The following is a 55,312-nucleotide window of genomic DNA, read 5'->3' on the forward strand; positions in this document are numbered from 1 at the left end:
TCTGGTCGGTGAACCGAGCGGTGGCAAGCTGCTCAGCGCCGAAGCTCGTGCGCCACGTGGCGATGCCGAAGCATTGGGCGTGAAGGTGGCCGAAGATCTGCTCAGCCAGGGCGCCGACGATATTCTCAAAGCGGTCTATGGCGAGGCAGGTCACGAGTGACGGACTGGCGCCTGCTGCTGACGCGTCCTGCAGAAGACTGTGCGGCGCTGGCGGAGACGTTGGCCGCGCAGGGAATTTTCAGCAGTTGCCTGCCGCTTTTGGAAATTGCCCCGCTGCCGGTCTCTGAGAAAATACGTCGGGCGATTACACAGTTGCCAAGTTGCAGCGCAGTGATTGTCGTCAGCAAGCCGGCGGCGCGTATTGCGCTCGATCTGCTCGACGGCACTTCTGCACTGACGATGCCCTGGTTCAGCGTCGGTGCGGCGACTGCGCAGATTCTGCTGGATCACGGTCTGGACGCGAACTTCCCGGCTGACGGCGATGACAGCGAGGCGTTGCTGCAATTGCCGCGTCTGCGTGAGGCGATCAGCCAGCCCGGCGCGCAGGTGTTGATCTTGCGCGGCGAGGGCGGGCGCGAGTTGCTCGCCGAGCGCTTGCGTGAGCGAGGTGCTAGTGTCGAGTATCTGGAATTGTATCGGCGCGACCTGCCGGCCTATGCCCCGGATGAGCTGCCACGGCGGATCGCAGCGGAACGCTTGAACGGGCTGGTGGTCAGCAGTGGACAGGGTTTCGAGCACCTGCGCCAAATGGCCGGCGATGCCTGGCCGACCATCGCGCCGTTGCCGTTGTTTGTACCAAGCCCAAGGGTCGCCGAGCTGGCACGTGCCGCCGGGGCTCAAACAGTTGTGGATTGCCGCGGCGCGAGTGCCGCGGCTTTGCTGACGGCGTTACGGGAGCCTCCCGAACCCGTTTTCTAATGCAAAGGATGGATACGTGAGCGAAACAGCCTTGCCAAAAGATGACGTCCAGCCTGTGATTGAACCCCAGGTTGAAACTCCACCGCCGGCCACAGAGCCGCGCCGAGGCAATGGACTGGCCATCGTCGCCTTGTTGCTCGGCGCTGCCGGTGTCGCGATCGGTGGCTGGGGTGTCTGGCAGGTCCGTCACCTGCAGACCAATACTCAGCAGCAATCCGCTGAAGTGCAGGCATTGAACGATCAGGCGCAGAGCCTGAAGCTCAATGAGCAGCGTCTGACCGAGCGCCTCGCGCAGTTGCCGGGTGCCGACGAACTCGCCGAACGCCAACGTCTGGTGACGCAGCTTCAGGGCGATCAACAGCGCCTTAATCAACGTCTGGAAACAGTGCTGGGTGCCAGCCGCAAGGACTGGCGTCTGGCTGAGGCCGAGCACCTGCTGCGTCTGGCCAGCCTGCGTCTGTCGGCGTTGCAGGACATCAGCAGCGCTCAGGCGCTGGTGCAGGGCGCCGACGAAATCCTCCGTGAGCAAAACGATCCCGGTTCTTTCGCTGCCCGCGAGCAAGTAGCGAAAACCCTGGTGGCGCTGCGCAGCACGGCGCAACCGGATCGTACTGGTCTGTTCCTGCGTCTCGGCGCGTTGCGCGATCAGGTCATTGACCTCACCGAGCTGGCGCCGGAGTACAAGGATCGCGGCGAATCGCTGCTGGGCCTGACTGCCGACGGTGACGGCGCCAGTCGCTGGGCGCAGTGGTGGGATCAGGTCTCGCGCTACATCCGTATCGATTTCAACGCCGATAAAAATGTGCGCCCGCTGCTGGCCGGGCAGAGTCTGAGTCAGGTTCGTCTGGCCCTGAGCCTTGCGCTTGAACAGGCGCAGTGGGCAGCGCTCAACGGGCAGGCGCCGGTCTACACCCAGGCACTGGCCGAAGCACGTGATGTGCTCAAGGGCAATTTCAACCCGGACAATCCGCAAAGCAAAGTGATGCTTGAACAGGTCGGTGAGTTGAGCAAGGAACCGGTCACGGTCACGACGCCGGATCTGGCCGGCACGCTGAGTGCGGTGCAAGCCTATCTTGAGCGGCGCAACGTCAACGCCGAAGAGTCGGTGAAACCCTTTGCCAAACCTGCCGCCAACACTGCGCAGGAGACCACGCCATGAAACGCCTCTATGTGATCGTGTTTCTGGTGATCGCGGCGACGGCGGCGCTGGGCTTTGCAGTGGCACAGCATTCTGGCTACGTGCTGATTGCCTACAAGAGCTTCCGTTACGAAGCGAGTCTATGGGCGACACTGGCGGTGATCGCGGTTTTGTGGCTGCTGATCTGGGGCATCAAGGCCTTGGTCGAGTTGGTCATGACCTCAACTGGCGTGGTCAATCCCTGGTCACGGCGCAACCGCAGTCGTCGCGTGCAGGTAGCGATCGAGCACGGCCAACTGGATCTGGCTGAAGGTCGCTGGGCCAGCGCGCAGCGTCATCTCTATCGAGCGGCTGAAGCCGAGCGCCAGCCGCTGCTGTACTACCTCGGTGCAGCCCGCGCGGCCAATGAGCAAGGCAATTACGAAGAGTGCGATCGTTTGCTGGAGCGCGCGCTGGAGCGTCAGCCTCAAGCGGAATTGGCAATCGCTCTGAGTCATGCGCAGTTGCAGACCGACCGTGGCGATACCGACGGTGCCTTGGTGACCCTGCAAGCGATGCATGATCGCCATCCGCACAATACGCAGACGCTGCGCCAGTTGCAGCGCTTGTACCAACAGCGCGGCGAATGGTCGGCGGTGATTCGTTTGCTGCCGGAGTTGCGCAAGGACAAAGTCCTGCCCCCCGCCGAACTGGCTGAACTGGAACGCCGCGCCTGGGGTGAAAACCTTTCGCTGGCAGCGCAGCGCGAAGAGGACGGGAGCGTTGGCTTGCAGTCGCTCACGCGCGCCTGGGAGCAACTCACCTCGGCTCAACGTCAGGAGCCGCCGCTGGTGCTGGCGTACGCCGAACAGCTGCGTCAGTTGGGCGCTCAGGTCGAAGCGGAAGAAGTGCTGCGTACCGCCCTCAAGCGCAAGTACGACAGCCATCTGGCGCGTCTCTACGGTCTGGTGCGCGGCAGCGATCCGGCCCGTCAGTTACAAACCGCCGAAGGCTGGCTGAAAGATCATCCGAACGATCCGAGCTTGTTGTTGACCCTCGGCCGACTGTGTCTGCAAACCAGTCTGTGGGGCAAGGCGCGGGATTATCTGGAAAGCAGCCTGCGTGTGCAGCGCAATCCGGAGGCCTGTGCGGAACTGGCGCGCTTGCTCGCACAGTTGGGCGATACCGAGCGCAGCAATCAGTTGTTTCAGGAAGGCCTTGGCCTGCTGGATGAACGCCTGCTGGCTGCACCTCTGCCGGTTCTGGCTCACGTCTGAAGTGGTGAGGGAGGATGCTCCCTCGCTTACCTTTTGTGGCTGAAATTTCAACTTCAGTGAGTGCTCGAGGCGAATTCCTACAGCGGGCTACACCGATTCCTATCGAACCTGTCGGGTTTTCCCTACACCTCTGGTGAACTGTCGGCAGGGCCTTGCCTTGAAAGGCTGACACGCTTTCCTCTACCGTAACCGTCTGTCTCTACTGTTACGGAAAAGCCATGTCGTTGGCCTGCTCACGCTCCTTGTTCTTCATGGCTTTCACTGCGGGGGCCTTTGCTCTGGGAGCTTCCTATTATCTTGAATACGCTGTCGGTCTGACGCCGTGCAGCCTGTGCCTGGTGCAGCGCCTGTTCCTTACGCTACTGTGCGTGTCCAGTGGTGTGGCAGCGGTGCACGGCCCCAAGCGTGTGGGGTTGTGGTTTTACTGGCTGTTGACCTTGGGCGCGAGCCTGGGAGGCACCACGGCGGCCTGGCGGCAGGTATTGATACAGAGCGATCCGATGCTGCAACTCCTCAATTGCACGCCTGCCCCCGATACATTGTTCAGTGGCCTGCCCTGGATCTGCGCCTTGCAAAGAATGTTCAGCGGCGGCGCCGATTGTGCGGAAATTTCCTGGACGCTGTTTGACCTGAGCATCCCGGAGTGGAGCCTGCTGTTCTTTGTCGCGGTGTCGATTCTGGCGGTGTATCAATTGTTGCGGCTGGTCTGGAGTGCTCTGCAACGCCCGCTCAGCGGCGAAGCGTCGCACTCGGTGCTGCTGCGGGATTAAACACTTGTATGAACTTTATCTCCTGCGTACCTTGAAGCCATAGGCGTGCGGGCATAATCTGGCCCGCACGTGTCATTGGATTTATGTTGCTCGATGACGCTCTGCCCGGCCGTCCCCCAAGCCAAAATCAAAAGAGGGGCGCGGGTGTAGAGCAGCATGACCCACAAGGGAAGAGAGATCGCCATGCTCGAAAGTTGTCAGAATGCTCAGGAACGTTGGGGTGGAGTTCATCTGCTGATCGACCGCTGGTTGCAGGAGCGTGAAGATCTGATCGGTGCCTACGACAAACTCGGTGCGCAGCCTGAGTCGCTGTCCGAGAGCCGCAAGCCCTTGCAGGAATTTTGCGGTGTGCTGGTTGATTACGTCTCGGCAGGGCACTTCGAAATCTACGAACAGCTGACTGGCGAAGCCAAGGCGTTCAATGACAAGCGCGGTCTGGAGTTGGCCGAGACGATCTATCCGCGCATCGACGTCATCACCGAGAAGCTGCTCGCGTTCAACGATCTGTGCGATGAAGGCAAGTGCGTAGCCGAGAAGTTCAAGGAACTCGGTGGCTTGCTGCACGAGCGCTTCGAACTCGAAGACTGCCTGATTGAAGTGCTGCATACAGCACACAAGGAAGAAGATCCGGTTCAGGCCTGATCCCGAACCCTGAACAAAAAAACGGTGCGCCCGAAAGCGCACCGTTTTTTATTGCCTGCTCAACTCGTCGCGCCACGCAATTCCACTTCGAACACCAGCGGCGTGAACGGCGCGATCAGGTCGCCGGCACCGTCGGCGCCATAGGCCTGATCCGATGGAATCACCAGTCGCCATTTCGCACCCACCGGCATGTTCTGCAACGCGGTGCGCCAACCGGCAATCACGCTGTCGAGATTGAACCATTGCGGCTGCGTGTTCTGATCGAACACGGTGCCGTCGGGGAGTCGCCCGACATACAGCACCTGCACTTTTCCATCAGGACCGGCCTTGGTCCCCGTGCCAGGTGTCAGCTCGGTGAGCAGGATGCCATCGGCCAATTCCTTCACCCCCGGTTTGGCTTTTTCAGCGGTGAGAAAACGCTGCTCGTTTTCCATCGCCGCATCGCTCGAAGGCTGTACAGAGTGTTCGGCATTTTGCGCTTCATGATCGGCCAGAATCTGCTCGATACGTGCTTCGCTCAGCGCCAGCGGCTTGCCTTGATAGGCTTGCTGCAAACCATCGACCAGTGCCTGAATCTGCAGTTGCGGGACTTCTTGGCGCAGCCGCTCACCGAGGCTGGCACCGAGGCTGTAGGCCAGATCGTGAGCATCGTTCGCGGTGGCCTTTTCTTCCGCGTGAGCGGCCGAAAAAACCATGCAGAGGGATAAAAAAAAGTAGCGCGACATGGGCACTCTCCGTCCTGAGTTGCGGTGGATTATGCCAGCGCGAACGTCTGCAACGGTGAACTGCTTTTGACTTCGCGCAGAACATTTTCGATTCGGTGCAACGCAACGCAATCGATACTGTCAAGATGCCCTAGCGGCGGTAACTGCAGAGGTCTAGTATGAGCCGCACTCACGTCAGCCAGGAGGTAAACCATGTCGGCCACCAAGAAGCCTGTAAACACTCCGTTGCACTTACTCCAACAACTCTCGGGCAGCCTGCTCGAGCATCTGGAAAACGCTTGCTCCCAAGCCTTGGCTGATGCTGAAAAACTGCTCGCCAAACTGGAAAAGCAACGCGGCAAGGCGCAAGAAAAACTGCACAAATCCCGCACCAAATTGCAGGACGCAGCCACTGCCGGTAAAGCCAAGGCGCAGAACAAAGCCAAGGCCGCAGTGAAAGAACTGGAAGACCTGCTCGATGCCTTGAAGGATCGTCAGTCCGACACTCGCAGCTACATTCTGCAACTCAAGCGCGACGCCCAGGAAAGCCTGAAACTGGCCCAGGGTGTTGGTCGCGTTCAAGAAGCCGTGGGCAAAGTGTTGTCCTCGCGCGCAGCCAAACCGGCAGCGGCACCGGCGAAGAAAGCAGCTGCCAAACCTGCTGCAGCAAAAGCTCCAGCGAAAACCGCAGCGGCCAAGCCTGCTGCTAAAACCGCTGCCAAGCCAGCTGCAAAAACACCGGTGAAAGCTGCTGCCAAGCCAGCTGCCAAAGCGGCCGCAAAACCTGCAGTGAAGAAACCAGCTGCGGCCAGCGCTGCAAAACCAGCGGCTAAAACCACGGCGGCAAAAACTGCTGCACGTGCTGCCGCTGCCAAGCCGGCTACCCGTGCCGCTGCTGCTAAACCAGCCGCCAAACCAGCTGCTGCAAAAGCTGCTCCAGCGAAAACCGCCGCCGCCAAACCAGCCGCTAAACCTGCTGCTGCAAAGCCAGCTGCCAAGACTGCCGCTAAACCAGCTGCCGCCAAACCTGCTGCAAAAGCACCAGCAAAAGCTGCTGCCAAACCAGCCGTGAAAGCCGCCGCCAAACCGGCAGCCAAGCCAGCCGCTAAACCGGCCGCTGCTGCCAAACCAGCGACTGCTGCCAAGCCTGTTGCTGCAAAACCAGCCGCCAAGCCAGCTGCAAAACCTGCCGTTAAAAAGCCAGCCGCTGCCAAACCAGCTGCCGCTAAACCGGCTACCGCGCCTGCCGCTAAGCCTGCCGCACCGGCAGCGTCGGCTGCGCCATCGGCACCTGCTCCAGCCGCTACTGCCTCGACTCCTTCGACTGCGCCATCGCCAGCCGCTGCGTCGAGCGTCAGCAACAACCCGACCAGCGCTTCCTAAGTGCCGGTTGCCGCGACGCGCAGCACTTGCAGCGCGTCGCGGTTCGGGCTGGCCGCACTGCCGGCCAATCCCTCCAGCCAGGTCGTCGAACCTGCATCGTTTCGCGTCCATGTCTGAGCTACACCCTCAAGCCGTGACAGCAACGCTCGCTCAGCTTCCAGCTCAAGTGATTTGATCTGCTCGCGCATGCCTTTCAGCACCGCATCATCCACGGCCCGCGTTTTCCATTGCATGCGCAGTGCTCGCAGCGGCTGCACCACTTCGATATCCCACGGTTCGGTCAGCGACTGAAGCTGGCGAACGCGTTGTTCATCGCAAATCACCCCGCGTTGCTCCAGCCATGAACCGCACAACAGCAGGCACACATTCGCGCCCGCCGTTTGCAGTTGCAGGCAGGCGTCTTCCACGCCCGGTCGGGCGTAGGTGGCAAGGGAAAAGCTCCACAGGTCAGAGGACATCGTGCTACTCGCGCCAGTTGTGAGCGAAGCTGGTAGACTCCGCCGCCATTATGATCCGACTTCAGAACCTGACTTTACAGCGTGGCCCGCAACGTCTGCTAGAAGACGCCGAGCTGACCCTGCACGCCGGCCACAAAGCCGGCCTCATCGGTGCCAACGGCGCCGGCAAATCGAGCCTGTTCGCCTTGATCCGGGGTGAGCTGCACCCGGACTCGGGTGATTGCTTCCTGCCGGCTGACTGGCGCATCGCCCATATGCGCCAGGAAATCGAGACGCTCGAGCGCCTTGCCGTTGACTATGTGCTCGATGGCGACCTGCGTCTACGCGAGGTGCAACGTGACCTCGCCGCGGCCGAAGCGGTGCATGACGGTGCCGCTCAGGCTCGTCTGCATGCCGAGCTCGACAGCGCCGACGGTTACACCGCCGATGCGCGGGCGCGAAAGCTGCTGGCCGGTCTGGGTTTCACCAACGAGCAGATGGATCGTCAGGTCGGGGATTTCTCCGGTGGCTGGCGGATGCGCCTTAACCTGGCGCAAGCGCTGATGTGCCCTTCGGACCTGTTGTTGCTCGACGAACCGACCAACCACTTGGATCTCGACGCGATCATCTGGCTCGAAGAGTGGCTGAAAAGCTACCCGGGCACCTTGCTGCTGATTTCCCACGACCGCGATTTCCTCGATGAAGTCGTCGATCACGTGGCCCATGTCGACCAGCGCAAAATCACCCTGTATCGCGGCGGCTACAGCGCATTCGAACGCGCCCGTGCCGAGCGTCTGGCCCAGCAACAACAGGCCTACGAGAAGCAGCAGGCGCAACGTGCGCACATGGAAAGCTACATCGCCCGCTTCAAGGCCCAGGCCACCAAGGCCCGTCAGGCACAGAGCCGGATCAAGGCACTGGAGCGGATGGAAGAACTGTCGGCGGCCCACGTCGATTCGCCGTTCGATTTCGTCTTCCGCGAGTCGAGCAAGATCTCCAGCCCGCTGATCGACCTGTCCGATGCGCGCTTGGGTTATGGCGACAAAACCATCCTCGAGAAGGTCAAGCTGCAACTGACCCCGGGGGCGCGGATTGGCCTGCTCGGGCCGAATGGCGCGGGTAAATCGACCCTGATCAAAAACCTCGCCGGCGAGCTGTCACCGATTGCCGGGCGCCTGACCCGTGGCGAGAACACCGTGGTCGGCTATTTCGCTCAGCATCAACTCGACTCGCTGGATTCCAAGGCCAGCCCGTTGCTGCACATGCAGCGTCTGGCGCCGACCGAGCGTGAGCAGACCCTGCGTGACTTCCTCGGCGGCTTCGACTTCCGTGGCGCGCGCATCGATGAGCCGGTGCTGAATTTCTCCGGTGGTGAAAAGGCGCGTCTGGCCCTGGCGCTAATCGCCTGGGAACGGCCGAACCTGCTGCTGCTCGACGAACCCACCAACCACCTCGACCTGGAAATGCGCCTGGCGCTGACCATGGCGCTGCAGGAATTCAGCGGCGCGGTGCTGGTGGTGTCTCACGATCGGCACTTGCTCAAGAGCACCACTGATAACTTCTACCTGGTCGCTGACGGCAAGGTCGAAGAGTTCGATGGCGACCTCGAAGACTACGCGCGCTGGCTGGTGGAATACCGCCAGCGCAACGCGCCGGTCAGTAACACTCCGGTCAATCCGGACAAGACCGACAAGAAGGCTCAGCGTCAGGCTGCAGCTGCCTTGCGTCAGCAACTGGCGCCGCACAAACGTGAAGCCGACAAGCTCGAAGCCGAACTGGGCAAGCTCCACGAGAAACTCGCCAAGGTCGATGCCAGCCTTGGCGACAGCGACATCTACGAGCCGGCGCGCAAGAACGAATTGCGTGATCTGCTGGCCGAGCAGGCCAAGCTGAAAGTTCGCGAAGCCGAACTGGAAGAGGCGTGGATGGAAGCCCTTGAAACGCTGGAGAGCATGCAAGCGGAGCTGGAGGCGCTGTCCTGATGGAAGCGTTCAAGCTGCCGCTACCGGCGGAATGGGTCGAGCCGATCTGGTTTGTGGTGCAGATTCTGCTGATCCTGCTGGCCGGTTATCTCACGCAACGTTTCGTCGCCAAGGGGCTGACTCGGTTGGGCGAGCGCTATCCGTTCCCGCCGCAGTTGCTGATGCCGCTGCGTGGCGTATTGCGCTGGTTGATCATGGGCAGCGCGCTGATCTTCGTGTTGGAGCGCCTCGGTGTCTCGGCCACGGTGCTGTGGACGGCGCTGTCGGGTTTCGTTGCCGTGGCGGCGGTCGCGTTCTTTGCGATGTGGAGCGTGCTGTCGAATTTGCTCTGCGCGATTCTGATCTTCACGGTCGGACCGTTTCGGCTGGGGGATATCGTCGAGCTAGTCGATACCACCGACAAGCCAGGCGTCAAAGGCCGGGTGGTGGCGATCAATCTGCTCTACACCACGTTGATCGAGGCGGAAGAACTCGGGACTGGCAGCGCCATGGTGCAGGTGCCGAACAGTTTGTTCTTCCAGCGTTCGGTGCGGCGTTGGCGCGGGACGGATGTGTTTCCGTCGAGCGGTTTCGAGAAGTAGATTTTCCAAGCAAGAACAAAAGATCGCAGCCTTCGGCAGCTCCTACAGGGATCGCATTCTCATGTAGGAGCTGCCGCAGGCTGCGATCTTTTGCTTTTAGCCCCAAACCGCATTAGCTTTGACAACTTGTTACGGCATGAGTCGAGGTGTGCGATGGAGCTTCAAACATGGCTGGCGTTTTTTGCCGCCTGCTGGGTGATCAGTCTGTCCCCGGGTGCTGGCGCCATTGCGTCGATGTCCAGCGGTCTGCAATACGGTTTCTGGCGCGGTTACTGGAACGCCCTTGGCCTGCAAATCGGTCTGGCGGTGCAGATTGCGATTGTCGGCGCCGGTGTGGGCGCGATCCTGACTGCTTCGGCCACGGCCTTTCACGCGATCAAATGGTTCGGTGTCGCTTATCTGGTGTATCTGGCCATCAAGCAATGGCGCGCGCTGCCCATGGACATGAGCGATGACGCGGCGGTGCGGCCGATCGGTAAGCCGCTGGCGCTGATATTCCGTGGTTTTCTGGTGAACATCAGCAACCCCAAGGCGCTGGTGTTCATGCTCGCGGTGCTGCCGCAGTTCATCAACCCGCATGCGCCGTTGCTGATTCAGTATCTGGTGATTGGCGTGACCATGATCTGCGTCGACCTGATCGTGATGGCCGGCTACACCGGTCTGGCGTCGAAGGTCCTGCGTCTGTTGCGCACACCGCAGCAGCAGAAACGCATGAACCGCACGTTTGCCGGGCTGTTCATTGGCGCGGCGGCGTTTATGGCGACGTTGCGTAAAGCGGCGGCGTAAACCTCGCCAGCACAAAAAAAGGCGACCTTTGCGGGTCGCCTTTTTTTGTGGCTGGGACGCAGAGCGTCCCGGGATGCATTCCCACGTCGAGCATGGGGACGATCAGGCGCCAGTCATCAGCGCAAGATCACCGGCGCAGTATCACGCGGCAGATTGTTGCGCTGTGGCGCCTCGCGCGGCTGCTCGTAACCGCCGCCACCGAGCTGCATGCTCAGTTGCCCGGCTACGTCCTCACCCAGCGCCTTCGACACGTCACGCACCACCCGTGGGCGGTTCAGCGAGATCTTGATGTCGCGATGGTTCACCAGTTTGGTGTCCTGCGCTTCACCCATCGCCGTGAAGGCCGAGGTGATCTCGAAGGTCTTGGTATTGATCAGGCTGAAGTCCGCCACCAGCGTCAGGCCCAGCACCGCCGAATAGCTGTCGGTGTTCGCCAGCTCGTTGATGTCCTGAGTGAAGTCGATATCGGACACGGTGCCGAACAGCACGTAGTCGGCGCCCTTGAAGTTACCGGCCTTGATGCGCTTGATCACATCAAAGACATCACCCTTGGACGACGCGGTGTACGGCGTGCCTTGCACCAGCTGGAACATACCGGTGCGCAGGATTTCACCCTTGATGTCGCCGGTGAATTTACGCAGCTCGGTCTGTTCGATGTAGCTGGTCGTTGCTTCAATCTCGTTGTAGCTCGAAGAGCCACTGGAGCTGTAGTAACCCTCGCGGTGATTGCTCTGGGCCGAAACGATGTGGATGTATTGCTCCACACGTTCCTGATACGCCAGATCCGTCACCGCGACTTTCGGGGCCGCTTGCACGCTGAACGCGCAAGCCAGGGCCATCATGCCAATCCATGCGCGCATCAATTAACGCTCCGTGGTTTTGCGGATCTCTTTTTCGTCCATCCACTCGGCCAGACCGCTTTCAACGTCGATCAGTTGCAGGCTGAATTTGTAGAAGACGTCCTTGTAGTCGCTGCTGCGCTTGACGATCGAGCTGATCGAACCTTCGATGCGGTACTTGGCGGCAACCATGTTGCCAGTCTTGGCCACGGTGCTCTTCTTGTACAGGCCGCTCTGGTTTTGCAGCTTGAGCTGGTCAACCTGGCTCTGCATCGCGTTGTTGTCACTGGCAAAGCGCGCTACGCCGGTTTTCATCAGTTGAGTCTTGATGCTGGTGGTGATTTCGCGAGTGTCGATGTACTCGCTGGTCTTGTTCTTCACGTCGTAGACCTGAACCACCGGACGGCCCTGCAGAATGCCGGACTGAGCCAGCGAGCGGGTCATCGACTCGGCGATCATTTGCAGGTCGGTCGAACCGAATTCGTTGGTCACGGTTTCAACCGCTTTGGTGTCGCCGTAGCTGATGTTCTTGCTGCCCAGGGTCGGCGAAGTGTTGGCGCAACCGGAGGCCAGCAGGGCGATAACGGCGATGCAGGAAAAGCGTACAAACATGGGAATGCTCTCTAAATCAGAAATAGGGTGTCAGGCTTACGGCGTCTTGATTTCCAGACGGAAGTCCACGGCTTTCGGGGTCGGGGCAATCCCCTGAATGAAGCTGGTCTGGGCGCCGTACATCATTTGGCTTTTCCACACTTCTTCTTCGGCGATCGGGAAACCTTCCGCGCCGAGCCAGGCGAAGCGGTAGTAGAAAATCTTGTTGCTGTTGAGGGTGTTGCTCAACTGCACATTGACCGTCATGAAGCCGTTTTCGCGAGCGACGCGCATGGCGCCGACGACGATGTGTTTCTGCGGACCCATGGCCACGACTTTGCTCGCGGCGCTGCCCGGCTCTGGCGGTGGCGGGGTGGCGCAACCGCTCGCCAGTAAGGCGAGGGCGGCGACGGCGATGAGTTTGAAGCGCATGCAAAGACTCCGTTCTTAAGGTTGTTTGAGGCTGGCGACGTTGGTTGCGCCGGCGCTCGGGATCACGTGAGCGGCGAGACCGCCGGCGAACACCTGGTTGCCCACAGCGCGCAGGCTGATCACTTGGTAACGCTGATCGACAGTCACCTTGACCACCGAACCGCCCACGGCGCTCGGCAGGGTAACCTGATGCTCACCCTTTTTCAGTCGCAGACGCACCACTTGGGTGTTGTCCGGCAGGGTACGCCACGTACGGGTATCGGCACCTTCGAGCACAGCTGAAGAGATACCGACAGCGAGACCGGCCAGTGGGTTGGTTTCGTTGATCTTCTTCTGCGCCACACCTTTGGTGATCGCCCGCACGGTGGTGCGCAGAATGATCCCCGGCATGTCGTCACGCAGAGCGCGGCGGGACATGGCGGTGGTGCTGTTGAGCGCGGTCAGATCGACCTGCTGACCGTCGACGCCGATTTGCGCGAAAGTCGCCGTGGAGGTGTCAGGCTTGATGATCGGGAACGACAGCGGCGTGATCACCACATTGTTGGAGATCGGCAATGGCAGCGGAACGCGGATCGAGTCGCGGGCTGGGGCCAGACCGCTTTGCACCACGATCAGAATGTCGCTGTCGTCGGACTTGCTCGGCTTGTCGAGATTGACCAGCGCCTGCTCCAGCAGCGGCGTGTTCGGGCGCAGTTCGGCAGCCTTGCGGTAGCCCGGTGCAGCCAGGCCTTTCTCGCCCAGGGCTTCATAGACGAAACCGGACAGGTAATGGCTGAACGCACTCTGGTAGCTGTTTTTCAGGCCAACCACTTCCGGCGCGTCGAGACTGGCGACCGGGTAGCCTTGCAGGTCCTTGTACTGCGTCTTGATGCCTTCTTTTTCGGCTTCTTCCTCGCTCTTGAGGTATTCCTTGTCACGCAGCTCGGCGATCACTGCTTCACGTTCGTGAGTTTTCTTGATCGCAGTACGTGCGCCGTCGAAATCGTTGACTGCCAGCAGGTTCAGGGCCATCTGCGTGGTCAACATGACTTTTTCGTAGTCATAGCCTTCGTAGCGACGCACTTTGTCGTTGACCAGGAAACTGCCGAACTGGGCCAGGTACTTGTCGGTATCGAGCTTGACCGAGTCTTCCCACTTGCCAACCACCTGGTCGGCGCTGGTCCAGGCATTCTGGCTGCCGGAGAGGTCGCCCTTGGCGCGCAGCAACTCACCTTTCTCGAAGTAATAGAGCAGGTCTTTATCAGGGCCGGTGTTGTTCTTTTCCAGCAGAGTCAGCGCGGCGTCGACGTTGCCGGTGGCCAGTTGCTGATTGGTCTGTGCCAATTCAGAGTCGTAATTGCGAAACGCCGAACAGCCGGACAGCAGAGTGACGGCGCTGAGCGCGATCAGAGTGGGGGCGCGGAATGCCATGGGGGTACTTCTTCCCTGGAGTAATACAGCCGCGGATGCTGGTCGGGCTGGTGTGACCCATCGACAGTGGCACTGGCCTCCTGCCAATTCCTCATAACCTGAGGAGCTTTAATGCCGTTTCGCAACAGCGAGGGCGCGGCATTATAAGCGGGTGGTAGTGGCTATGTAATAGCTTTTTAATTGCACTGGTTAGTTAGATGCCATTACTTATTTCAGGTTGGATACCACGCTGCTTGCCGGTGCCCCGCTGGACTGGAAGGCGCTGCCATTGGCAAACACGTGCTCACCCAAGGCGCGCAGGCCGATAACCTGGCGATTCTGGTCGATGCGGATTTTCATTGGAGCAGCGCCGGGCGCGTTAGGCAGGCTGATCAGGTGATCACCCTTTTTCAGGCGCAGACGCACGACTTGGGTGAGGTTGGGCAAGGTGCGCCAGGTGCGGGTGTCGGCCTGCTCGAAACCGTCCCAGTGAGTGACATAGGAGGCTTTGCTCGGGTCGCGTCGGTTGTCCGTGGCTTGAACGTCAGCCGCCAGAAAGGCCCGATAGGTCGTACGCTGGATAATGCCCGGCATGTCGTCACGCAGGGTGCGCAAGGACATGTCGGTAATGCTGTTGACGGCGATCAGCTTTTTCTGACGACCGTCGATGCTCACTTGATTGAATGGAGGTGTGGATGTGTCTGGCACCATCACGGGAAACGATACATTGGCGACGATGACTTGCCCGTCCGCCAACTTCACCGGATAGGGCACGCGCACGGAACTGCGGGCCGGTGCCAGGCCGCTCTGCACGATGATCAGTACGTCGCTTTCGTCTGCCTTCAGTCCAGGGTTGTCGAGGTCGCGCAATGCCTGCTGGAAAAACCCCATGTCCGGGCGCAGTTCGATCGCCTGACGATAGCCGGGCGCTGCCAGATCTTTCTCGCCGAGCGCTTCGTAGGTAAAACCGGCGAGATAGTGACTGAACGCGCTCTGATAGCCGTTCTTCAAGGCGATGACGGCGGATGATTCCAGCATGACCACTGGGTAGCCTTGCAGGTCCTTGTAATGGACGCGGGCGCCGCTGGCCTTGGCCGCCTCTTCGACACGCTCGTATTCCAGTTCTCGCTGCCGGGCGATCAATGCTTCACGCTCGTGGGTTTTCTTGATGTCGGCGCGGGCACCGTCAAAGTCATTCAGGGCCAGTTGGTTGAGGGCCATTTGCGTGGTCAGCATGACTTTTTCGTAGTCGTAGCCATCGTAGCGGCGCAGCTTGTCATTGATGATGCTGCCCCACTGATTGCCCATGGCGGCGAGCAATTTGTCGCCAGTGGTTTCAATGGTGTCCTGGCGCTGTATGACCATTTGCTCGGCGCTACGCCAGGCAATCTGGCTCTGCGGGAATTCACCGCCAGCGCTTAGCACCGCACCCTTCTCGAAGTAATAGAGCAAATCCTTTTCTTCGCCCGGGTTGTGTGCCTCGATCAAGGCCAGTGAACCGCCGATATTGCCGGCCTTGAGCTGTTGCGTGGTCTGTTGCAGTTCCAGGTCGTAATCACGGTAAGCGGCGCAACCACTGAGTTGCACAAGGGTGGCGATCAGCAGGGACGGCAACAAACAGTGGCGCATGAGCGGGTTCTTCCTTGAACGGAGAGGGCGAAATGATGGCGCATTATAGGGGCGCTTTGCAGCTGCCGGGGTGGTATGGATTGCGCTAGGCTTGCCCGCTCACCGATCAATTGAGTTGCGGTACTTCAATGAATCAACTGCTGGCCATGCGTGCGTTCCGTTGCATCGTCGAGTGTCGCGGTTTCAGTGCTGCGGCGGAACGGCTCGAGACTACGCACTCGACCATCTCCCGGCAGTTGCAGCAACTGGAAGCCGAACTGGGCACGCGTCTGATCAATCGCAACACCCGGCGTTTCAGCCTGACCACGGCGGGGCAGCAGTATTACCTCGCCTGCGTGGATATTCTCGATCGCCTTGATCAGGCCGCTGTGGCGGTCGGTCAGGCCCAGGAGAAACCCAGTGGTGTCTTGCGCATCAGTGCGCCCGTGGTCATCGGTACGCTGGAACTGGCGAAGTGGCTGCCAGGGTTTCAACAGCGTTATCCCGAGATTGAAGTCGATCTGTCCTGCGATGACCGTTTTGTCGATCTGATCGCCGAAGGCCTCGATGTCGCGTTGCGCATCTGCGGGCCGCTTGAAGATTCGTCTCTGGTGGCGCGGTTGCTCACGGTTTCGCCGATGCTGCTGGTCGCGTCACCGGCCTATATCGCACGGCACGGATTGGTACGGCAGGTTCGGGAACTGGCCGGGCATCAGTTGCTGGCGTTTGCCGGTGGCAGTGACTGGACGCTGACCGATGCGCGCGGAGTTGCCACGCAGATCCGTGCGCATGGGCGCTTCAAGGCCGATTCGATCAGCTCGCTGCACGCCGCTGCGTTGGCCGGTGTGGGCATTGCCGCGTTCACCCGTGCGACGGTGCAGGATGACTTGTTGAGCGGACGGTTGGTGCAGATGCTACCCAACTGCAGCCTGGGTCAACGGCACTATTACGCGCTGTATCCCCATGCCCGGCATGTGGCGCTCAAGGTCAAAGTGTTCGTTGAGTTCATGGCCGAACACTACCGTAGCGGCAGTCCGGCGTTAGGCTAAATTGCCGACAAAGCTTGAGGGAAACGCGTTCGAAGTGAACAATATGTAACTTCGCATTTCCATTTGAGAATTCTTCATGACTGCCGCGTCCCGTTTCCTGGCCTGGCTGGTGTTCCCGTTGTTTGCCCTGAGCAGCTTCAATCTGCTGGCTGATACCGTGGAAGGCGCACCGCAAGCGCTGCATTTGCTCGATTACATCAGCGCCGACTACCCGCCGACGGTAGCGGCGGGCAAGGTTGTCGATGATTCCGAATACCGCGAGCAACTGGAGTTCACGCGGGCGCTGCAAGGCTTGATCGCCGGCATGCCGGCCAAGCCTGAAAAGGCTGCGCTGGAGCAGGGCGTTGAAGCCTTGCACGCGGCGATCACCGCGAAACAGGACGGCGCCGAAGTGGCCCGACAGGCGCGGCAACTGGGCGCGCAACTGGCGGTGGCGTATGAAGTCAGCCAAGCACCGATCATCACCCCCGATCCCACCCGTGGTGCGCCGCTCTATGCGCAGAATTGCTCGGTGTGCCACGGCGACAGTGGCGCCGGTGACGGCCCGGCGGGGCTCGGCATGACCCCGGCACCGGCCAATCTGCGTGATGCGGCGCGGTTGGATCACCTGAGCTTGTACGCGATCTACAACACCCTTGGCCAAGGCGTCGAAGGCACCGACATGCCGGCGTTTGCCGATCAGCTTGATGATCGCCAGCGTTGGGATCTGGCGACTTACATCGCCGGCTTCAGCGCCGATCCGGCGGCGGCCAAAGCCGAGAAGACTTACAACATCGCCGATCTGGCGCGCCAGACCCCGGCTGAGGTACAGGCCGCCGACGGCGCGCAAGCCGCAGCGACGTTCCGTGCACAACGTGCGCAGCCGCCGCAGGTCAAGCGCGGCCCGGCGCAGTTGCTCGACTACACCGCCGCAACGCTGGACAAGAGCCTTGCCGCGTATCGCGCCGGCGAACACGATCAGGCATACGACCTGTCGGTCGCGGCCTATCTGGAAGGCTTCGAACTGGTCGAGAGCTCGCTGGATAACGTCGACGCCAATGTGCGCAAGGACACAGAAAAATCGCTGATGGCTTACCGGCAATCGTTGCAGGACGGTTTGCCGGTCGAGCAGGCCGAGCAGCGTCTGGAGGCCGCAAAGGCCAAGCTCAAGGAATCCGCCGGGTTGCTCGGCAGCGACGGCCTGAGCTGGTCGCTGAGCTACATTTCCGGCCTGCTGATTCTGCTGCGCGAAGGTCTGGAAGCGATTCTGGTGCTGGCGGCGATTCTTGCGTTCCTGCGCAACACCGGCCAGCAGTCAGCGGTGCGCAGTGTCAACGTCGGTTGGGGCCTGGCGCTGCTGGCCGGCCTCGGCACCTGGGCGTTGGCGGCGTATGTGATCGACGTCAGCGGCTCGCAGCGTGAACTGCTCGAAGGCGCCACGGCGCTGTTTGCCAGTGTCATGGTCTTGTGGCTCGGTGTGTGGATGCATGACCGCCGGCATGCAGCGGCCTGGCAGGATTACATCAAGAGCAGTCTGGTCGGTGGTGGCGGGCGTTTCGGCTTCGCGATTCTGGCGTTCTTCTCGGTGTATCGCGAGCTGTTCGAAGTGATCCTGTTCTACGAAACCCTGTGGCTGCAGGCCGGCCCGGCCGGGCATGACGCGGTCCTCGCCGGTGGCGCGACGGCATTGGTGCTGCTGGTGGGGCTGGCGTGGGTAATCCTGCGCGGTTCGGCGAAACTGCCGTTGACGCTGTTCTTCAGCATCAACGCCGCGTTGCTCTGCGCGTTGTCGGTGGTGTTTGCCGGGCATGGCGTGAAGGCGTTGCAGGAAGCCGGAATCTTTGGCACGCGGCCGGTGGCGTTCTTTGAATTCGACTGGCTGGGGATTCATGCCGATGCCTATTCGCTGACGGCGCAAGCGGTGGCGATTCTGGCGATTGTGGTGTTGTATGGGCGTAGTTGGGTGGCGGAGAAGCGGCGGGTTTCGGCTGCTTGATTGAGTGCTCCCTTAAAAGATCGCAGCCTTCGGCAGCTCCTACATGGGCGTAGCATGTCGCAATATTGCGGCGCGACGCGCACTCTGTAGGAGTTGCCGAAGGCTGCGATCTTTTGCTTTTAGAGGTAAAGAAAATGCGTGTATGGATCGATGCCGACGCCTGCCCACGGGCGGCGAAGGATCTGGTGGTGAAGTTCGCCCTCAAGCGCCAGTTCGAAGTGGTGCTGGTGGCCGGGCAGCCGCAGATCAAGCCGGGGCTGGCCATCGTCAAACTGATCGTGGTGCCGAGCGGCCCGGATGCGGCAGACGATTATCTGGTCGAGCACGCGGTACCGGGGGAGCTGGTGATTTGCAGCGATATTCCATTGGCCGATCGTTTGGTGAAGAAGGGCGTCGCGGCGCTGGATCCACGCGGCAAGGAGTTCGATGCGCAGAACATGGGCGAGCGCTTGGCCGTGCGCAATCTGTTCACTGATCTGCGCGAACAAGGCCAGATGAGCGGCGGACCGGCGCCGTTTGGCGATCGCGAGAAACAGGCGTTTGCCAATGCGCTGGACCGGATCCTGACCCGACTGACGCGCAAACCCTGAGCCTTATGACGATCATTCCCACGCTCCGCGTGGGAATGCATCTTGGGACGCTCTGCGTTCCGGTCTTACCGCAAATGTAACGCCAAAGTGAGCAGGCGCGGAGCGCCAATGGCGGCATTCCCACGCAGAGCGTGGGAACGATCATACGGGGAATCAGGCGTCGTTTTCGTGGGTCAGTTCGAGGACGCGATCCACGAGCTTGTTGATCCCCGAAGCCGCCTCACTGATGTTCTGCGCCAGCATGTAAGCCGGGGTCGTCACCAGTTTGCGCGCCTTGTCTTCGATGATTTCCGTCACCGCGCAGTCTTCATGAGTGGCACCCATCTTGTTCATCGCCGTGGCGGTGTCGGCGTCGTTGCCGATGGTGCAGGTCACGCCCGGGCCATAGATCTTCGCCGCCAATGCCGGGGAAATGCACATCAGGCCCACCGGTTTGCCTGCTTCGGCGAATGCTTCGGCCAAGGCCAGCACTTGCGGCTGCACGGTGCAGCCCGCGCCTTCAACGGCAAAGTTCGAAAGGTTCTTCGCCGCACCAAACCCTCCCGGCACGATCAGCGCATCGAAGTCGTCGACATCGGCGTCGCGGATGTCCTTGATGTTGCCGCGGGCAATGCGCGCCGATTCCACCAGGACGTTGCGCGACTCGGGCATTTCTTCGCCGGTCAGGTGATTTATCACATGCAATTGCGCGATGTTCGGGGCGAAGCACTGTACCTGCGCGCCACGTTGGTCGAGGCGCAGCAGGGTGATGACGCTTTCATGGATTTCGGCGCCGTCGTACACGCCACTGCCGGACAGGATCACTGCAACTTTTTTGCTCATGGGTTTCTCTCCAGATTCATGGCGCTAAATGTCCACTAAATTGTCGCGCGTTGCCATAGGCTCAAGAGCTGGCGGCACCTGCATGGAGCGCTTTCTACATGGATCGCAACAACGGCGGGGTGTTCATTATTTGCGGTTGCCTGCTGCGAAAACGAGCGGGAGATTTTTCGCGTGAGAACGCCGCTGGCGAACGGCAGTCCGCTAGCGCAGAGGGGGCAAATGATTGAAAGAGGCGGCCAGCCCGCGCTGTGCGCAGGGCTGTACGCCAGTCGCCAGCGAGTTACTCGGCTGGCGTCTTCGGTTCGGCAGGTTTGGCCACTTCGGCTTGACTCAGCAGTGCCGCTTTCGCGGCTTGCTCGTCGGCGTAGATCTGTTTGGCCAGCCGCGCATTCTTGAAGCGGCGGCGCAGCCACAGACCGACACCCAGCACCAGCAACGCACCCAGCACCCACAGCTCGTACTTCTTGATGCTGCCGAGCATGCCTTCCAGCACTGCACCGAAGTGGTAAGCGGCGGCGGCCAGCGCGGTCGCCCAGATCGCCGCACCGATGCCGTTGAGCAGCAGATAACGTCCCGGCGGATAACCCGACAGGCCGATCGCCACCGGCATCACCGTGCGCAGACCGTAAACGAAACGGAAGCTCAACACCCAAATGTCAGGATGCTTGCGAATGTGCTCCAGCGCGCGGTCGCCCATCAGCTGCCAGCGCGGTTTGCGCGCGAGCAATTTGCGCCCGTGTTTGCGGCCGAGGAAGTACCACAGCTGATCGCCGGCATAGCTGCCGCAGAACGCCACGACCACCACCAGGTTGATGTCCATGTATCCACGGAACGCGAGGAAGCCCGCGAGCACCAGGATGGTTTCGCCTTCGAAGAACGTGCCGAGGAACAAGGCAAAATAGCCAAAGTCATGCAGAAATTGTTGGAGCATTGTCTGGGTGCTGGCGAAATGAACGCGCAGCCTAACCCTTCGGACACATTCATGAAAGTGTCCAAATGTGTCTCGACGTGAACAATTCCTACACTGAGAATGGAATGCGGCTACACGTCACAGGTCTCACACAACTGTCATCTGTTCGTCATAATGGCCGTCTATAACTGTCACGCTCGCCCGTTTGCGCGGGCTCAGGAGTCTGCCGTGAGCTTTACCCCCGCCAATCGTCTGTTCCCTGCCACTCGCCTGCGTCGCAACCGTCGTGATGATTTTTCGCGTCGGCTGGTGCGGGAAAATGTGCTGACGGTCGATGACCTGATCCTGCCGGTGTTCGTGCTCGACGGTGAAAACCGCCGCGAAGCCGTGGCTTCGATGCCTGGGGTAGAGCGGTTGACTATCGATCTGCTGCTCGAAGAAGCGGCGAAGTGGGTCGAGCTGGGGATTCCGGCGCTGGCGCTGTTTCCGGTCACCCCACCTGAATTGAAGTCCCTCGACGCTGCTGAAGCCTGGAACCCCGAAGGCATCGCCCAGCGCGCCACCCGCGCGCTGCGTGAGCGTTTCCCGGAACTGGGGGTGATCACCGACGTTGCGCTTGATCCGTTCACCACCCACGGTCAGGACGGCATTCTCGACGAAGAAGGCTACGTACAGAACGACATCACCGTCGACGCACTGGTCCGCCAGGCCTTGTCCCATGCCGAAGCCGGCGCTCAGGTGGTCGCGCCGTCGGACATGATGGACGGTCGCATTCAGGCGATCCGCGAAGCGCTGGAAATCGCCGGCCACGTCAATGTGCGGATCATGGCTTATTCGGCCAAGTACGCCAGCGCCTATTACGGCCCGTTCCGCGATGCCGTGGGTTCAGCCTCGAACCTCGGCAAGGCGAACAAAGCCTCTTATCAGATGGACCCGGCCAACAGCGACGAAGCGCTGCACGAAGTCGGAGCGGACTTGTCTGAAGGCGCGGACATGGTCATGGTCAAACCGGGCATGCCCTACCTGGACATTCTTTTCCGGGTAAAAGATGCCTTCAAAGTGCCGACCTTCGTCTACCAGGTTAGCGGCGAATACGCCATGCACATGGCGGCAATCCAGAATGGCTGGTTGAGCGAGGCGGTGATTGTCGAATCACTGACCGCCTTTAAACGTGCCGGCGCTGATGGCATCCTGACTTACTTTGCTGTCCGCGCCGCTCAATTGTTACGAGAGCAGAAATAGCCCTCCCAGGAACATTCAATGAATACCGAAGGACTCACGGAAGTTGCAGTAAAAGAAGCTCAACCGGTGGTCGAGCAAATCACCGAAACCCCGCCGGAGCTGGAGCCTGCGCCACCCGCGCCAGTCACCGAACCTGTTGCGGCGGCGCCAGTGATTGCCATACCGGGCCTGGATGACAGCAGCCTGTACATCCACCGTGAGCTTTCGCAACTGCAATTCAATATCCGCGTGCTGGAACAGGCGCTGGACGAGTCCTATCCGTTGCTGGAACGCTTGAAGTTCCTGCTGATCTTCTCCAGCAACCTCGATGAATTCTTTGAAATCCGCGTCGCCGGTCTGAAGAAGCAGATCACCTTCGCCCGTGAGCAGGCCGGGGCTGATGGCTTGCAACCGCATCAGGCGCTGGCGCGGATCAGCGAGCTGGTCCATGGTCACGTTGACCGTCAGTACGCGATCCTCAACGACATTCTGTTGCCGGAGCTGGAAAAGCATCAGGTGCGCTTCATCCGTCGCCGCCACTGGACGGTCAAGATCAAAACCTGGGTGCGCCGCTATTTCCGCGACGAGATCGCACCGATCATCACCCCGATCGGCCTCGACCCGACGCACCCGTTCCCGTTGCTGGTGAACAAGAGCCTGAACTTCATCGTCGAGCTGGAAGGCATCGACGCCTTCGGTCGCGACTCCGGTCTGGCAATCATCCCGGCACCGCGCTTGCTGCCACGGATCATCAAGGTGCCGGAAGAAGTCGGCGGCCCCGGCGACAACTATGTGTTCCTGTCGTCGATGATCCACGCTCACGCCGATGACCTGTTCCAAGGCATGAAGGTAAAAGGCTGCTACCAGTTCCGTCTGACCCGAAACGCCGACCTGGCGCTCGACTCCGAAGATGTCGAAGACCTGGCCCGCGCCCTGCGTGGCGAGCTGTTCTCGCGTCGCTACGGCGATGCGGTACGTCTGGAAGTCGCTGACACTTGCCCGAAACACCTTTCGGACTATCTGCTCAAGCAGTTCAACCTGAGCGAGAGCGAGCTGTATCAGGTCAACGGCCCGGTCAACCTGACGCGGCTGTTCAGCATCACCGGGCTCGACAGCCATCCGGAGCTGCAATACACGCCGTTCACCCCGCAGATCCCGAAACTGCTGCAGAACAGCGAAAACATCTTCAGCGTGGTCAGCAAGCAGGACATCCTGCTGCTGCACCCGTTCGAGTCGTTCACCCCGGTGGTCGACCTGCTGCGTCAGGCGGCGAAAGACCCGCACGTTCTGGCTGTGCGCCAGACCCTGTACCGTTCCGGCGCCAACTCCGAAATCGTCGATGCGCTGGTGGATGCCGCGCGTAACGGCAAGGAAGTGACGGCGGTCATCGAGCTGCGTGCGCGGTTCGACGAAGAGTCCAACCTGCAACTGGCCAGCCGTCTGCAAGCGGCCGGTGCGGTGGTGATCTACGGCGTGGTCGGCTTCAAGACCCACGCCAAGATGATGCTGATCCTGCGTCGCGAAGCCGGCGAAATCGTCCGCTACGCGCACCTCGGCACCGGTAACTACCACGCCGGCAACGCCAAGCTGTACACCGACTACAGCCTGCTGACCTCCGACGATGCCTTGTGCGAAGACGTTGGCAAACTGTTCAGCCAGTTGATCGGCATGGGTAAAACCCTGCGCATGAAGAAGCTGCTGCATGCGCCGTTCACCCTGAAGAAGGGCATGCTCGACATGATCACCCGCGAGACGCAATTTGCGCTCGACGGCAAACCGGCGCACATCATCGCCAAGTTCAACTCGCTGACCGATCCGAAGATCATTCGCGCGCTGTACAAGGCCAGCCAGTCCGGTGTGCGTATCGATCTGGTGGTGCGCGGCATGTGCTGTCTGCGTCCGGGGATTGCCGGGGTTTCGCACAACATTCATGTGCGCTCGATCATCGGCCGCTTCCTTGAGCACACCCGAGTGTTCTACTTCCTCAATGGCGGCGACGAGCAGATGTTCCTCTCCAGTGCCGACTGGATGGAGCGCAACCTCGACAAACGCGTCGAGACTTGCTTCCCGGTCGAAGGCAAAAAGCTGCTGACCCGGGTGAAGAAAGAGCTGGAGCTGTACCTGACTGATAACACTCATAGCTGGAGCTTGCAGTCGGATGGCCGTTACATCCGCAACACGCCGACCGGCAACCAGAACCCGAGGAGTGCGCAGGCGACGTTGCTGGAACGGTTGGGTAGCCCGATATTGCCGGTGAGCAGCTAAAGCCAAGAGCAAGAGCCCCTCACCCTAGCCCTCTCCCGAAGGGAGAGGGGACTGATCGAGGTGTCTCACGCTATACGCCGACCTGAGAAATCGAGTCGAACTCGGGTTTTGAAAAGTCCACAAATCGGCTCCCTCTCCCTCGGGAGAGGGCTGGGGTGAGGGGCATCGATCTCACGCACACCACTAAATCCCAGCCGAACACCCAATAAAAAAGGCGATCCAGAAGGATCGCCTTTTTTATGCCCAATCGAGGCTCAGTGGACCGTGAGCACAATCCCCACCCGCGTCAGCCAATCCGCCTCAAGCCCGAAATCCGCCTGAGTCAGCTGATTCTCATCCAGCCAGTTTTCAGGGAATTCCACATCCAGGGTGTTGCCCTTGGCGTGCAATACCACCTGCGGCATGGTCTGGGTGCCACGAATGTGGTGGAACAGGATCGCAAAGCGCAGCAGCACGCACAGACGGATCAGCTTGTCGCCGTCGTCGCCGAAGTCAGCAAACTTGTCCTTCGGAATATTGCGGCGATGGCCGCGCACCAATAGCGCGAGCATCTGTTGGTCTTCGCGGGAGAACCCGGCGAGGTCCGAGTGCTCGATCAGGTAGGCGCCGTGCTTGTGGTAGTGATAGTGCGCGATGTCGAGGCCGACTTCGTGCACTTTCGCCGCCCAGCCAAGGAGTTCGCGCCAGATGCCGTCATCCAGCTCCCAGTCCGCCGCCACCTGATCAAACGCGTGCAAGGCTTTGCGTTCAACTCGTGCGGCCTGTTCCAGATCGACGTGATAGCGCTCCATCAGCGAGGTCAGGGTGCGTTCGCGCACGTCTTCGTGATGATGGCGACCGAGCAGGTCATAGAGCACGCCTTCACGCAGGGCGCCGTCGCAGTGATCCATGCGTTGCAGTTCGAGGGCGTCGAAAATCGCTTCGAGAATCGCCAGACCCGCCGGGAAAATGGTCCGGCGATCCGGCTTGATGCCTTCAAAATCGATCTTGTCGACGTCACCGAGCTTGAACAGACGACGCTTGAGCCAGGCCAAGCCTTCGGCGTTCACTTCGCCGGTGCCGTGACCGCCGGCCTTCAGGGCCAGACCGATGGCGCGGATGGTGCCCGAGGAACCGATGGCTTCATCCCAGGTCAGGCGATGCAGGGCATGTTCGATGCTCATGATCTCCAGCCGCGCCGCCGTGTATGCCTGGGCGTAGCGGGCCGGGGTGATCTTGCCGTCCTTGAAGTAGCGCTGAGTGAAGCTGACGCAGCCCATTTGCAGGCTTTCGCGCAGCAGCGGTTCGAAGCGCTGGCCAATGATGAACTCGGTACTGCCGCCGCCGATGTCGGCGACCAGACGTTTGCCCGGGGTGTCAGCGAGGGTGTGCGACACGCCCAGATAAATCAGTCGCGCTTCTTCACGACCGGAAATCACTTCCACCGGGTGACCGAGGATTTCTTCGGCGCGATGAATGAATTCGAGGCGGTTGCGCGCTTCGCGCAGGGCGTTGGTGCCGACGATGCGCACGGCGCCCAGCGGCATACCGTTGATCAGTTGGGCAAAACGCTTGAGGCAATCGAGGCCGCGTTGCATCGATTCTTCGTTGAGTTTGCGCTCATCGTCGATGCCGGCAGCCAGTTGAACCTTCTCGCCGAGGCGCTCGAGAATGCGGATTTCGCCGTTCTGGGCCTTGGCCACGACCATGTGAAAGCTGTTCGAGCCCAGGTCGATTGCGGCGATCAGGGACAGATTCTTGGCTTGGGATTGCGGCATGGTCAGGGGGTCTCGGTCGATAACCCCGACATCGTGCCACGATCAAACGCTGGCGCCAACGCGCACGGTTCAAACCGCCGGAGCGCGCACCCCGAACCTGATCGTTCCCACGCTCTGCGTGGGAATGCCTCACTGGACGCTCTGCGTCCGCTTTTGGGACGCTCTGCGTCCTTGGCTACATTCCCACGCGGAGCGTGGGAACGATCCGGATGAGGCGGATTCAGGCTGTTGCTTCAACTGTGCCAATAAAGTTCGCCAGCTCCGCCGTCTGCGGATTGGCAAACAGCACCTTCGGATCCCCCACCTCATGCACCTTGCCGTGGTGCATGAACACCAGTTTGTCGCCGACCTCGCGGGCAAAGCGCATTTCGTGGGTGACCATGATCAGCGTCATGCCTTCCTTGGCCAACTGGCGCACCACGCTGAGCACTTCATTGACCAGTTCCGGATCGAGCGCCGAGGTGATCTCATCACAGAGCAACACTTTTGGCGACATTGCCAACGCCCGGGCAATCGCCACGCGCTGTTGCTGGCCGCCGGACAAGCGATCCGGGAAGGCATCGAATTTTTCCCCGAGGCCAACCCGTTCGAGCATCTCGCGCGCCAGTTCCGCTGCCTTGGCTTTTGGCACTTTTTGCACCACTTGCGGCGCGAGCATGACGTTTTCGCCCACGGTCAGGTGCGGGAACAAGTTGAACTGCTGAAACACCATGCCGACCTTCTGCCGCAAGCTGCGCAAATCGGCGCGGGCAGCGTCGAGGTATTCGCCGTCGACTTCGATCACGCCGTCGTTGATCGACTCCAGGCCATTGAGGGTGCGCAGCAGGGTGGATTTGCCCGAGCCGCTGCGGCCGATGATCGCCACCACCTGGCCTTCCTCGACGCTGAGGTCGATGCCTTTGAGTACGTGGTGATCGCCGTAGTATTTATGCAGGGCGGAAATTCTAAGCAGAGGCATGCAGTCTCCTTTCCAGGTAGCGCGCACTGAGGGACAAGGGGTAGCAGAGCAGGAAGTAACCGAGGGCGACGAGGCCGTAGACCATGAACGGTTCGAATGTGGCGTTGGCGAGCATGCCGCCGGTCTTGGTCAATTCGGTGAAGCCGATAATCGAGGTCACGGCAGTGCCTTTGACCACTTGCACCGAGAAACCCACGGTCGGCGCCACGGCAATGCGTAGCGCTTGCGGCAGGATCACGTAGCGCAGTTGCTCCAGCGGATTGAGCGCCAGACTCGCCGAGGCTTCCCACTGGCCATTGGAGATCGACTCGACGCAGCCGCGCCAGATCTCTGCCAGATAGGCGCTGGTGAACAAGGTCAGGGCAATCGCCGCGGCCATCCACGGCGAGATTTCGATCCCCGCCAAGGCGACACCGAAGAACACCAGAAACAGCTGCATCAACAGCGGTGTGCCCTGGAACAGCTCGATCCAGGTGCGGGCAATGCTGCTCGACACAGAGTTTTTCGAGATGCGCATGATCAGGATCAGCAACCCGACGATCCCGCCGCCGATGAACGCAACCAGCGACAACGCCAGCGTCCATTGCAGGCCGACGAGCAGGTTGCGCAGGATGTCCCAGAAAGTGAAATCGCTCATGCGCGGCTCCTGCTGATGTAGCGCCGGCCGATCCAGTTCAGCAGTTGGCGAATCAGCAGCGCCATGCACAGGTAGATCAGCGTGGTCAGCGCATAGGTTTCAAAGGCGCGGAAGTTGCGCGACTGAATGAAGTTAGCGGCAAAGCTCAGCTCTTCGGTGGCGATCTGCGAACACACCGCCGAGCCGAGCATGACGATGATGATCTGGCTGCTCAGCGCCGGCCAGACCTTGCCCAGCGCCGGCAGCAGGACCACGTGGCGGAATGCCTCGAAGCGCGTCATCGCCAGCGCCGCAGCGGCTTCCAGTTGCCCGCGCGGAATCGCCTGAATGCCGGCGCGGATAATTTCCGTCGAATAGGCTCCGAGGTTGATCACCATCGCCAGCACCGCCGCTTGCCACTCGGAAATCTGCACGCCCAGCGACGGCAGGCCGAAGAAGATAAAGAACAACTGCACCAGAAACGGCGTGTTGCGGATCAACTCGACGTAGACGCCGAAGATCGCCGAGAACGGGCGTATGTTCCACGCCCGCACCAGCGCCCCGACAATCCCGACGCCGACCCCGAGCAACGCACCGATGGCCGTCAGCTCAAGGGTGAACAGCGCCCCGCGCAGCAACAGGTCGGTGTTTTCCACCACCGGCATGAAATCGAACTGATAAGCCATGAAGGTCTCCCGCGCAGTCGATCAGAGATCGGCCGGCAGCGGCTCTTTCAGCCAGGTCTGCGAGTTCTTTTCCAGGGCGCCGTCAGCCTTGGCGGTGGTCAGGATGTCGTTGACCTTGGCCAGCAGCGCCGCTTCGTTCTTGTTCACGCCGACGTAGACCGGCGAATCCTTGAGCTTCACTTTCAGCGCCGGCACGCGTTTCGGGTTCTTTTCACTGATCGCGACCATCACCACGTTGCCGCTGGCGATCAGGTCGACTTGCCCGGCGAGGTAGGCGGCGATGGTCGAGTTGTTGTCTTCGAAGCGCTTGATGGTCACGCCTTCCGGAGCGACTTTGGTCAACTCGATGTCTTCGATGGCGCCACGGGTAACGCTGATGGTTTTGCCCTTGAGGTCGTCGAGGCTGGCGATCGCCGCGTCTGGCGGGCCGAACACGGCGAGGTAGAAGGGGGCGTAGGCGCGGGAGAAGTCGATGACTTTCTCACGCTCCGGGTTCTTGCCCAGGCTGGAGATCACCAGGTCGACCTTGCCGGTGGTCAGGAACGGGATGCGGTTGGTGCTGTTGACCGGGGTCAGTTCGAGTTTGACCTTGAGCTGGTCGGCCAGCAGTTTTGCGGTGTCGATGTCCAGGCCGCGCGGCTTCATGTCCGGGCCGACCGAGCCGAACGGCGGGAAGTCCTGCGGTACGGCGACTTTCAGCGTACCGCGTTTGACCACGTCGTCGAGACCGTCGGCGTGGGCGGGAGCCTGGCTGAGCAACAGAGAGGAAAACAGGGCGGCGAGGAGGGCGCTGTAACGCTTGGTCATGGACAATCTCCGGATCGGCGAGAAGTGATTTCTGCGTTCGGACAGAGCACGGGCCGTGCCAATACGCGGTTTTCGCCCCGGCAGGCCATGGTTTTAGCGGGTTTGTTCGGTCTTACTGGTCTGAACAGTCAGGTTGTTTTTCGCACTGCCATGGCGCACCGGCGTGGTTCGCCGAACCCCGCTGGGGCACGACTTGCCGGACTCGCCGAATAGCTTTACAACTAGCCGCACATTGGCCTGGCGCGTCCGAAAAACCATGAATTCGATTTCCCGTGCGGTACCCGAAGTGGCGCTGCAAGCGATCCGCAAACTGATCACCGAACAGGGTTTCGGTGCGGGTGATGCTTTGCCTTCGCAGCGGGACCTGGCGCTGCAACTGGGCGTCAGCCGGGCGTCGTTGCGTGAGGCGTTGTCCTCGCTGAGTGCGTTGGGTGTGGTCAGTATTCAGCCGGGCAAAGGCGTGTTCGTGCAGTCGCCAGTGGAATTGTCGCGCGGCGATAGCGCGCCGGGGTGGTCATTTGCGGCGCAAGCGTCGCCGCTGGATATCTTTCAATTGCGCTATGCGCTCGAAGGGTTTGCCGCCGGGCTGGCAGCGGTGACGTTGAGTACTTTCGATCTGGATGCGCTGGAAGACAATGTCGCGGCCATGCGCGAGCAATTGAAGGCTGGCGACTTTGAGGCAGCGGCGAAACTCGACTTCGAATTCCACCGCCGCATCCTGCTGGCCAGCGGCAATCAGGCGATGTTGAGCATCCTCACCGCCAGCGCCGAGATGTTCCTGGAGAGCCAGAAACTACCGTTCATCCGCGCCGAACGTGCGATGGAAACCTGGCAGGAGCACCGCAAGATCCTGCGCGCCCTCGCACGTCGGGCGTCCGGCGCTGCGCAAAAAGCCATGCAGGAACATGTGCGCAACGCGGCCCTGCGCACCGGAATTTCCTTCATTGCCCCCGCCACGGCGTGACTTGAGCTATACCCAAACTCATCGAGTGCCATAGCAAGACTCAATCAACTGCGGCTTCCTGAACAGGGGAAGGGCGGCTATGATGGGCCACGTTTTTTTGCTTACAACCTGGAGAATTCCATGAGCAGCGATCTTATCAAACACGTTAGCGACGCTAGCTTCGAAGCCGACGTACTCAAGGCCGAAGGCGCTGTCCTGGTCGATTACTGGGCTGAATGGTGCGGTCCTTGCAAAATGATCGCTCCGGTTCTGGACGAGATTGCCGAGACTTACAAAGGCAAGCTGACCGTTGCCAAACTGAACATCGACGAAAACCAGGAAACCCCGGCCAAGCACGGCGTGCGTGGTATCCCGACGCTGATGCTGTTCAAGAACGGCAACGTTGAAGCGACCAAAGTCGGCGCCCTGTCGAAGTCGCAACTGGCGGCTTTCCTCGACGCCAACATCTAAGCGTCGCTGTAAAGTGCCTGAAAAAAAGCCCCGCAAAATAGCGGGGCTTTTTGCGTATTCAGGGCTAGACGCTCCGAAACTCAGGTGGTACATTCGGCCCCGCACTGGTTTCTCCATTGCCCCCTGCTAGCCGTCGCCGACGCACTCCTTTTCGAATTAGTTCGCGATCCTGTCGCCTTCTCCGCGGCGCGGCCTCATTAAGCCAAAAGCTTAATTTCCCCCCCTCCATAAATGATTACGTCATTCCTATATGAATCTGACTGAACTCAAGCAAAAGCCGATTACCGAACTGCTCGAATTGGCCGAACAGATGGGCATAGAAAATATGGCCCGTTCGCGCAAGCAGGACGTGATTTTCTCCCTGCTGAAAAAGCACGCGAAAAGCGGCGAGGAAATCTCCGGTGATGGCGTGCTGGAGATTCTCCAGGACGGCTTCGGCTTCCTGCGCTCCGCTGACGCTTCCTACCTGGCCGGCCCGGACGATATCTACGTCTCGCCAAGCCAGATCCGCCGTTTCAACTTGCGCACCGGTGACACCATCGTTGGCAAGATCCGCCCTCCGAAGGAAGGCGAGCGGTATTTCGCCCTGCTCAAGGTCGACACGATCAACTTCGATCGTCCCGAGAACGCGAAAAACAAGATTCTCTTCGAGAACCTGACCCCGCTGTTCCCGACCGTGCGCATGAAGATGGAAGCCGGTAACGGTTCCACCGAAGACTTGACCGGTCGTGTAATCGACCTGTGCGCCCCGATCGGCAAAGGCCAGCGTGGTCTGATCGTTGCACCGCCGAAAGCCGGTAAAACGATCATGCTGCAAAACATCGCAGCGAACATCGCCCGTAACAACCCTGAAGTTCACCTGATCGTGCTGCTGATCGACGAGCGTCCGGAAGAAGTAACCGAAATGCAGCGCACCGTGCGCGGCGAAGTGGTTGCCTCGACCTTCGATGAGCCGCCGACCCGTCACGTGCAGGTCGCTGAAATGGTGATCGAGAAGGCCAAGCGCCTGGTCGAGCACAAGAAAGACGTGGTGATCCTGCTCGACTCCATCACCCGTCTGGCCCGTGCCTACAACACCGTGATCCCGAGCTCCGGCAAGGTCTTGACCGGTGGTGTCGATGCCCACGCCCTCGAGAAGCCGAAACGCTTCTTCGGTGCTGCGCGTAACATCGAAGAAGGCGGCTCGCTGACCATTATCGCCACCGCGCTGGTTGAAACCGGCTCGAAGATGGACGAAGTGATCTACGAAGAGTTCAAGGGTACCGGCAACATGGAACTGCCTCTGGATCGCAAGATCGCCGAGAAGCGTGTGTTCCCGGCCATCAACATCAACCGCTCCGGCACCCGCCGCGAAGAGTTGCTGACTGCCGACGACGAACTGCAGCGTATGTGGATCCTGCGCAAGCTGCTGCACCCGATGGACGAAGTGGCTGCCATCGAGTTCCTGGTCGACAAGCTGAAGACGACCAAGACCAACGACGAGTTCTTCTTGTCGATGAAGCGCAAGTAATACGCAAGCCGTTTGAAAAAAGCGTCCGAAAGGGCGCTTTTTTTTGCCTTGAATTATTTGTATCTGGATTGAAGTTTGCGCGGCTGATAACTTCGCGCCTTCAAGGGATTTTGTATCCAGAACAGGTAAGGTTTTTTCATGCACACGTTTGGCAATCGCCGTGATATCGACGGATTACGGGCACTGGCGGTTATTCCCGTCGTACTGTTTCATTTCGGATTCACTACATTCAGCGGCGGTTTTGTCGGCGTTGATGTGTTCTTCGTCATTTCCGGCTTCCTGATCACCTCGATCCTGTTCCGCGAAATCAGCGCCCAGCGTTTCAGTTTTCTCGACTTCTGGGGCCGTCGTGCCCGGCGCATTCTGCCGGCGTTGACTGTGGTTGTGGTGGTGACGCTGGCTTTAGGCTGGCTGTTGCTGACAGCCAAAGACCTGGCTGAACTCGGGCGGACGATTCGTTACCAGTCGCTGTTCATTTCCAACATTCTGTTCATGCGTGAAGACGGCTACTTTGCGCCGGCGTCGGAACTCAAGCCGTTGCTGCATACCTGGTCGCTGGCGGTGGAAGAGCAGTACTACATCTTCTTCCCGTTGATGATGGTCTTGCTGATGCGCTACGTCCGTCATTGGCGCTGGATGCTGTTTGCCTTGCTGCTGGTGTCGTTCGGCTTGAACATCATCTATATCGAACGCCGGCCGGAGTTTGCCTTTTTCGCCCTGCCGACCCGCGCCTGGGAATTGCTCTGCGGTGCGATGTTGGCGGTAATGCCCGTGCCCAAGCATGTTGCGCGGCCATGGCTGCGGCAGTCCGTTGGCCTGGCCGGGCTGGCGGCGGTGCTGGTGGCGGTGTTTACCTTCGACAAAACCACAGTGTTCCCGGGTTGGGCGGCGCTGTTGCCGGTATTGGGCACGACGGCGTTGATCTGGTCGGGCGCCCAGGGGGAGACATGGGCTGGCCGGTTATTGAGTGTCCGGGCTCTGGTCTGGATCGGCTTGCTGTCCTACTCGTTTTACCTGTGGCATTGGCCGGTCTATGTGTATGCCAACGCGATTTCCATCGATGGTATCCAGCCGCTCGAAGCCATCGGCTGGATCGCCCTGGCGTTGGTGCTGGCGTGGCTGAGCCTGCGCTATATCGAACTGCCCTTCCGTGAAAAGCGCGTGTTTGCCAGCCGTAACTCGGTGTTGGTCGGTGGCTTGGTGTCGATTACCGTGCTGGCGATTACCGGCTCGGTAATCCGCTCGGCAGATGGTATTCCGCAGCGCCTGAGCGGCAAGGCGCTGGAATATGCGCAATCACGCGAATGGAACGCAGGGCAGTCGAAGTGCATGCACTTGAGCACCGACAAGGCGCTGACCAAGTCCTGTCTGGTGGGCGGTGAGGAAAATATTGCGGCGACAAAAATGTTCTGGGGCGACAGTCACGCCGCAGCGTTGTTGCCCGCCATCGAAGGCAATGCCAGTCGCATGGTGCAGCCAGTGTGGTTGTACAGCCTGACGGGTTGCCCGCCGATCATCGATGACAGCCTGCGCCCGCAGTGCAAGGACTTCAACCAGCGCAATATGGACCGCGTCACGAGTCTGGGGATCAAGGACGTGGTGCTGGCGGCGAATTGGAGCCTGTACGTATATGGTCGCGAAGACGGCGATGGGGATCGGCAATTCCTGCTTGATCGCAAGGATAACCCGCGTCAGTCAGAGCAGCGTATGGCCAACGCCATCAAGGCGCGTGTGGCCGAGTTGCGCGAAGCCGGCGTGCAAGTCTGGCTGTTCAAGGAAGTGCCGCTGCAGCACAAGAGCTATATCGACCGCCTGACCAGCCTGGCCCGGATCGGCCGATCAGCAGAAGGCCTTGGTCGTCCGCTCAGTGAGCATCTGGCACGCCAGCAGTTTTTCACTGACCTGTTCGGCTCGATGAGCGCCGCCGATTCCGGTGTGCACGTCATCGATCCGACGCCGCTGATGTGCAAGGAAGGGCTCTGCGCCATCGATGTCGACGGCCACTCGCAGTACAAGGATGCGGACCACCTTTCCGACGTCGGCAGCGCCAGATTGAGCCCGTTGTTTGCACCGATCTTGCTGGGTGCCAGTCAGAATTGAGCGATCACGGGCACTGACGGGCTGCTGTTTGCCCGTCAGAGCAGGTAGGATGTACGCCTATTTTGAGGGTGCCATCGTCAATGAAATTCAAGGATCTTCGGGATTTCGTGCAGCAGCTTGAGCAGCGCGGAGAGTTGAAACGCATCCAGATTCCCGTCTCGCCGGTGCTGGAGATGACCGAGGTGTGCGACCGCACGCTACGGGCCAAGGGCCCGGCGCTGCTGTTCGAGAAACCCACCGGCTACGACATCCCGGTGCTCGGCAACCTGTTCGGCACCCCTGAGCGGGTGGCGATGGGCATGGGCGCCGAGTCGGTCAGCGAGCTGCGCGAAATCGGCAAGCTGCTGGCGTTCCTCAAGGAACCCGAGCCGCCGAAGGGCTTGAAGGACGCGTGGTCGAAACTGCCGATCTTCCGCAAGATCATCTCGATGGCACCGAAAGTCGTCAAAGACGCGGTGTGCCAGGAAGTGGTCATTGAAGGCGACGATGTCGATCTGGCGATGCTGCCGGTGCAGACCTGCTGGCCCGGCGACGTCGGCCCGCTGATCACCTGGGGCCTGACCGTCACCAAAGGCCCGAACAAGGACCGCCAGAACCTCGGTATCTACCGTCAGCAAGTGATCGGCCGCAACAAGGTGATCATGCGCTGGCTCAGCCACCGTGGCGGCGCCCTCGACTTCCGCGAGTGGTGCGAGAAGCATCCGGGTCAGCCGTTCCCGGTGTCGGTGGCCCTTGGCGCGGATCCGGCGACCATCCTTGGCGCCGTGACGCCGGTGCCGGACAGTCTTTCCGAATACGCTTTCGCAGGGCTCTTGCGCGGTAACCGTACCGAACTGGTCAAGTGCCGTGGCAACGACCTGCAAGTGCCGGCCACCGCCGAAATCATCCTCGAAGGCGTGATCCATCCGGGCGAAATGGCCGATGAAGGCCCGTACGGCGACCACACCGGTTACTACAACGAAGTCGACAGCTTCCCGGTGTTCACCGTCGAGCGCATCACCCACCGGATCAAACCGATCTACCACAGCACCTACACCGGCCGTCCGCCGGATGAGCCGGCAATCCTCGGCGTGGCGCTGAACGAAGTGTTTGTGCCGATCCTGCAAAAGCAGTTCCCGGAGATCACCGACTTCTACCTGCCGCCGGAAGGCTGCTCTTACCGCATGGCCATCGTGACCATGAAGAAGTCGTATCCGGGGCATGCCAAGCGCGTGATGCTCGGTGTCTGGTCGTTTTTGCGACAGTTCATGTACACCAAGTTCGTTATCGTCACCGACGACGATATCAATGCCCGCGACTGGAACGACGTGATCTGGGCCATCACCACGCGCATGGATCCCAAGCGCGACACGGTGATGATCGATAACACGCCGATCGACTACCTCGATTTCGCCTCGCCGATCTCCGGCCTGGGCTCGAAAATGGGCCTCGATGCCACCCACAAGTGGCCGGGCGAAACCACTCGCGAGTGGGGCCGCGTGATCGTCAAGGACGACGCCGTCACCCAACGGATCGATGCCATCTGGAATCAGTTAGGAATAGATTGATGCGTGTAACCTTGCAGCCCTCCGGAGCAGTGCTTGAGATACAGCCCGGCGAGCGGATTCTCGATGGTGCGCGGCGCCTGGGCTACGAATGCCCGCAAAGCTGCCGCAACGGCAATTGTCATGTGTGTGCGGCGCTGCTGGTTGAAGGCCGCGTTGCGCAGGACGGCAAGGTGCACGACCACGGCGAGTTCTACACTTGCATAGCCGAGCCGCTGGAAGACTGCATCCTGCTGTGGGATGGCGTGCTCGCGCTGGGAGAACTGCCGGTGCGCAGCCTGTCGTGTCAGGTCATCGAATGCCGCGATGTGGGCGGCGACACTTGGCGCGTGCGTCTGCGTGCGCCGGCGGGCAAGCCACCGCGTTATCACGCCGGGCAATACTTGATGATCGAGCGCGAGAACGGCGAGAAGTCGGCGTTCTCCATGGCCTCGGCACCGCATGGCGGGCGTGATCTGGAAATCCACGTGCTGGCGCGCGAAGCCAGTGCACTGAGCCTGATCGAACAGCTGCAACGCAACGCCATGGTGCGTGTCGAGCTGCCGTTTGGCGATACGCATCTGGCCGAGCTGCCCGACGGGCCGTTGGTGCTGGTCGCCGCCGGCACCGGCATGGGCCAGATTCATGCGCTGATCGAGCATTGCCGCGCCAACGGCTTCAAACACCCGGTGCATCTGTACTGGGGCGTGCGCCGCCCAGAAGATTTTTATGAGATCGAACATTGGGACGAATGGCTGAAGTTGCCTAACCTGTTCCTGCACAAAGTCGTCAGTGATCAATGCGGCTGGGAAGGGCGCTGCGGCATGCTGCACGAGGCAGTCTGTGAAGACTTCCCTGACCTGAAACCGCTGCACGTCTACGCCAGCGGCTCGCCGGCCATGGTCTACGGCACCCTCGACGCCTTGGTCGAAGCCGGGATGGATGCCCATCAAATGCGTGCCGATGTGTTCGCTTACGCCCCGCGCTCTTGAGCCGCGCTCTTGAGCCTCGTGCTGAATCCGTTATAACTCCCTATATAGCCGATCGGTATTTATGTAATTGCATAAATACCGCTAGGTTATATATCAATCAGGCAATCAATTAAGAACTGTGCCATGGCACTCAAATTGCCTTAAAACATATGTGCCTTATTGTTACAGCGGTGCGTTCTATTAAGTAATTCTTCACCCGCGGGGAGCTGAACGCTATTCGCCATGAGCGCCATTGAAAACGCTTTTCTGAATTTGAATTACCCTCCGCGGCTCGATCTTGGGCCGCAGCTGACGCACGAACAACTTCTCGCTTCCATGCAATCGACCATGGCGCGCCACAAGGGCGGGCCGGTGTGGCTGTTCGCCTATGGTTCGCTGATCTGGCGGCCGGAGTGTTCGGCGGTGGAGCGGGTGCGCGGACGTGTGCATGGCTACCATCGCGGCCTGTACCTGTGGTCGCACGAGCACCGCGGTACGCCGGAAATGCCTGGTCTGGTGTTTGGTCTGGATCGTGGCGGTTCGTGCAGTGGCTTTGCCTACCGCTTGCCGGAAGACAATCTCGATACCGCACTCTATGCGCTGTGGAAACGCGAGATGCCGGTGCCGTCCTATCGGCCACACTGGCTCAACTGCCGTCTTGAAGATGGCAGTCAGGTTCAGGCCTTGGGATTTGTGTTGGAGCGACACCTGCCCAGCTATGCCGGCAACTTGCCGGATCACGTGCTGAGCCAAGTGTTCGAAAGCGCCAGCGGGCGTTACGGTACCACTCGCGATTATGTCGAGCAGACCGCGCACGCCCTGCGCAGCCACGCCATGCCAGATCGCAATCTGGAGGCGCGGCTCAAGCGCTGTAAGTCACAGGCCGATCAAGCGACCGCTTCACGGCTCTGACTGGCGACTTGCTTGTGCCACAGCGTCGGGGCCAGGAAGGCCATCGACAGCAGGCAAGCGCCCACCAGCAGGACAAAACCACCGTCCCAGCCGAAATGGTCCACGGTGTAGCCCATCGCCGCACTGGCCGCGACCGAGCCACCCAGATAACCGAACAGGCCAGTGAAACCCGCAGCGGTGCCAGCGGCTTTCTTCGGTGCCAGCTCCAGCGCTTGCAGGCCGATCAGCATCACCGGGCCGTAGATCAGGAAGCCGATCGAGAACAGCGCGATCATGTCGACGGTCGGGTTGCCGGCCGGGTTCAGCCAATAGACCAGCGTTGCCACGGTCACCAGTGCCATGAACACCATGCCGGTCAGGCCACGGTTGCCACGGAAGATCTTGTCCGACATCCAGCCGCACAGCAGCGTGCCCGGGATACCCGCCCATTCGTAGAAGAAATAGGCCCACGAGGTTTTATCGACGGTGAAACCCTTGGCTTCCTTCAGGTACGTCGGTGCCCAGTCCAGTACGCCGTAGCGCAGTAGATAGACGAAGACGTTGGCCATGGCGATGTACCAGAGCATTTTGTTGCGCAGCACGTATTTGACGAAGATCTCTTTCGCGCTGAATTCATCTTCGTGGCTGGCGTCGTAGCCTTCCGGGTAATCGTTCTTGTACTTCTCGATTGGCGGCAGGCCGACCGATTGCGGGGTGTCACGCATGGTGATGAACGCGAACACCGCGACGCCCAGCGCTACCGCTGCCGGTACGTAGAACGCTGCATGCCAGTCGTTGAACAAGCCCATGCCGAGCAGGAACAGCGGGCCGATCAGACCGCCGCCGACGTTATGCGCCACGTTCCACACGGACACCACGCCGCCACGCTCCTTCTGCGACCACCAGTGCACCATGGTCCGGCCACTTGGCGGCCAGCCCATGCCCTGGGCCCAGCCGTTGATGAACAGCAGAATGAACATCATGGTCACGCTGGACGTTGCCCAAGGCGCGAAACCGAAAATGAACATTACCCCGGCCGAGACCAGCAGGCCGAACGGCAGGAAGTAGCGCGGGTTGGAACGGTCGGACACCAGGCCCATGAGGAATTTCGACAAACCATAAGCGATGGCGATTGCCGACATCGCCAGACCCAGGTCGCCGCGGCTGTAGCCTTCGTCGATCAGGTACGGCATGGCCAGGGAAAAGTTTTTGCGCAGCAGGTAGTAACCCGCGTAGCCAAAGAAAATACCGGCGAAGATCTGCCAGCGCAGGCGTCGGTAGGTGCTGTCTATTTTTTCTTCAGGCAATGGAGCCTGATGTGCGGCAGGACGAAAGAAAGCAAACATTCAAGAGCTCCAGATTTCTTGTTTTGACTGCGGATGCGAATGTTACAGTTTCGTTACCGAAAATAGCACCGGTTCGCATCGAGCAAATAGCGGAAAATGTTGGAAGTCGCGTGTTCCTTTACGAACCTGTCGCTCAGCTGTAAGAACAGGGCGTTTTTGTCGCGCTCGGGACGTTGTGACTTAGACTCGCGATCTACAGATCGACTGATATCTCGAGATAAGCGATGACCCCGAAAGTTCGCAGGCTATTGCCCAGACTGTTGATGGTCGCAGCGGTGACTGTTTCAGTGTTGGCACTGAGCTTCGCCCAAGGTTCTGCAGCACCAGGCCTGCGCAATGTCACCGTATTGATCATCCGCCATGCAGAAAAGCCTGATGTCGGCCGAGAACTCAATGCCCGGGGCGAACAGCGCGCCGCGGCTTACGCGGACTATTTCACCTCGTTGCAGTTGGACGACCAGACACTCACACCCCAACGTCTGATCGCTACCGCCGACAGCCCGGAAAGCATCCGCCCGCGACAGACGCTGATTGCACTGTCCCAGCGCCTGCAACTGCCGATCGAGCAGCCCTACGCCAATAACGACGTCGACAAACTGGTCAGCTCGCTGCGCAAGAATAATCAGGCGAAAACCGTGCTGATCGCCTGGCACCACAGCCACATCAACAAACTGATTGCGGCGTTCGGCGGAGACGGCCCGGCACTGATCGGTCAGCCGAAATGGCCGGTGGATGTTTATGACTGGCTGATTGTTTTGCGTTTCGATGACAAGGGGCAGTTGATCAAGTCGCGTAGCGAGAAGGTTCAGGAACATCTGATGCCAGGCGATATTGCAGGCTGAAACGGTAAAAGGGTCCGTCAGAAAAGTTACCTTTGAGCATTCGCGTGGTGCGTTCGCCCGATTTACCGTCGTGTCTTGGGAAACGTCCTGCGTCCAAAGCAGAAGTTGCGCCATTCAGTTAAACGTCATAGCTCCGTAACCTTTGTGCTGTTGCCGGGATCGGCATTCGGGTGCTCAGGGGGCGGATCATGCGGTGGATTGTGGCGTTGCTTTTGTTGCTGGTCGGCGGTGTCGTGCAAGCGGCAGGAGCGCTGTTGATTCCCGAAGACAACCCCCGACCAATTTATCCACTGGCATTGTCCAGGGCCGGGATTACGGGAGAGGTTAAGGCTCGTTTCATCGTCAGGGCGGATGGCTCGGTCAGCGAAATCAGCATTCTGAAAAGCGACCACCCCGATCTGGCTGAAGCGGTCAGAGTTGCGCTGGTGCAGTGGCGTTTCAAGCCTTGGGCTGTAGAGGAGGACAAACCCGAAAAGCAGGAAGTCGTCGCGCCGATAGTCTTTCGGCTCGATCTGGATCAACCCATTCACGTCAACCAGCAACTGAAAGCCTTGCGATGCCGTGCAGTTAACGACAACCTCGCCAACATTGCAGAGTACTCATGGATCGATTCGACGGTGTTCGCACAAACCCGCGCCTATCTATCGAACGTCTTCCATAAAACTCAGCTACCGGAGGCACAGCGTCTGGCGATGATTGCCAGGATGAATCGGCAGGTTGAAAAGATTGTCAGGGCTTGTCGAGAGAGCCCTGCGCGCAAATTCATGAGCCTGTTGCCGGCGGAGATTCGTGAGTTGCTTTGATAGCAAAGGCCAGTACAACCGAACCGGACATTCTGGCCTTTATCGAAAGGTCACTCAGCGAACCTGCACCACAACCTTGCCTACAGCCTTGCGCTGGCCAAGGTCATTGATCGCCTGTGCGGCATTGCTCAGCGGATAGACCTGCGACACCAGCGGCTTCAACTTGCCCTCGGCAAACCAACCGAACAATTGCTGGAAGTTCGCCGCATTGTCTTGCGGCTGGCGCTGGGCGAAGGAGCCCCAGAACACGCCGAGTACCGCCGCGCCTTTGAGCAGGGCGAGATTGACTGGCAACTCCGGAATGCGCCCGCTGGCGAAGCCGACCACCAGCAGGCGGCCATTCCAGGCGATGGCGCGGATGGCCTGGTCGAACAGGTCGCCGCCGACCGGGTCGTAAATCACATCGGCGCCCTGGCCGTCGGTGAGGCGTTTGATTTCGTCCTTGAGGCTGGTTTCGCTGTAGTTGATCAGCTCATCGGCGCCCGCAGCCTTGGCCACCGCGAGTTTCTCGGCGCTGCTGGCGGCAGCAATCACGCGGGCGCCCATGGCTTTGCCGATTTCCACAGCCGCCAGGCCGACACCGCCGGAAGCGCCGAGCACCAGCAGGGTTTCGCCCGGTTGCAGGTTGGCGCGTTGCTTGAGCGCATGCATCGAGGTGCCGTAGGTCATGCTGAAGGCGGCAGCGATATTGAAGTCCATCGACGGCGGGATCGGCAGCACGTTATAGCCTGGCACCGCGACCTGTTCGGCGAAGCTGCCCCAACCGGTCAGGGCCATGACGCGGTCACCAACCTTGAGGTGGCTGACCTTTTCCCCGACTTCGCGGACCACGCCTGCGGCTTCTCCGCCCGGCGAGAACGGGAAGGGCGGCTTGAACTGGTATTTGCCCTCGATGATCAGCGTGTCCGGGAAGTTGACCCCGGCGGCGTGCACGTCCAGCAGGATTTCGTTCTTCTTCAGGGCGGGACTGGCGACGTCTTCCAGCACCAGCGATTCGGCAGGGCCGAAGGCTTTGCACAGCACGGCTTTCATCAGGGCTATTCCTTTGGGAGTGATGGCCGATAAGTGTAGGTGTGTCAGTCAACGGGTCAACGAGCATGCCCGGCCCTGATAGTCAGCCATAAGCTTGTGCTTGCGCGGCGGGTCGTTATGCTAGGCCGCAAACCGGATAAGGAGCGAATTGTGAAAGCGTGGATCATGTTGTTGCTGGCCCTGTCTCTGCCTGTGGCAGCGCTGGCCGAAGAAGCCAAAGAAGGCGAGGCGCCGAAGGTCAACTACATCACCCTGAGCCCGCCATTTGTGGGCAACTACGGGCTGGACGGCACGCCGAAGCTCAAGGTCTACAAGGCCGATGTGGCATTGCGCGTGACTGGTGAAGAAGCGACCAAACTGGTCAAGGCCAACGAGCCGCTGATCCGTAATCAACTGGTGGCGTTGTTTACGCAGCAGACCACCGAGGCGATGGGCAGCATCGAAGGTAAAGAGAAGCTGCGTCAGGAAGCGCTGAAACAGACCCAGCAAGTGATGAATGACGAGACCGGCAAGCCGGTGGTTGAAGATCTGTTGTTCAACAACCTGATCATTCAATAAATCTTCTGTTGTCCGGGCCGGCCTCATCGCTGGCAGCCAGCTCCCACAAGGTTCTGCGGCGATCACAATATTGTGTTCCATCGCAAATCCTGTGGGAGCTGGCTTGCCAGCGATTGCATTATGGCAGGCGCCAAATAAATCAGGGTTTGAGGGTGATCACCGCCGCCCACTGCTCAGCCGTCACCGGCATCACCGACAACCGCGAACCCTTCTGCACCAACGGCATCTCGGCCAACGCGGTCTGCTGCTTCAAATAATCCAGCTTCAACACCCGCGCAAACGTCTCGACGTGTTCAACGTCAATCGCGCTCCAGGCATTTTTCTCCGCTGTAGCCTTCGGGTCGAAGTAATGACTTTCCGGCTCCAGTGCGGTGGGATCCGGGTACGCCGCTGCGATTATTTTGCCGATTCCGGCAATTCCCGGCTCCGGGCAACTGGAATGGTAAAAAAAGAACTCATCGCCCACCGCCATCGCACGCAGGAAGTTGCGCGCCTGATAGTTGCGAACCCCGTCCCAGCGCGCTTTGCCGAGTTTTTCCAGACCTTTGATCGAGAGTTCGTCGGGCTCGGACTTCATCAGCCAATAGGCCATGGTTTTGTGCTCCTGAAACGGTCATTGGGCAGGTTGTCGGGCAATTTTATGACAAACCGACAGTCGGTTGACGTCAGCGTTTGCGCGCAGGTTCACGTTGTCGCAAAATGCCGGCCTTTAAAGCTTGACGCTGCTGCACGGCCTACAAACGGAAACCGCTGCTGTCATCGTGATGATGTGCCTTGAGGGGGGCAATCGATGAAACGCAAACCGGATTTACTATGGACTTTGGTAATTTTGTTCGGCCTGGGCGTCGTGACCACCGGTTACGCGCAGAGCCTGTGGGCCAATAAGGCCGATGCGCCGATCGAAGTCGCGCAACAGGTTCAACAGTCGACAGCCTTCAAGCGCTGAAACGGCTTTTCGACGCCGCTGATCTGCGCGGCGTCCTATCCTGCGAAATACCACGCCTTGTCGCTGACCGTGCCCTGTAACGGTACATCCCAACTCGCCTGCGCCAACCGCTCGACCTTCTGACATTCATGGGCCAGCCCCAGCAACGTCGGCTTGCGCCAGCTTTTGCGTCGAGCCAGATACCCCAGACTGCGATCATAGAAACCGCCGCCCATGCCCAGGCGCCCGCCGACATCGTCAAACCCTACCAACGGCAACAACACCAGATCCAGCGCCCAGACTTTGCGTTGCTGCGCCAGATTGGCGCGCGGCTCGAGAATGCGGAAGCGATTGGGTTTGAGTTTTTCCCCGGGACGAATGCGCTGGAAAACCATCTTGGTCCGCGGCCAGGCGCTGAGCACCGGCAGGTAGGTCGCTTTGCCGCGACGCTGGGCTTCACGCAGCAGCAGGCGCGGATCGATTTCACCGTCGGTGGGCAAATACAAAGAGATGTGTCTGGCCCGGCGAAAGTGCGGGTCTTGCGCCAACTGCCGGTACAGGCCCTTGGCAGCCTGGCGTTGTTCGCTTTTGCTCAGCGCACGGCGCGCCTTGCGCAGCAGGCGGCGGAGTTGCGGGCGGGGCAGCAGCGCGGGTTCGGTCATGGTTCGGCTTCAGCGGGATGGGTGCAAAAACGTACGCATAAAAAATCCGATGGCGGTTTTCACCGACATCGGATTCGAATCAGGCTCCCCGGATGAACCGCTGTCAACTTAGCCCTTGAACCCGAAAGTTCAAGGTGGAAGATGCAGTAGACTTTAAGGCTTTCCGTCTAGCGGACATGCACACCAGCCCAACGTGCAACTTCCAGGGTAGTGCGAATCGGCTCAGGGACATCGTCAACTGGCAAGCACCCCAGGGAGTGCCGCGAGTATACCGCATGCGGCCAGTCGAATCAGCCCTTGGTGGTGGTCTGATCGTCGGCGAGCACCAGATCGACACGATCAAGCAAGTCGCGCACCTGTTCACGGGTCGAACCGCTGGCCTGGATATCCGGGCGCTCTTCTTTGTGCAAGAGGTCATGGGTGATGTTCAGCGCGGCCATCACAGCAATGCGATCGGCGCCGATGACTTTGCCGCTGCTGCGGATTTCGCGCATCTTGCCATCCAGGTAGCGCGCGGCGCTGACCAGATTGCTGCGTTCTTCCTGCGGACAGATGATCGAATACTCTTTATCGAGGATCTGCACGGTGACGCTATTGCTTGAACTCATGAGTCTTGCTCCAGGGCCTTGAGGCGCGAAATCATCGATTCGACCTTACGCCGGGCGATTTCGTTTTTTTCAATGAGGTGAGCGCGTTCCTCGCGCCAGGTCTTTTCCTGAGCTAGTAAGAGTGCGTTTTGGCTCTTAAGTTGCTCGACTCGGCCAATCAGCAGTTCGAGTCTGGCCATCAGCGCTTGCAGGTCGGTGTCTTCCATTGTGTCCACTGGGTCGGAGTCTGTCTGATGGGATAGCTGGCGGACAGCCTTTAATAGTCTTGGCGAGTCTGTCGATGTAGGATACAAGGCCTTCATTCTAGACATAGCGCCGTCTGGCGCCTAGCTGCCCATGACCATTGCGAATTCCCCGTACCAAGCCTTTGCCACCCTGCTGACTGCCAGCGGCCACAACGTCTCGCCTGCCGAACTGCACGGCGTGCTGCTCGGACGCAGCTGCGCCGGTGCCGGCTTCGATAACGAAGGCTGGTTGATCGACGCCGCCGAACTGCTCGAAGGCGATATCCAGGACAACGTCCGTAACGCCTTGATCGGCCTGCAAGAGATGGTCAAAGGTGAACTGACCGGCGACGACGTCACTGTCGTCCTGCTGCTGCCGACCGATGATGCGCCACTGGCCGACCGCGCCGCTGCACTGGGCGAATGGTGCCAGGGCTTCCTCAGCGGTTTCGGCCTGAACTGCCGCGACAGCAGCATGCTCAGCACGGAAGCCACCGAAGTGCTGCAGGATCTGGCCGCCATTTCTCAGGTGCAAGACGCCCTCGAAGAATCCGAAGACGGCGAGACCGACTACATGGAAGTCATGGAGTACCTGCGCGTCGCGCCGCTGCTGCTGTTCTCGGAAACCAAGAAAGCCGACGTGCCGCCAGCCGCCAAGCCGTCGCTGCATTAATCGCGTGCCAGGGAAAGCCATCTGCCCATGACCCATATCCCGAAAGCGGAATACAGCCGTCGCCGCAAGGCTCTGATGGCGCAGATGGAACCCAACAGCATTGCGATTTTGCCCGCCGCCGCGGTGGCCATTCGCAACCGCGACGTCGAGCACGTCTACCGCCAGGATAGCGACTTCCAGTACCTCAGCGGGTTTCCCGAGCCGCAAGCCGTCATCGTTTTGATGCCCGGCCGCGAGCACGGCGAATACGTGCTGTTCTGCCGTGAGCGCAACGCCGAACGCGAATTGTGGGACGGCTTGCGCGCAGGCCAGGAAGGCGCGATCCGCGACTTCGGGGCCGACGACGCTTTCCCGATCACCGACATCGACGACATCCTCCCCGGCCTGATCGAAGGCCGTGACCGGGTGTATTCGGCGATGGGCAGCAACCCCGAATTCGATCGCCACTTGATGGACTGGATCAACGTCATCCGCTCCAAGGCGCATCTTGGCGCCCAGCCGCCGAACGAATTCGTTGCCCTGGATCATCTGCTGCACGACATGCGCCTGTATAAATCGGCGGCGGAAGTGAAGGTGATGCGCGAAGCCGCACGGATCTCGGCGCAAGCCCACATCCGCGCGATGCAAGCCAGTCGGGCCGGGCTCCACGAGTACAGCCTCGAAGCCGAACTCGACTACGAATTCCGCAAGGGCGGGGCGAAAATGCCCGCGTACGGTTCCATCGTCGCCGCCGGGCGCAACAGCTGCATCCTGCATTACCAGCAGAATGACGCAGTGCTCAAGGACGGCGATCTGGTGTTGATCGACGCTGGCTGCGAGATCGATTGCTACGCCAGCGACATCACCCGCACCTGGCCGGTCAACGGCAAGTTTTCGCCCGAGCAGAAAGCGATCTACGAATTGGTACTGGCCTCGCAGGAAGCCGCGTTCGCTGAAATCGCCCCGAACAAGCACTGGAATCAGGCGCACGAAGCCACGGTTCGAGTGATTACCACGGGGCTGGTGAAGCTCGGATTGCTGCAAGGCGAGGTCGATGAATTGATCGCCAGTGAAGCCTACAAAGCTTTCTATATGCACCGCGCCGGTCACTGGCTGGGCATGGATGTACACGACGTCGGCGAGTACAAGGTCGGCGGCGAATGGCGCGTGCTGGAAGTCGGCATGGCGCTGACCGTGGAACCGGGCATCTACATCGCTCCGGACAATCAGAACGTTGCGAAGAAATGGCGCGGCATCGGCGTGCGCATCGAGGACGACGTGGTGGTGACCAAAACCGGTTGTGAAATCCTCACCAGCGGCGTGCCGAAAACCGTCGCCGACATCGAAGCGCTGATGGCGCAAGCAAGGACACACGCGGCATGAGTCGAGTCAATCTGGCAATCATCGGTGGCGGTCTGGTCGGCGCCAGTCTGGCGTTGGCCTTACAGGCCGGCGCCAAGGCGCGAGGCTGGAAGATCGTGCTGATCGAGCCGTTCGCTCCCGGCGACAGCTGGCAGCCGAGCTACGACGCACGTTCGTCGGCGTTGTCCTTCGGCTCGCGGCAGATTTATCAACGCTTGGGCGTGTGGCAGGAAATCTCCCGTCGCGCCGAGCCGATCAAACAGATTCACGTGTCCGACCGTGGCCGTTTCTCTACCGCGCGCTTGTCGGCGATGGAAGAGGGCGTGCCAGCGCTCGGTTACGTGGTGGAGAACGCCTGGCTTGGCCAGTGCCTGTGGCAGCACATCGACAAAGACGTAATCAGTTGGCGCTGCCCGGCGGAAGTCACGCGCATGGAACCGCTGCCCGACGGCTATCGCCTGACCCTCAACGATGAAACCACGCTGGAATGCGACCTTGCGGTGCTCGCCGATGGCGGTCGCTCCGGTCTGCGCGAGCAGTTGGGTATCAACGTGCGCAAGCGTCCGTACAACCAGAGTGCGCTGATCGCCAACATCACCCCGAGCGAAGCGCACAACGGCATGGCCTTCGAGCGCTTCACTGACGAAGGGCCGATGGCGCTGCTGCCGCTGCCGGACAACCGCTGCGCACTGGTCTGGACGCGTCTGGGCATGGACGCGCAGCGCTTGGCCGATTTGAGCGAGCGCGATTTCCTCAGCGAATTGCAGGGTGTGTTCGGTTATCGCCTCGGAACTTTGAAGCAGGTTGGCGCACGGCATTTGTATCCGCTGATGCTGGTCGAAGCCGAAGAGCAGGTGCGTTCGCATCTGGCCGTGCTCGGTAATGCCGCGCATAGCCTGCACCCGATAGCCGGGCAGGGTTTCAACCTCTCGCTGCGTGATGCCGATGCCTTGGCCGCCGCGTTGTTGTCCAGTGAAAAGCCGCTGGGCGACTTCGCCACGTTGCAGGCTTATCGCGAGCGGCAGCGCCTCGATCAGGACCTCACCGTCGGTTTTTCCGATCAGGTCACGCGGCTGTTCGGCAGCACGCAGCCGCTGGTTTCGCTGGGGCGCAACATCGGTTTGCTCGGTCTCGATCTGTTGCCGCCGGCCAAGCGCTGGTTTGCGCGTCAGGCCATGGGTTTGGGAACGCGTCCGGATGCGTAACTGGTTGATCCGTTCGTTCGGCAAGGCGCGGTTGATGCGCTGGATCATGACGTTCTACCCACCATATCTAGGCGCCGGTGTTCGGGTTCGGCACATCAGCGATGATTTTCGCGACGTGCAGGTGTCGATGGGGCTGGGCTGGTACAACCGCAACTACGTCGGCACGCAGTTTGGCGGCAGTCTGTATTCGATGGTCGATCCGTTCTTCATGCTGATGCTCATGGAAAACCTCGGATCGAAGTACATCGTCTGGGACAAGGCTGCCGACATCGATTTCATTGCGCCGGGCAAAGGCCCGGTGTTCGCCCGGTTCACGATCGACGAGACATTGCTCGCCGAGGTTCGCCGGCAGACCGCCAATGGCGAAAAGTACCTGCCGCAGTTGCAGGTCGACATTCATGACGGCGCCGGCAATCTGGTGGCGCGGGTCGGTAAAACCCTTTACGTGCGGCTCAAGCCGCAAGCGAGACAGGCTTAAAGCATGGAAATGCGCGCAGATCTGCTGATTGTCGGAGCCGGAATGGTCGGCAGTGCCTTGGCGTTGGCGTTGCAGGACAGCGGCCTGGAAGTCCTGCTGCTCGATGGCAGCCCGCTGAGTGTCAAACCGTTCGATGCCGACGCGGCGTTTGAACCGCGCGTGAGCGCCTTGTCGGCCGCCAGTCAGCGGATTCTCGAACGCCTTGGCGTGTGGGACGGCATCGCCAAACGCCGCAGCAGCCCGTACACCGACATGCACGTCTGGGACGGCAGCGGCACCGGGCAGATTCATTTCTCGGCGAGCAGCGTGCATGCCGAGGTACTCGGTCATATCGTCGAAAACCGCGTGGTGCAGGATGCCTTGCTCGACCGTTTGCACGATTGCGATCTGGGCATGCTGGCCAATGCGCGGCTGGAACAGATGCGCCGCTCGGGCGATGACTGGCTGCTGACGCTGGCCGATGGTCGACAGTTACGCGCGCCGCTGGTGATTGCCGCTGACGGCGCCAATTCGGCAGTGCGACGTCTGACCGGTGTGGCGACGCGTGAGTGGGATTATCTGCACCACGCCATCGTCACCAGTGTGCGCAGCACTAAACCGCACCAGATGACTGCGTGGCAGCGTTTTACCGATCACGGGCCGTTGGCGTTTTTGCCGCTGGAGCGTGACGGGCAGCAGGATTGGTGTTCGATCGTCTGGTCGACCACGCCGAGCGAAGCCGAGCGTTTGATGGCGCTGGATGAAGCGGATTTCTGCCGTGAGCTGGAACGCGCCTTTGAGGGGCGTCTTGGTGAGGTAATCAGTGCTGACCCGCGACTGTGCGTGCCGCTGCGTCAGCGCCACGCCAAACGCTATGTGGCTGAAGGCTTGGCGTTGATCGGCGATGCGGCGCACACCATTCACCCGTTGGCGGGGCAGGGTGTGAATCTGGGGTTCCTTGATGCGGCGGTGCTCGCTGAAGTGCTGTTGCAGGCGGCGGAACGCGGTGAGCGTTTGGCCGATGTGAAGGTGTTGAGCCGTTACGAGCGTCGGCGCATGCCGCATAACCTGGCGTTGATGGCGGCGATGGAAGGGTTTGAGCGGTTGTTTCAGGCTGATCCGTTGCCGGTGCGTTGGTTAAGGAATGCCGGGTTGAAGCTGGTTGAGCAGATGCCGGAGGCGAAGGCGTTATTTGTGCGGGAGGCCCTCGGGTTGACGGGTGATCTTCCGGCGCTCGCAAAGCCTTGATCTTTTCGTTGCTGCTGATGGCCTCATCGCGAGCAGGCTCACTCCTACAGGGGTGGCGGTCAATCATGCAACATCTGGTAACTCCTTCAAAAAGAGTTCGATTGAGGTGGTAAATGTGAGTCCTTATCATTTGGCCCACATTTCCCGACCGAGAGACCACTCCCATGTTGGCACCCAAGCGTCTTCTGACCGCACTGGCCTTGACCCTGATCGGCAGCACCACGGCCCAGGCCGCTGATGAGGTGGTGGTTTACTCGTCGCGCATCGATGAACTGATCAAACCGGTCTTCGATGCCTACACCGCCAAGACCGGGGTGAAGATCAAGTTCATCACCGACAAGGAAGCGCCGCTGATGCAGCGCATCAAGGCCGAGGGTGAAAACGCCACCGCCGACCTGCTGCTCACCGTCGACGCCGGTAACCTCTGGCAGGCCGAGCAGATGGGCATCTTGCAGCCGTTCACCTCGAAAACCATCGACGCCAATATTCCCCTGCAATATCGCTCGTCCACTCACGCCTGGACTGGCCTGAGCCTGCGCGCGCGGACCATCGCCTACTCCACCGAACGCGTGAAGCCGGGCGAGCTGACCACCTACGAAGCGCTGGCCGACAAGAACTGGGAAGGGCGCCTGTGCCTGCGCACGGCGAAGAAGGTCTACAACCAGTCGCTGACCGCGACCATGATCGAAGTCCATGGCGCCGAGAAGACCGAAAAAATCCTCAAGGGCTGGGTCAACAACCTGTCCACCGACGTGTTCTCCGATGACGTTGCGGTGCTCGAAGCGATCAACGCCGGTCAGTGCGATGTCGGCATCGTCAACACGTACTACTACGGCCGCCTGCACAAGCAGAAGCCGGAGTTGCCGGTGAAACTGTTCTGGCCGAACCAGGCCGATCGTGGTGTGCACGTGAACCTGTCCGGCATTGGCTTGACCAAACATGCGCCGCACCCGGAGGCCGCCAAGGCTTTGGTTGAGTGGATGACCACGCCTGAGGCGCAGAAGATTTTTGCTGATGTGAACCAGGAATTCCCGGCTAACCCGGCGGTGGCGCCTTCGGAAGAAGTAGCGGCGTGGGGCAAGTTCATTGCCGATACGTTGCCGGTGGAAGTGGCGGGCAAGCGTCAGGCTGAAGCGATCCGGATGATGGATCGGGCGGGTTGGAATTGAGGCTTTTCCGATAGACTTGTCTGCTTCAAGATCGCAGCCCCTCACCCCAGCCCTCTCCCAAGGGAGAGGGAGCCGATCTGTGTTGTTTTCGAAACTTGAGTTCGACTCGATATCTCAGGTCGGCGTAATTCTCATAAACTACGCGGTCAGTCCCCTCTCCCTCCGGGAGAGGGCTAGGGTGAGGGCAGCAATCCCAACCTGAAATACTCAATCCAAGAACACCCAATCCCCCAGAGACCCAAAAGTGGCCCACCCCGCCCAACGCCGCTGGTACCCCATCGTCTTCGCCATCGCCGCGCTGGTGCTGTTGCCCCTGAGTGTCCTGCTGCTCTCCTGGCAAACCATCGATCAGCAGATCTGGTCGCACTTGTGGCAAACCCAGATGCCACGCCTGCTGGGCAACACCCTGACGCTGGTCGTCGGCGTCGGTGTCGGTGTGACGCTGCTCGGTGTCAGCCTCGCCTGGCTCACCAGCCTCTGCGAATTCCCCGGGCGGCGCTGGCTCGACTGGGCACTGATGCTGCCTTTCGCCATTCCCGCCTATGTGTTGGCCTTCGTTTTCGTCGGCCTGCTCGACTTCGCCGGCCCAGTGCAGACCTTGCTGCGCGAATGGTTCGGCACCGGCCTGCGGCTGCCACGGGTGCGCTCCACCAGCGGGGTGATCATCGTGCTGGTGCTGGTCTTCTATCCCTACGTTTACCTGCTGGCGCGCACGGCGTTCCTCGCCCAAGGCAAAGGCCTGATGGAAGCGGCGCGGGTGCTCGGGCAATCGCCGTGGCAAGCCTTCTGGCGCGTGGCATTGCCGATGGCGCGGCCGGCCATCGGTGCGGGTGTGGCGCTGGCGCTGATGGAAACCCTGGCGGATTTCGGCGCGGTGTCGGTGTTCAACTTCGACACCTTCACCACGGCGATCTACAAAACCTGGTACGGCTTCTTCAGCCTGTCGAGCGCGGCGCAACTGGCCAGCCTGTTGCTGCTGGTGGTGATGCTGGTGCTCTACGGTGAACGCCGTGCGCGCGGGGCTAATCGGGCAAGCAACGAGCGGCCACGGGTCAAGGCGCTGTACCACCTGCGTGGATTCAAGGCGCTCGCGGCGATGAGCTGGTGCGGATTGGTCTTCGCCTGCGCTTTTGTCATCCCGATGCTGCAACTGATCGTCTGGTTCTGGCAGCGTGGACGTTTCGATCTGGATGAGCGTTACGCCGGGCTGATCCTGCACACCCTGTATCTGGGCGGCATGGCGGCGCTGATTACGGTCAGTGTTGCCCTACTGCTAGCGTTCGCTCGGCGACTGGCGCCGACGCCAGCGATCAACTCCGGGGTTGGTCTGGCCAACCTCGGTTACGCCTTGCCGGGTTCGGTGCTGGCGGTGTCGATCATGCTGGCGTTCAGTTATCTGGACCGTGAGCTGGTGATCCCACTGTCAGGCTGGTTCGGCGGCGCTGCCAAACCGCTGCTGCTCGGCAGTCTGGCCGCTCTGCTGATGGCCTATCTGGTGCGCTTCATCGCTGTCGCGTACGGCCCGCTGGAAAACAGCTTGGCGCGTATACGGCCATCTTTGCCCGAAGCAGCACGTAGCCTCGGTGTCAGTGGGCCGCGACTGTTTTTCAAAGTGTATCTGCCACTGTTGCTGCCCGGCACGCTGAGCGCCGCGTTGCTGGTGTTCGTCGATGTGCTCAAGGAAATGCCCGCGACCCTGCTGATGCGCCCGTTTGGCTGGGACACGCTGGCGGTGCGGATCTTTGAAATGACCAGCGAAGGCGAATGGGCACGGGCGTCATTGCCGGCGTTGACGCTGGTTCTGGTCGGCTTATTGCCGGTCATCGGACTGATTCGCCGTTCTGCGCACAGAAACACTTAGTCGTCAGTCCTGAATCATGCGGCTACAATGCGCGGCATTCGGTGCGGTTAGTCTGACAGACCTGTTCGCTGGAATCGGCTGAGAGCCTTCTATTTCAAGGCTTTCACCCGTGCAGCGGCTGTCCGCACCTTCGCCACGCCCGGAAGGAGAAACCCATGGGACAGCGTACGCCTCTGTATGACCTGCATCTCGCCTTAGGCGCGAAGATGGTCGATTTTGGCGGTTGGGACATGCCACTGCATTACGGCTCGCAGGTCGAGGAGCACCACGAAGTGCGCCGCGATTGCGGGGTGTTCGATGTATCCCACATGACCGTGATCGATGTCACCGGCAGTCAGGCCAAGGCCTGGCTTCAGCATCTGCTGGCCAATGATGTCGACCGCCTGCACCGCCCCGGCCGTGCGTTGTACAGCACCATGCTCAACGAGCGCGGCGGCATCGTCGATGACATGATCGTCTATCGTCTCGATGACTGTTATCGCCTGGTGTTCAATGCCTCCACCCGCGATCAGGATCTGGCCTGGATGAACGCGCAGCGCGGCGATTACGACGTGCAACTGCACGAACGCGCCGAACTGGCGATGCTCGCCATTCAAGGTCCGCAGGCCCGGCACAAGATTGCCGAACTGGTGACCCAGTCGCGCGCCACGCTGATCCAGCACCTCAAACCCTTCGAAGGCTATACCGATGGCGACTGGTTTATCGCCCGTACCGGTTATACCGGTGAGGATGGTCTGGAAATCTGTCTGCCGGCCAATCAGGCGCCGGGGTTCTTCAACGATCTGGTCGGTGCCGGCATTTCCCCGATCGGCCTCGGCGCCCGTGACACTCTGCGGGTTGAAGCCGGTATGAACCTTTACGGTCAGGACATTCATCAAGACGTTTCGCCGCTGGCCTCGAACATGGCCTGGAGCATTGCCTGGGAACCGACTACGCGCCAGTTCATCGGCCGCGCCGCGCTGGAAGCGGAAAAAGCCGCCGGTGTTGCACACAAACTGGTCGGCCTGGTGCTGGAAGAGCGCGGTGTTTTGCGCGCTCATCAAGTGGTTCGCATCGCTGATGTTGGCGAAGGGGAGATCACCAGTGGTAGTTTCTCTCCTACGCTAAGCAAATCGATTGCCCTGGCGCGTGTGCCGATGGCCACCGCCGACCGCGCCGAAGTGGAAATCCGTGGCAAGTGGTACCCGGTACGAGTGGTCAAACCGACCTTCGTACGCCATGGCAAAACTTTGATCTAACCTTTTCCGGCGGGCAGCCCGCTGACAATTTCTTGAGGACACCGAAGATGAGCGATATCCCTGCCGAACTGCGTTTTGCCGAAAGTCACGAATGGGCCCGTCTGGAAGCCGACGGCACCGTAACTGTGGGCATCAGCGATCACGCGCAGGAAGCGCTGGGCGATGTGGTGTTCGTCGAACTGACCGAAGTGGGCAAGGTGTTCGCTGCCGGTGATCAATCCGGTGTGGTCGAGTCGGTGAAAGCCGCTTCCGATATCTATTCGCCGGTCAGCGGTGAAGTCATCGCAATCAACGAAGAACTGGGCGCCTCGCCCGAGCTGCTGAACTCCGACCCGTATGGCGCGTGGATCTTCAAGCTCAAGCCAAGCGACAAGGCTGAGCTGGACAAGCTGCTGGATGCTGCAGCGTACAAGGCTGTCATCGGCGAGTAAGCGTTAAGCAACACCCCAAAGCCCCGACTTGTCGGGGCTTTTTTTTTAGGATCAAAAGATCGCAGCCTTCGGCAGCTCCTACAGGAGGATGGTGTACATCTTGTAGGAGCTGCCGAAGGCTGCGATCTTTTGATCTTCAAGGGCACTGCTATGCTGGTTTGACCGTGTTGCATTGACGCCGAGCGCCAGCCAAGAGAGAGCCCGTCATGTCCCAGTTGCCGTCCCTGAGCCAGTTACGCGATCCCGACGCTTTTCTGCGCCGTCACCTCGGCCCCGATGCTGCCGAACAGCAGGCGATGCTCGACAGCCTCGGCCTCGGTAGTCGAATCGAACTGATCGAGCAAACGGTGCCGCCAGGCATTCGCTTCAATCGCGCGCTCGACCTGCCGGCGGCGCTGGATGAACAAGCCGCGCTGGCCAAGCTGCGCAGTTACGCCGAGCAGAATCAGGTCTGGACCAGCCTGATCGGTATGGGCTACCACGGCACTCTGACGCCAACCGTCATCCTGCGCAATGTGCTGGAAAATCCCGGTTGGTACACCGCGTACACGCCGTATCAGCCCGAGATCGCGCAGGGCAGACTCGAAGCGCTGCTGAATTTTCAGCAGCTGACCATCGACCTCACCGGCCTCGAATTGGCCAATGCGTCGCTGCTCGATGAAGCCACGGCAGCGGCGGAAGCCATGGCACTGGCCAAGCGTGTGGCGAAGTCGAAGAGCAATCTGTTTTTCGTCGATGAGAACTGCCACCCGCAAACCATTTCCGTGGTGCAGACCCGTGCCGAAGGCTTCGGTTTCGAGCTGATCATCGACGCTGTGGATAACTTGAAGCAGCATCAGGTGTTTGGCGCGCTTCTGCAATATCCGGACACTCATGGCGAGGTTCGCGACCTGCGTCCGGCGATCGATCACTTGCATGCGCAACAGGCATTGGCTTGTGTCGCTACTGATTTATTGAGCTTGCTACTGCTGACACCCCCGGGAGAGTTGGGCGCCGATGTGGTGTTCGGTTCCTCGCAGCGTTTTGGCGTGCCAATGGGTTATGGCGGCCCGCACGCGGCGTTCTTTGCCAGCCGCGAGGAATACAAAAGGGCGATTCCCGGGCGGATCATCGGTGTGTCGAAAGATGCCCGGGGCAACGTCGCGTTGCGCATGGCATTGCAAACCCG

56 protein-coding genes and 1 other RNA gene (2 of these 57 cut by a window edge) are annotated in these 55,312 nt (G+C 60.3%); 36 read left to right on the forward strand and 21 right to left on the reverse strand.

Features of this window, described 5'->3' with window-relative positions:
* The 6 genes from hemC to ACM6JQ_RS20360 all read left to right on the forward strand — a co-directional run.
* A protein-coding gene (gene hemC, locus ACM6JQ_RS20335) for a hydroxymethylbilane synthase (protein ID WP_007911112.1) crosses the window boundary here: on the forward strand, positions 1-160 show its 3' end. It extends 782 nt beyond the left edge of the window; only the last 160 of its 942 coding nucleotides appear in the window; the start codon falls outside the window, past its left edge; the stop codon is at positions 158-160.
* Complete coding sequence (locus tag ACM6JQ_RS20340) at positions 157-918, forward strand: uroporphyrinogen-III synthase (protein ID WP_414894575.1); 762 nt, start codon at positions 157-159, stop codon at positions 916-918. Before hemC ends, ACM6JQ_RS20340 begins: the two co-directional genes overlap by 4 nt.
* 16 nt (positions 919-934) lie before the next feature.
* A complete protein-coding gene (locus tag ACM6JQ_RS20345) occupies positions 935-2,077 on the forward strand; it encodes a uroporphyrinogen-III C-methyltransferase (RefSeq protein WP_095112854.1) in 1,143 nt (380 codons plus the stop codon).
* Positions 2,074-3,312: a heme biosynthesis protein HemY gene (locus ACM6JQ_RS20350; protein WP_414894576.1), complete on the forward strand. Its 1,239-nt coding sequence runs from the start codon at positions 2,074-2,076 to the stop codon at positions 3,310-3,312. The genes ACM6JQ_RS20345 and ACM6JQ_RS20350 overlap by 4 nt, the downstream gene beginning before the upstream one ends.
* Before the next feature lie 218 nt (positions 3,313-3,530).
* Positions 3,531-4,082 (forward strand): disulfide bond formation protein B, encoded by a 552-nt coding sequence (locus ACM6JQ_RS20355; protein ID WP_007911116.1) that lies wholly within the window; start codon positions 3,531-3,533, stop codon positions 4,080-4,082.
* 183 nt (positions 4,083-4,265) lie between these two features.
* The gene (locus ACM6JQ_RS20360) at positions 4,266-4,724 is read left to right on the forward strand and encodes an Rsd/AlgQ family anti-sigma factor (protein WP_064116385.1); all 459 of its coding nucleotides are present in this window, start codon (positions 4,266-4,268) and stop codon (positions 4,722-4,724) included.
* A gap of 59 nt (positions 4,725-4,783) precedes the next feature.
* On the opposite strand, the gene ACM6JQ_RS20365 is transcribed toward ACM6JQ_RS20360, so the two are convergent.
* Positions 4,784-5,449, reverse strand: coding sequence for an FKBP-type peptidyl-prolyl cis-trans isomerase (locus ACM6JQ_RS20365; RefSeq protein WP_414894577.1), 666 nt, complete (start codon positions 5,447-5,449; stop codon positions 4,784-4,786).
* Positions 5,450-5,641: 192 nt separating this feature from the next.
* Here ACM6JQ_RS20365 and ACM6JQ_RS20370 point away from each other — a divergent pair, with 192 nt between their 5' ends.
* Positions 5,642-6,811 (forward strand): AlgP family protein, encoded by a 1,170-nt coding sequence (locus ACM6JQ_RS20370; RefSeq protein WP_414894578.1) that lies wholly within the window; start codon positions 5,642-5,644, stop codon positions 6,809-6,811.
* Here ACM6JQ_RS20370 and ACM6JQ_RS20375 read toward each other — a convergent pair.
* A complete protein-coding gene (locus ACM6JQ_RS20375; RefSeq protein WP_414894579.1) occupies positions 6,808-7,269 on the reverse strand; it encodes a TIGR02444 family protein in 462 nt (153 codons plus the stop codon). The genes ACM6JQ_RS20370 and ACM6JQ_RS20375 overlap by 4 nt on opposite strands.
* A 50-nt stretch (positions 7,270-7,319) precedes the next feature.
* Here ACM6JQ_RS20375 and ACM6JQ_RS20380 point away from each other — a divergent pair, with 50 nt between their 5' ends.
* From ACM6JQ_RS20380 to rhtB, 3 genes are all read left to right on the forward strand, one after another.
* Positions 7,320-9,230: an ATP-binding cassette domain-containing protein gene (locus ACM6JQ_RS20380; RefSeq protein ID WP_095112850.1), complete on the forward strand. Its 1,911-nt coding sequence runs from the start codon at positions 7,320-7,322 to the stop codon at positions 9,228-9,230.
* Complete coding sequence (locus ACM6JQ_RS20385) at positions 9,230-9,811, forward strand: mechanosensitive ion channel family protein (protein WP_007911123.1); 582 nt, start codon at positions 9,230-9,232, stop codon at positions 9,809-9,811. Before ACM6JQ_RS20380 ends, ACM6JQ_RS20385 begins: the two co-directional genes overlap by 1 nt.
* Positions 9,812-9,964: 153 nt before the next feature.
* The gene (gene rhtB / locus ACM6JQ_RS20390) at positions 9,965-10,597 is read left to right on the forward strand and encodes a homoserine/homoserine lactone efflux protein (protein WP_038359113.1); all 633 of its coding nucleotides are present in this window, start codon (positions 9,965-9,967) and stop codon (positions 10,595-10,597) included.
* A 116-nt stretch (positions 10,598-10,713) separates the two neighbouring features.
* Here rhtB and ACM6JQ_RS20395 read toward each other — a convergent pair whose 3' ends face one another.
* The 5 genes from ACM6JQ_RS20395 to ACM6JQ_RS20415 form a co-directional block, all read right to left on the reverse strand.
* Positions 10,714-11,457 (reverse strand): hypothetical protein, encoded by a 744-nt coding sequence (locus ACM6JQ_RS20395; protein ID WP_007911127.1) that lies wholly within the window; start codon positions 11,455-11,457, stop codon positions 10,714-10,716.
* A 3-nt stretch (positions 11,458-11,460) separates the two neighbouring features.
* On the reverse strand, positions 11,461-12,048 hold the full coding sequence (gene lpoB / locus ACM6JQ_RS20400; protein ID WP_007911129.1) for a penicillin-binding protein activator LpoB: 588 nt from the start codon (positions 12,046-12,048) through the stop codon (positions 11,461-11,463).
* A gap of 36 nt (positions 12,049-12,084) precedes the next feature.
* Positions 12,085-12,459, reverse strand: a complete 375-nt coding sequence (locus tag ACM6JQ_RS20405) for a YcfL family protein (protein ID WP_007911131.1) — start codon at positions 12,457-12,459, stop codon at positions 12,085-12,087.
* Between the two features lie 15 nt (positions 12,460-12,474).
* Positions 12,475-13,869, reverse strand: coding sequence for a COG3014 family protein (locus ACM6JQ_RS20410; RefSeq protein ID WP_007911132.1), 1,395 nt, complete (start codon positions 13,867-13,869; stop codon positions 12,475-12,477).
* 207 nt (positions 13,870-14,076) lie between these two features.
* Positions 14,077-15,477: a COG3014 family protein gene (locus tag ACM6JQ_RS20415; protein ID WP_414894580.1), complete on the reverse strand. Its 1,401-nt coding sequence runs from the start codon at positions 15,475-15,477 to the stop codon at positions 14,077-14,079.
* Positions 15,478-15,605: 128 nt separating this feature from the next.
* On the opposite strand from ACM6JQ_RS20415, the gene ACM6JQ_RS20420 reads away from it, so the two are divergent.
* The 3 genes from ACM6JQ_RS20420 to ACM6JQ_RS20430 all read left to right on the forward strand — a co-directional run bounded on the left by ACM6JQ_RS20420 (position 15,606) and on the right by ACM6JQ_RS20430 (position 19,070).
* Positions 15,606-16,505 carry a LysR family transcriptional regulator gene (locus tag ACM6JQ_RS20420; RefSeq protein ID WP_007911136.1) on the forward strand — a complete coding sequence of 300 codons (900 nt, stop codon included), beginning with the start codon at positions 15,606-15,608 and terminating at the stop codon, positions 16,503-16,505.
* A gap of 76 nt (positions 16,506-16,581) precedes the next feature.
* Positions 16,582-18,480, forward strand: coding sequence for an FTR1 family protein (locus ACM6JQ_RS20425; protein WP_414894581.1), 1,899 nt, complete (start codon positions 16,582-16,584; stop codon positions 18,478-18,480).
* 134 nt (positions 18,481-18,614) lie between these two features.
* Positions 18,615-19,070 carry a YaiI/YqxD family protein gene (locus tag ACM6JQ_RS20430; protein WP_007911138.1) on the forward strand — a complete coding sequence of 152 codons (456 nt, stop codon included), beginning with the start codon at positions 18,615-18,617 and terminating at the stop codon, positions 19,068-19,070.
* A gap of 153 nt (positions 19,071-19,223) precedes the next feature.
* On the opposite strand, the gene elbB is transcribed toward ACM6JQ_RS20430, so the two are convergent.
* Together elbB and ACM6JQ_RS20440 are read right to left on the reverse strand one after the other, a co-directional pair.
* Positions 19,224-19,892 carry an isoprenoid biosynthesis glyoxalase ElbB gene (gene elbB, locus ACM6JQ_RS20435; RefSeq protein WP_007911139.1) on the reverse strand — a complete coding sequence of 223 codons (669 nt, stop codon included), beginning with the start codon at positions 19,890-19,892 and terminating at the stop codon, positions 19,224-19,226.
* Between the two features lie 280 nt (positions 19,893-20,172).
* Positions 20,173-20,823 carry a DedA family protein gene (locus ACM6JQ_RS20440; protein ID WP_095112847.1) on the reverse strand — a complete coding sequence of 217 codons (651 nt, stop codon included), beginning with the start codon at positions 20,821-20,823 and terminating at the stop codon, positions 20,173-20,175.
* Positions 20,824-21,030: 207 nt separating this feature from the next.
* Here ACM6JQ_RS20440 and hemB point away from each other — a divergent pair, with 207 nt between their 5' ends.
* Both hemB and ppk1 read left to right on the forward strand, forming a co-directional pair.
* Positions 21,031-22,044, forward strand: coding sequence for a porphobilinogen synthase (gene hemB, locus ACM6JQ_RS20445; protein ID WP_007950076.1), 1,014 nt, complete (start codon positions 21,031-21,033; stop codon positions 22,042-22,044).
* Positions 22,045-22,062: 18 nt separating this feature from the next.
* Complete coding sequence (gene ppk1 / locus ACM6JQ_RS20450) at positions 22,063-24,288, forward strand: polyphosphate kinase 1 (RefSeq protein WP_034152005.1); 2,226 nt, start codon at positions 22,063-22,065, stop codon at positions 24,286-24,288.
* A 254-nt stretch (positions 24,289-24,542) separates the two neighbouring features.
* Here the strand turns inward: ppk1 and ppx are convergent, their stop codons facing one another.
* The 5 genes from ppx to ACM6JQ_RS20475 form a co-directional block, all read right to left on the reverse strand.
* Entirely contained in the window at positions 24,543-26,045 is a 1,503-nt protein-coding gene (ppx, locus tag ACM6JQ_RS20455) for an exopolyphosphatase (protein ID WP_007911145.1), read from the reverse strand.
* Positions 26,046-26,265: 220 nt separating this feature from the next.
* Positions 26,266-27,003 carry an amino acid ABC transporter ATP-binding protein gene (locus ACM6JQ_RS20460; protein WP_007911148.1) on the reverse strand — a complete coding sequence of 246 codons (738 nt, stop codon included), beginning with the start codon at positions 27,001-27,003 and terminating at the stop codon, positions 26,266-26,268.
* Complete coding sequence (locus ACM6JQ_RS20465; RefSeq protein WP_007911158.1) at positions 26,990-27,640, reverse strand: amino acid ABC transporter permease; 651 nt, start codon at positions 27,638-27,640, stop codon at positions 26,990-26,992. The genes ACM6JQ_RS20460 and ACM6JQ_RS20465 overlap by 14 nt, the downstream gene beginning before the upstream one ends.
* A complete protein-coding gene (locus ACM6JQ_RS20470; protein ID WP_007911165.1) occupies positions 27,637-28,305 on the reverse strand; it encodes an amino acid ABC transporter permease in 669 nt (222 codons plus the stop codon). Before ACM6JQ_RS20470 ends, ACM6JQ_RS20465 begins: the two co-directional genes overlap by 4 nt.
* Before the next feature lie 21 nt (positions 28,306-28,326).
* Entirely contained in the window at positions 28,327-29,112 is a 786-nt protein-coding gene (locus tag ACM6JQ_RS20475; protein ID WP_007911166.1) for a transporter substrate-binding domain-containing protein, read from the reverse strand.
* A gap of 256 nt (positions 29,113-29,368) precedes the next feature.
* On the opposite strand from ACM6JQ_RS20475, the gene ACM6JQ_RS20480 reads away from it, so the two are divergent.
* The 7 genes from ACM6JQ_RS20480 to ACM6JQ_RS20510 all read left to right on the forward strand — a co-directional run bounded on the left by ACM6JQ_RS20480 (position 29,369) and on the right by ACM6JQ_RS20510 (position 37,542).
* On the forward strand, positions 29,369-30,076 hold the full coding sequence (locus ACM6JQ_RS20480; protein ID WP_007911167.1) for a FadR/GntR family transcriptional regulator: 708 nt from the start codon (positions 29,369-29,371) through the stop codon (positions 30,074-30,076).
* Positions 30,077-30,196: 120 nt separating this feature from the next.
* Entirely contained in the window at positions 30,197-30,526 is a 330-nt protein-coding gene (gene trxA, locus ACM6JQ_RS20485) for a thioredoxin TrxA (protein WP_003206727.1), read from the forward strand.
* Positions 30,527-30,776: 250 nt separating this feature from the next.
* On the forward strand, positions 30,777-32,036 hold the full coding sequence (rho, locus tag ACM6JQ_RS20490; protein WP_003229334.1) for a transcription termination factor Rho: 1,260 nt from the start codon (positions 30,777-30,779) through the stop codon (positions 32,034-32,036).
* 138 nt (positions 32,037-32,174) lie between these two features.
* Positions 32,175-34,136: an acyltransferase family protein gene (locus ACM6JQ_RS20495; protein WP_414894582.1), complete on the forward strand. Its 1,962-nt coding sequence runs from the start codon at positions 32,175-32,177 to the stop codon at positions 34,134-34,136.
* Positions 34,137-34,216: 80 nt separating this feature from the next.
* Positions 34,217-35,683 carry a 4-hydroxy-3-polyprenylbenzoate decarboxylase gene (gene ubiD, locus ACM6JQ_RS20500; RefSeq protein WP_007911173.1) on the forward strand — a complete coding sequence of 489 codons (1,467 nt, stop codon included), beginning with the start codon at positions 34,217-34,219 and terminating at the stop codon, positions 35,681-35,683.
* Positions 35,683-36,651 (forward strand): CDP-6-deoxy-delta-3,4-glucoseen reductase, encoded by a 969-nt coding sequence (locus tag ACM6JQ_RS20505; protein ID WP_016985911.1) that lies wholly within the window; start codon positions 35,683-35,685, stop codon positions 36,649-36,651. Before ubiD ends, ACM6JQ_RS20505 begins: the two co-directional genes overlap by 1 nt.
* Before the next feature lie 222 nt (positions 36,652-36,873).
* Positions 36,874-37,542 carry a gamma-glutamylcyclotransferase gene (locus ACM6JQ_RS20510; RefSeq protein WP_414894583.1) on the forward strand — a complete coding sequence of 223 codons (669 nt, stop codon included), beginning with the start codon at positions 36,874-36,876 and terminating at the stop codon, positions 37,540-37,542.
* Here the strand turns inward: ACM6JQ_RS20510 and glpT are convergent.
* Positions 37,518-38,867: a glycerol-3-phosphate transporter gene (gene glpT / locus ACM6JQ_RS20515; RefSeq protein WP_007911178.1), complete on the reverse strand. Its 1,350-nt coding sequence runs from the start codon at positions 38,865-38,867 to the stop codon at positions 37,518-37,520. The genes ACM6JQ_RS20510 and glpT overlap by 25 nt on opposite strands.
* A 224-nt stretch (positions 38,868-39,091) precedes the next feature.
* Here glpT and ACM6JQ_RS20520 point away from each other — a divergent pair, with 224 nt between their 5' ends.
* Both ACM6JQ_RS20520 and ACM6JQ_RS20525 read left to right on the forward strand, forming a co-directional pair.
* Positions 39,092-39,709: a flagellar basal body-associated protein FliL gene (locus ACM6JQ_RS20520; RefSeq protein WP_095112844.1), complete on the forward strand. Its 618-nt coding sequence runs from the start codon at positions 39,092-39,094 to the stop codon at positions 39,707-39,709.
* Between the two features lie 188 nt (positions 39,710-39,897).
* Positions 39,898-40,512: an energy transducer TonB gene (locus tag ACM6JQ_RS20525; protein ID WP_414894609.1), complete on the forward strand. Its 615-nt coding sequence runs from the start codon at positions 39,898-39,900 to the stop codon at positions 40,510-40,512.
* Positions 40,513-40,566: 54 nt separating this feature from the next.
* On the opposite strand, the gene ACM6JQ_RS20530 is transcribed toward ACM6JQ_RS20525, so the two are convergent.
* Positions 40,567-41,544, reverse strand: coding sequence for an NADPH:quinone oxidoreductase family protein (locus tag ACM6JQ_RS20530; RefSeq protein WP_007911184.1), 978 nt, complete (start codon positions 41,542-41,544; stop codon positions 40,567-40,569).
* A 150-nt stretch (positions 41,545-41,694) separates the two neighbouring features.
* Between ACM6JQ_RS20530 and ACM6JQ_RS20535 the strand changes: the two genes are divergently transcribed.
* Positions 41,695-42,102 carry a flagellar basal body-associated protein FliL gene (locus ACM6JQ_RS20535; RefSeq protein ID WP_027610485.1) on the forward strand — a complete coding sequence of 136 codons (408 nt, stop codon included), beginning with the start codon at positions 41,695-41,697 and terminating at the stop codon, positions 42,100-42,102.
* 139 nt (positions 42,103-42,241) lie between these two features.
* Here ACM6JQ_RS20535 and ACM6JQ_RS20540 read toward each other — a convergent pair whose 3' ends face one another.
* On the reverse strand, positions 42,242-42,694 hold the full coding sequence (locus ACM6JQ_RS20540; protein ID WP_007911191.1) for an EVE domain-containing protein: 453 nt from the start codon (positions 42,692-42,694) through the stop codon (positions 42,242-42,244).
* Between the two features lie 198 nt (positions 42,695-42,892).
* Here ACM6JQ_RS20540 and ACM6JQ_RS20545 point away from each other — a divergent pair, with 198 nt between their 5' ends.
* Positions 42,893-43,048, forward strand: a complete 156-nt coding sequence (locus tag ACM6JQ_RS20545) for a hypothetical protein (protein WP_007911192.1) — start codon at positions 42,893-42,895, stop codon at positions 43,046-43,048.
* Between the two features lie 35 nt (positions 43,049-43,083).
* Here the strand turns inward: ACM6JQ_RS20545 and ACM6JQ_RS20550 are convergent, their stop codons facing one another.
* The 4 genes from ACM6JQ_RS20550 to ACM6JQ_RS20565 all read right to left on the reverse strand — a co-directional run bounded on the left by ACM6JQ_RS20550 (position 43,084) and on the right by ACM6JQ_RS20565 (position 44,503).
* Positions 43,084-43,689: a 5-formyltetrahydrofolate cyclo-ligase gene (locus tag ACM6JQ_RS20550; RefSeq protein WP_095112863.1), complete on the reverse strand. Its 606-nt coding sequence runs from the start codon at positions 43,687-43,689 to the stop codon at positions 43,084-43,086.
* An 81-nt stretch (positions 43,690-43,770) separates the two neighbouring features.
* Positions 43,771-43,949, reverse strand: a non-coding RNA gene (ssrS, locus tag ACM6JQ_RS20555) — 6S RNA.
* A gap of 30 nt (positions 43,950-43,979) precedes the next feature.
* Positions 43,980-44,297 (reverse strand): cell division protein ZapA, encoded by a 318-nt coding sequence (locus ACM6JQ_RS20560; RefSeq protein WP_007911195.1) that lies wholly within the window; start codon positions 44,295-44,297, stop codon positions 43,980-43,982.
* A complete protein-coding gene (locus tag ACM6JQ_RS20565; RefSeq protein WP_007911197.1) occupies positions 44,294-44,503 on the reverse strand; it encodes a TIGR02449 family protein in 210 nt (69 codons plus the stop codon). Before ACM6JQ_RS20565 ends, ACM6JQ_RS20560 begins: the two co-directional genes overlap by 4 nt.
* Before the next feature lie 130 nt (positions 44,504-44,633).
* On the opposite strand from ACM6JQ_RS20565, the gene ACM6JQ_RS20570 reads away from it, so the two are divergent.
* The 10 genes from ACM6JQ_RS20570 to gcvP all read left to right on the forward strand — a co-directional run.
* Entirely contained in the window at positions 44,634-45,194 is a 561-nt protein-coding gene (locus ACM6JQ_RS20570; protein WP_134176010.1) for a YecA family protein, read from the forward strand.
* A 27-nt stretch (positions 45,195-45,221) separates the two neighbouring features.
* Positions 45,222-46,556, forward strand: a complete 1,335-nt coding sequence (gene pepP, locus ACM6JQ_RS20575) for a Xaa-Pro aminopeptidase (RefSeq protein ID WP_007911201.1) — start codon at positions 45,222-45,224, stop codon at positions 46,554-46,556.
* Positions 46,553-47,740, forward strand: a complete 1,188-nt coding sequence (gene ubiH, locus ACM6JQ_RS20580; protein ID WP_095112840.1) for a 2-octaprenyl-6-methoxyphenyl hydroxylase — start codon at positions 46,553-46,555, stop codon at positions 47,738-47,740. Before pepP ends, ubiH begins: the two co-directional genes overlap by 4 nt.
* The gene (locus tag ACM6JQ_RS20585; protein ID WP_007911204.1) at positions 47,733-48,218 is read left to right on the forward strand and encodes a DUF4442 domain-containing protein; all 486 of its coding nucleotides are present in this window, start codon (positions 47,733-47,735) and stop codon (positions 48,216-48,218) included. The genes ubiH and ACM6JQ_RS20585 overlap by 8 nt, the downstream gene beginning before the upstream one ends.
* 9 nt (positions 48,219-48,227) lie before the next feature.
* The gene (locus ACM6JQ_RS20590; protein ID WP_414894610.1) at positions 48,228-49,445 is read left to right on the forward strand and encodes a 2-octaprenyl-3-methyl-6-methoxy-1,4-benzoquinol hydroxylase; all 1,218 of its coding nucleotides are present in this window, start codon (positions 48,228-48,230) and stop codon (positions 49,443-49,445) included.
* Between the two features lie 164 nt (positions 49,446-49,609).
* On the forward strand, positions 49,610-50,614 hold the full coding sequence (locus ACM6JQ_RS20595) for an extracellular solute-binding protein (RefSeq protein ID WP_016772637.1): 1,005 nt from the start codon (positions 49,610-49,612) through the stop codon (positions 50,612-50,614).
* 244 nt (positions 50,615-50,858) lie between these two features.
* A complete protein-coding gene (locus ACM6JQ_RS20600) occupies positions 50,859-52,475 on the forward strand; it encodes an ABC transporter permease (RefSeq protein WP_414894584.1) in 1,617 nt (538 codons plus the stop codon).
* A 155-nt stretch (positions 52,476-52,630) separates the two neighbouring features.
* On the forward strand, positions 52,631-53,713 hold the full coding sequence (gene gcvT, locus ACM6JQ_RS20605) for a glycine cleavage system aminomethyltransferase GcvT (RefSeq protein ID WP_414894585.1): 1,083 nt from the start codon (positions 52,631-52,633) through the stop codon (positions 53,711-53,713).
* Between the two features lie 47 nt (positions 53,714-53,760).
* Positions 53,761-54,144, forward strand: coding sequence for a glycine cleavage system protein GcvH (gene gcvH, locus ACM6JQ_RS20610; RefSeq protein WP_414894586.1), 384 nt, complete (start codon positions 53,761-53,763; stop codon positions 54,142-54,144).
* Positions 54,145-54,350: 206 nt separating this feature from the next.
* Positions 54,351-55,312 carry the 5' end (the start) of an aminomethyl-transferring glycine dehydrogenase gene (gcvP, locus tag ACM6JQ_RS20615; RefSeq protein WP_414894587.1) on the forward strand. It continues 1,912 nt past the right edge of the window, so 962 of the gene's 2,874 nt are visible here — the first part of the coding sequence; it begins with the start codon at positions 54,351-54,353; its stop codon lies off the right edge, out of view.

Source organism: Pseudomonas sp. IT-232MI5, assembly GCF_949767845.1.
Lineage (GTDB): Bacteria > Pseudomonadota > Gammaproteobacteria > Pseudomonadales > Pseudomonadaceae > Aquipseudomonas.

Bases quoted from the DNA above. Each gene is read 5' to 3' on its own strand.
- ACM6JQ_RS20395 (WP_007911127.1), bottom strand. From the start codon at position 11,457: ATGCGCGCATGGATTGGCATGATGGCCCTGGCTTGCGCGTTCAGCGTG.
- ACM6JQ_RS20440 (WP_095112847.1), bottom strand. From the start codon at position 20,823: ATGCTCCAACAATTTCTGCATGACTTTGGCTATTTTGCCTTGTTCCTC.
- ACM6JQ_RS20510 (WP_414894583.1), top strand. From the start codon at position 36,874: ATGAGCGCCATTGAAAACGCTTTTCTGAATTTGAATTACCCTCCGCGG.
- ACM6JQ_RS20370 (WP_414894578.1), top strand. From the start codon at position 5,642: ATGTCGGCCACCAAGAAGCCTGTAAACACTCCGTTGCACTTACTCCAA.
- ACM6JQ_RS20420 (WP_007911136.1), top strand. From the start codon at position 15,606: ATGAATCAACTGCTGGCCATGCGTGCGTTCCGTTGCATCGTCGAGTGT.
- ACM6JQ_RS20540 (WP_007911191.1), bottom strand. From the start codon at position 42,694: ATGGCCTATTGGCTGATGAAGTCCGAGCCCGACGAACTCTCGATCAAA.
- ACM6JQ_RS20495 (WP_414894582.1), top strand. From the start codon at position 32,175: ATGCACACGTTTGGCAATCGCCGTGATATCGACGGATTACGGGCACTG.
- ACM6JQ_RS20570 (WP_134176010.1), top strand. From the start codon at position 44,634: ATGACCATTGCGAATTCCCCGTACCAAGCCTTTGCCACCCTGCTGACT.
- ACM6JQ_RS20410 (WP_007911132.1), bottom strand. From the start codon at position 13,869: ATGGCATTCCGCGCCCCCACTCTGATCGCGCTCAGCGCCGTCACTCTG.
- ACM6JQ_RS20590 (WP_414894610.1), top strand. From the start codon at position 48,228: ATGCGCGCAGATCTGCTGATTGTCGGAGCCGGAATGGTCGGCAGTGCC.
- gcvH (WP_414894586.1), top strand. From the start codon at position 53,761: ATGAGCGATATCCCTGCCGAACTGCGTTTTGCCGAAAGTCACGAATGG.
- ACM6JQ_RS20525 (WP_414894609.1), top strand. From the start codon at position 39,898: ATGCGGTGGATTGTGGCGTTGCTTTTGTTGCTGGTCGGCGGTGTCGTG.
- ppk1 (WP_034152005.1), top strand. From the start codon at position 22,063: ATGAATACCGAAGGACTCACGGAAGTTGCAGTAAAAGAAGCTCAACCG.
- ACM6JQ_RS20585 (WP_007911204.1), top strand. From the start codon at position 47,733: ATGCGTAACTGGTTGATCCGTTCGTTCGGCAAGGCGCGGTTGATGCGC.
- ACM6JQ_RS20475 (WP_007911166.1), bottom strand. From the start codon at position 29,112: ATGACCAAGCGTTACAGCGCCCTCCTCGCCGCCCTGTTTTCCTCTCTG.
- ACM6JQ_RS20430 (WP_007911138.1), top strand. From the start codon at position 18,615: ATGCGTGTATGGATCGATGCCGACGCCTGCCCACGGGCGGCGAAGGAT.
- ACM6JQ_RS20415 (WP_414894580.1), bottom strand. From the start codon at position 15,477: ATGCGCCACTGTTTGTTGCCGTCCCTGCTGATCGCCACCCTTGTGCAA.
- ACM6JQ_RS20560 (WP_007911195.1), bottom strand. From the start codon at position 44,297: ATGAGTTCAAGCAATAGCGTCACCGTGCAGATCCTCGATAAAGAGTAT.
- ACM6JQ_RS20595 (WP_016772637.1), top strand. From the start codon at position 49,610: ATGTTGGCACCCAAGCGTCTTCTGACCGCACTGGCCTTGACCCTGATC.
- ACM6JQ_RS20375 (WP_414894579.1), bottom strand. From the start codon at position 7,269: ATGTCCTCTGACCTGTGGAGCTTTTCCCTTGCCACCTACGCCCGACCG.
- elbB (WP_007911139.1), bottom strand. From the start codon at position 19,892: ATGAGCAAAAAAGTTGCAGTGATCCTGTCCGGCAGTGGCGTGTACGAC.
- lpoB (WP_007911129.1), bottom strand. From the start codon at position 12,048: ATGTTTGTACGCTTTTCCTGCATCGCCGTTATCGCCCTGCTGGCCTCC.
- ACM6JQ_RS20480 (WP_007911167.1), top strand. From the start codon at position 29,369: ATGAATTCGATTTCCCGTGCGGTACCCGAAGTGGCGCTGCAAGCGATC.
- ACM6JQ_RS20565 (WP_007911197.1), bottom strand. From the start codon at position 44,503: ATGGAAGACACCGACCTGCAAGCGCTGATGGCCAGACTCGAACTGCTG.
- ACM6JQ_RS20405 (WP_007911131.1), bottom strand. From the start codon at position 12,459: ATGCGCTTCAAACTCATCGCCGTCGCCGCCCTCGCCTTACTGGCGAGC.
- ACM6JQ_RS20360 (WP_064116385.1), top strand. From the start codon at position 4,266: ATGCTCGAAAGTTGTCAGAATGCTCAGGAACGTTGGGGTGGAGTTCAT.
- ACM6JQ_RS20550 (WP_095112863.1), bottom strand. From the start codon at position 43,689: ATGACCGAACCCGCGCTGCTGCCCCGCCCGCAACTCCGCCGCCTGCTG.
- ACM6JQ_RS20460 (WP_007911148.1), bottom strand. From the start codon at position 27,003: ATGCCTCTGCTTAGAATTTCCGCCCTGCATAAATACTACGGCGATCAC.
- ubiH (WP_095112840.1), top strand. From the start codon at position 46,553: ATGAGTCGAGTCAATCTGGCAATCATCGGTGGCGGTCTGGTCGGCGCC.
- ACM6JQ_RS20470 (WP_007911165.1), bottom strand. From the start codon at position 28,305: ATGGCTTATCAGTTCGATTTCATGCCGGTGGTGGAAAACACCGACCTG.
- rhtB (WP_038359113.1), top strand. From the start codon at position 9,965: ATGGAGCTTCAAACATGGCTGGCGTTTTTTGCCGCCTGCTGGGTGATC.
- ACM6JQ_RS20465 (WP_007911158.1), bottom strand. From the start codon at position 27,640: ATGAGCGATTTCACTTTCTGGGACATCCTGCGCAACCTGCTCGTCGGC.
- glpT (WP_007911178.1), bottom strand. From the start codon at position 38,867: ATGTTTGCTTTCTTTCGTCCTGCCGCACATCAGGCTCCATTGCCTGAA.
- gcvT (WP_414894585.1), top strand. From the start codon at position 52,631: ATGGGACAGCGTACGCCTCTGTATGACCTGCATCTCGCCTTAGGCGCG.
- ACM6JQ_RS20365 (WP_414894577.1), bottom strand. From the start codon at position 5,449: ATGTCGCGCTACTTTTTTTTATCCCTCTGCATGGTTTTTTCGGCCGCT.
- ACM6JQ_RS20355 (WP_007911116.1), top strand. From the start codon at position 3,531: ATGTCGTTGGCCTGCTCACGCTCCTTGTTCTTCATGGCTTTCACTGCG.
- ACM6JQ_RS20505 (WP_016985911.1), top strand. From the start codon at position 35,683: ATGCGTGTAACCTTGCAGCCCTCCGGAGCAGTGCTTGAGATACAGCCC.
- ppx (WP_007911145.1), bottom strand. From the start codon at position 26,045: ATGCCGCAATCCCAAGCCAAGAATCTGTCCCTGATCGCCGCAATCGAC.
- trxA (WP_003206727.1), top strand. From the start codon at position 30,197: ATGAGCAGCGATCTTATCAAACACGTTAGCGACGCTAGCTTCGAAGCC.
- pepP (WP_007911201.1), top strand. From the start codon at position 45,222: ATGACCCATATCCCGAAAGCGGAATACAGCCGTCGCCGCAAGGCTCTG.
- ACM6JQ_RS20520 (WP_095112844.1), top strand. From the start codon at position 39,092: ATGACCCCGAAAGTTCGCAGGCTATTGCCCAGACTGTTGATGGTCGCA.
- ACM6JQ_RS20380 (WP_095112850.1), top strand. From the start codon at position 7,320: ATGATCCGACTTCAGAACCTGACTTTACAGCGTGGCCCGCAACGTCTG.
- rho (WP_003229334.1), top strand. From the start codon at position 30,777: ATGAATCTGACTGAACTCAAGCAAAAGCCGATTACCGAACTGCTCGAA.
- ACM6JQ_RS20350 (WP_414894576.1), top strand. From the start codon at position 2,074: ATGAAACGCCTCTATGTGATCGTGTTTCTGGTGATCGCGGCGACGGCG.
- ACM6JQ_RS20530 (WP_007911184.1), bottom strand. From the start codon at position 41,544: ATGAAAGCCGTGCTGTGCAAAGCCTTCGGCCCTGCCGAATCGCTGGTG.
- ubiD (WP_007911173.1), top strand. From the start codon at position 34,217: ATGAAATTCAAGGATCTTCGGGATTTCGTGCAGCAGCTTGAGCAGCGC.
- ACM6JQ_RS20545 (WP_007911192.1), top strand. From the start codon at position 42,893: ATGAAACGCAAACCGGATTTACTATGGACTTTGGTAATTTTGTTCGGC.
- ACM6JQ_RS20385 (WP_007911123.1), top strand. From the start codon at position 9,230: ATGGAAGCGTTCAAGCTGCCGCTACCGGCGGAATGGGTCGAGCCGATC.
- ACM6JQ_RS20425 (WP_414894581.1), top strand. From the start codon at position 16,582: ATGACTGCCGCGTCCCGTTTCCTGGCCTGGCTGGTGTTCCCGTTGTTT.